The 49739-nt window shown below is 59.9% G+C and carries 30 protein-coding genes and 1 pseudogene; 17 read left to right on the forward strand and 14 right to left on the reverse strand.

Features of this window, described 5'->3' with window-relative positions:
- The first annotated feature begins 110 nt into the window (after positions 1-110).
- Positions 111-1460 carry an MATE family efflux transporter gene (locus BI292_RS15970; RefSeq protein ID WP_101208423.1) on the forward strand — a complete coding sequence of 450 codons (1350 nt, stop codon included), beginning with the start codon at positions 111-113 and terminating at the stop codon, positions 1458-1460.
- On the opposite strand, the gene BI292_RS15975 is transcribed toward BI292_RS15970, so the two are convergent.
- From BI292_RS15975 to BI292_RS16005, 7 genes are all read right to left on the reverse strand, one after another.
- Entirely contained in the window at positions 1454-2329 is an 876-nt protein-coding gene (locus BI292_RS15975) for an alpha/beta hydrolase (RefSeq protein ID WP_101208424.1), read from the reverse strand. The genes BI292_RS15970 and BI292_RS15975 overlap by 7 nt on opposite strands.
- A gap of 18 nt (positions 2330-2347) precedes the next feature.
- A complete protein-coding gene (locus BI292_RS15980) occupies positions 2348-3148 on the reverse strand; it encodes a DUF4123 domain-containing protein (protein ID WP_101208425.1) in 801 nt (266 codons plus the stop codon).
- Positions 3145-4458 carry a type VI secretion system Vgr family protein gene (locus tag BI292_RS15985; protein WP_101208426.1) on the reverse strand — a complete coding sequence of 438 codons (1314 nt, stop codon included), beginning with the start codon at positions 4456-4458 and terminating at the stop codon, positions 3145-3147. Before BI292_RS15985 ends, BI292_RS15980 begins: the two co-directional genes overlap by 4 nt.
- A 233-nt stretch (positions 4459-4691) precedes the next feature.
- A complete protein-coding gene (gene speA, locus BI292_RS15990) occupies positions 4692-6605 on the reverse strand; it encodes an arginine decarboxylase (protein ID WP_092273843.1) in 1914 nt (637 codons plus the stop codon).
- Between the two features lie 223 nt (positions 6606-6828).
- The gene (locus tag BI292_RS15995; protein WP_074873454.1) at positions 6829-7200 is read right to left on the reverse strand and encodes a translation initiation factor Sui1; all 372 of its coding nucleotides are present in this window, start codon (positions 7198-7200) and stop codon (positions 6829-6831) included.
- Between the two features lie 280 nt (positions 7201-7480).
- Positions 7481-8038, reverse strand: a complete 558-nt coding sequence (locus BI292_RS16000; RefSeq protein WP_101208427.1) for an NUDIX hydrolase — start codon at positions 8036-8038, stop codon at positions 7481-7483.
- 3 nt (positions 8039-8041) lie between these two features.
- On the reverse strand, positions 8042-9109 hold the full coding sequence (locus BI292_RS16005; RefSeq protein WP_092273852.1) for a DUF2333 family protein: 1068 nt from the start codon (positions 9107-9109) through the stop codon (positions 8042-8044).
- Between the two features lie 429 nt (positions 9110-9538).
- On the opposite strand from BI292_RS16005, the gene gcbA reads away from it, so the two are divergent.
- From gcbA to BI292_RS16080, 15 genes are all read left to right on the forward strand, one after another.
- Complete coding sequence (gene gcbA, locus BI292_RS16010) at positions 9539-11209, forward strand: diguanylate cyclase GcbA (protein WP_092273855.1); 1671 nt, start codon at positions 9539-9541, stop codon at positions 11207-11209.
- Positions 11210-12365: 1156 nt separating this feature from the next.
- Positions 12366-13208, forward strand: a complete 843-nt coding sequence (locus BI292_RS29490) for a methyl-accepting chemotaxis protein (protein ID WP_371918734.1) — start codon at positions 12366-12368, stop codon at positions 13206-13208.
- A 163-nt stretch (positions 13209-13371) separates the two neighbouring features.
- A complete protein-coding gene (locus tag BI292_RS16020; protein ID WP_101208429.1) occupies positions 13372-15135 on the forward strand; it encodes a protein-disulfide reductase DsbD in 1764 nt (587 codons plus the stop codon).
- Positions 15136-15280: 145 nt separating this feature from the next.
- Positions 15281-15733, forward strand: coding sequence for a type II 3-dehydroquinate dehydratase (gene aroQ / locus BI292_RS16025; protein ID WP_092273864.1), 453 nt, complete (start codon positions 15281-15283; stop codon positions 15731-15733).
- Between the two features lie 48 nt (positions 15734-15781).
- Entirely contained in the window at positions 15782-16240 is a 459-nt protein-coding gene (gene accB / locus BI292_RS16030; protein WP_101208430.1) for an acetyl-CoA carboxylase biotin carboxyl carrier protein, read from the forward strand.
- A 17-nt stretch (positions 16241-16257) separates the two neighbouring features.
- Positions 16258-17613, forward strand: coding sequence for an acetyl-CoA carboxylase biotin carboxylase subunit (gene accC, locus BI292_RS16035; RefSeq protein ID WP_092273870.1), 1356 nt, complete (start codon positions 16258-16260; stop codon positions 17611-17613).
- Between the two features lie 145 nt (positions 17614-17758).
- Positions 17759-19312: a Fic family protein gene (locus BI292_RS16040; protein WP_101208431.1), complete on the forward strand. Its 1554-nt coding sequence runs from the start codon at positions 17759-17761 to the stop codon at positions 19310-19312.
- 339 nt (positions 19313-19651) lie between these two features.
- Positions 19652-20530, forward strand: a complete 879-nt coding sequence (prmA, locus tag BI292_RS16045) for a 50S ribosomal protein L11 methyltransferase (protein ID WP_101208432.1) — start codon at positions 19652-19654, stop codon at positions 20528-20530.
- Between the two features lie 30 nt (positions 20531-20560).
- Complete coding sequence (locus tag BI292_RS16050; protein WP_101208433.1) at positions 20561-21784, forward strand: DUF3426 domain-containing protein; 1224 nt, start codon at positions 20561-20563, stop codon at positions 21782-21784.
- Between the two features lie 185 nt (positions 21785-21969).
- Positions 21970-22980 carry a tRNA dihydrouridine synthase DusB gene (gene dusB / locus BI292_RS16055; protein ID WP_101208434.1) on the forward strand — a complete coding sequence of 337 codons (1011 nt, stop codon included), beginning with the start codon at positions 21970-21972 and terminating at the stop codon, positions 22978-22980.
- On the forward strand, positions 22977-23297 hold the full coding sequence (fis, locus tag BI292_RS16060; RefSeq protein ID WP_007907419.1) for a DNA-binding transcriptional regulator Fis: 321 nt from the start codon (positions 22977-22979) through the stop codon (positions 23295-23297). Before dusB ends, fis begins: the two co-directional genes overlap by 4 nt.
- A gap of 81 nt (positions 23298-23378) precedes the next feature.
- Complete coding sequence (purH, locus tag BI292_RS16065; RefSeq protein ID WP_101208435.1) at positions 23379-24986, forward strand: bifunctional phosphoribosylaminoimidazolecarboxamide formyltransferase/IMP cyclohydrolase; 1608 nt, start codon at positions 23379-23381, stop codon at positions 24984-24986.
- Between the two features lie 150 nt (positions 24987-25136).
- A complete protein-coding gene (purD, locus tag BI292_RS16070; protein WP_101208436.1) occupies positions 25137-26432 on the forward strand; it encodes a phosphoribosylamine--glycine ligase in 1296 nt (431 codons plus the stop codon).
- Positions 26433-26531: 99 nt separating this feature from the next.
- On the forward strand, positions 26532-29309 hold the full coding sequence (locus tag BI292_RS16075; protein ID WP_101208437.1) for a hybrid sensor histidine kinase/response regulator: 2778 nt from the start codon (positions 26532-26534) through the stop codon (positions 29307-29309).
- Positions 29310-29374: 65 nt separating this feature from the next.
- The gene (locus BI292_RS16080) at positions 29375-29971 is read left to right on the forward strand and encodes a MarC family protein (RefSeq protein ID WP_092273891.1); all 597 of its coding nucleotides are present in this window, start codon (positions 29375-29377) and stop codon (positions 29969-29971) included.
- A gap of 58 nt (positions 29972-30029) precedes the next feature.
- Here the strand turns inward: BI292_RS16080 and BI292_RS16085 are convergent, their stop codons facing one another.
- Positions 30030-30863 carry a hypothetical protein gene (locus BI292_RS16085; protein ID WP_256592701.1) on the reverse strand — a complete coding sequence of 278 codons (834 nt, stop codon included), beginning with the start codon at positions 30861-30863 and terminating at the stop codon, positions 30030-30032.
- 267 nt (positions 30864-31130) lie between these two features.
- Here BI292_RS16085 and BI292_RS16090 point away from each other — a divergent pair, with 267 nt between their 5' ends.
- A complete protein-coding gene (locus BI292_RS16090) occupies positions 31131-31787 on the forward strand; it encodes a hypothetical protein (RefSeq protein ID WP_101208438.1) in 657 nt (218 codons plus the stop codon).
- A gap of 86 nt (positions 31788-31873) precedes the next feature.
- On the opposite strand, the gene BI292_RS16095 is transcribed toward BI292_RS16090, so the two are convergent.
- From BI292_RS16095 to BI292_RS16120, 6 genes and pseudogenes are all read right to left on the reverse strand, one after another.
- Positions 31874-38965 (reverse strand): TcdA/TcdB pore-forming domain-containing protein, encoded by a 7092-nt coding sequence (locus tag BI292_RS16095; protein WP_101208439.1) that lies wholly within the window; start codon positions 38963-38965, stop codon positions 31874-31876.
- 27 nt (positions 38966-38992) lie between these two features.
- Positions 38993-46093, reverse strand: coding sequence for a TcdA/TcdB pore-forming domain-containing protein (locus BI292_RS16100; protein WP_101208440.1), 7101 nt, complete (start codon positions 46091-46093; stop codon positions 38993-38995).
- A gap of 311 nt (positions 46094-46404) precedes the next feature.
- Positions 46405-48105: a precorrin-3B C(17)-methyltransferase gene (cobJ, locus tag BI292_RS16105; RefSeq protein WP_101208441.1), complete on the reverse strand. Its 1701-nt coding sequence runs from the start codon at positions 48103-48105 to the stop codon at positions 46405-46407.
- On the reverse strand, positions 48102-48833 hold the full coding sequence (locus BI292_RS16110) for a precorrin-2 C(20)-methyltransferase (RefSeq protein ID WP_092281546.1): 732 nt from the start codon (positions 48831-48833) through the stop codon (positions 48102-48104). Before BI292_RS16110 ends, cobJ begins: the two co-directional genes overlap by 4 nt.
- A complete protein-coding gene (locus BI292_RS16115; protein ID WP_101208442.1) occupies positions 48833-49459 on the reverse strand; it encodes a precorrin-8X methylmutase in 627 nt (208 codons plus the stop codon). Before BI292_RS16115 ends, BI292_RS16110 begins: the two co-directional genes overlap by 1 nt.
- Positions 49452-49739, reverse strand: a pseudogene (locus BI292_RS16120) (precorrin-3B synthase); the annotation flags it as partial. The gene BI292_RS16115 and the pseudogene BI292_RS16120, both read right to left, overlap by 8 nt.

Genomic DNA, 49739 nt, shown 5'->3' on the forward strand with positions numbered 1-49739 from the left:
TCCCCCTCCCCCTCCCCCTGCACCTGATCGTTCCGACGCACTGCGCAGGAACGATCTGCATTCTCTGATTGATATCTGCCGTTACAATGCCGCTCCCCCAAGGAGCCTGCATGTCCAACCTGATCGCCGACTGGCGCGACCGCAACACCCACCGCAAGGTCTGGGCACTCGCGGCGCCGATGATTCTCTCGAATATTTCCGTACCGCTGGTGGCGCTGGTCGACAGCACCGTGATCGGTCACTTGCCGCATGCCCATCAACTGGGCGCCGTCGCGGTCGGCGCCAGCCTGTACACCTTTCTGGCCTGGGCCATGGGTTTTCTGCGCATGGGTTCCACCGGTTTCGCCGCCCAGGCCGCCGGGCGCGGCGATGGCGCGGCGTTGCGCCAAGTGCTGTTGCAAGGCCTGCTGCTGGCGCTGGGTCTGGCGATTGTACTCGGCGCGCTCGGCGTGCCGTTGAGCGGTATCGCGCTGCACTTCATGCAACCGTCGGCGGAACTCGAGCAACTGACCCGCGAATTTTTCCACACCCGACTCTTCGGCCTCCCCGCCGCGCTGGCGAGTTATGCGCTCGTGGGCTGGTTCCTCGGCACCCAGAACGCGCGGGCGCCGCTGGCGATTCTGCTGAGCACCAACCTGGTCAACATCGCGCTCAACCTGTGGTTCGTCCTTGGGCTGGATTGGGGCGTGGTCGGTTCGGCTCGCGCCTCGGTGATCGCCGAATGGACCGGCGCACTGATCGGCCTGTTGATGACCCGCAAAGCGCTGCGCGCCTACCCCGGCCACATTGCCTGGGCAGCGCTGAAGCTGTGGCAGAGCTGGCGCCCGTTGCTGGCGGTGAACCGCGACATCTTTATTCGCAGCCTCGCGCTGCAATCGGTGTTTTTCCTGATCACCGTGCAAGGCGCGCGGCTCGGCGATGCGACGGTGGCGGCGAATGCGCTGCTGCTCAACGGTTTGCTGCTGACCGCGCACGCCCTCGACGGCCTCGCCCACGCCGTCGAAGCCCTGTGCGGGCACGCCATCGGTGCGCGTGATCGGCAAGCGTTGCGCCGTTCACTGGTGGTTGCCGCAGGCTGGTCACTGATCGCCAGCGTTGGTTTCGCCGTGCTGTTCCTGTTGGCCGGGCACTTGTTTATCGAGATGCAAACCGACATTCAGAGCGTGCGCGACACTGCGTTCATTTACCTGCCGTACCTCGCCGCCCTGCCGCTGATTGCAGTCTCAAGTTACCTGCTCGACGGTTTGTTCATCGGCGCCACCCGCGCCCGGGAAATGCGCAACGGCATGCTGCTGACGGTGCTCTTGGTGCTGCCGTTCGCCTGGGCGCTGCAAGGCTTGGGCAACCACGGCTTGTGGATAACGTTTCTGCTGTTCATGGTGCTGCGCAGCGTGACGCTCGGCGTGATTGCCTGGTACCTGCGCCGCAACGACGGCTGGTTCAGCGGCCGCGCTCACTGAGTCGGCGTGGTTTTGACGAACACGCTGATTTCCTCCAGCACCGGCGCCAAACCACGCATCGGCCGCGACAGCGTCGCTACCAGCGTGGCGTGGCCGGTGCGCGAATAATAACGATCCTGCACCGGCACGCCCGCCGCCCGCAGCTTGCTCGCCAGGCCTGCGGTATTGCGCGTCGGGTCGACCAGTTTGTCCTCAGTGGCCGCCATCAGTAACGCCGGCGGCGAACCGCGCCGCACCAGATTGATCGGCTGCGACTGCGGCGGCGAGTTCGGCCAGAAAAACACCGGACGCACCTGTGGATTCTCGATCGGCAGAAAATCATACGGCCCGGCCAGCCCGATCCAGCCACTCAAATCCTGCGGCGACATGCCCTGCGCGCCCAGCAATTTCGGCTCCAGCGCCAGCATCGCCGCGTTGTAAGCGCCGGAACTGTGGCCCATCAGGAACAGCCGTTTCGGGTCGCCGGAAAACTCGCCAATGTGCGCGTGGGCCCACGCCACTGCGCTGGCGCTGTCGTCCAGAAACAGCGGATAACGCACCTGCGGATACAAGCGATAATCCGCCAGCACCACGACGATGCCACGAGACGCGAGCGCCTCGCCGACAAAGCTGTAGTCGCTGCGCGAACCGCTGTTCCAACTGCCGCCATAAAAAAACACGACTACCGGCGCATTCGCCACGTGCTGTTTGGGCGTATATACATCGAGTTTTTGCCGTGGATCGCTGCCGTAAGCGATGCCTTCGGTCTTGTCGAAAGTGTCGTCGGGGGTCAGCGCATTCAGGGTTTTCAGGGGCGAGCACGCGGCCACCGCGGCCAATAATGTCGCGCCGATCAAAGCCGTAAGCAGTTGCCGGATTGCGCTCGCCATGTGGGTGAATCCTCGTTATCAGGGAAAATCGCCCTGCCAGAACCGGCGCAGGTGCTCGAGTCGTTCGCGCTGGCTCAGCCCGGGCAAAAAGGCCTGCTCGGGCAGCGCATCGGGGCATTGCAGGCGCAACCACAACCAGTCATCCAGCACCGGCCGTTCGCTGAAGCCCAGCGCCAGGCCTTCCTGAACATGGGACCACAGGCGGTTGTAATCAGTGCCAGTGGATCGACTCCAATGCCAAGTGTGTTGCTCGAGCAAACAACATTGGAGTCTTTCCTGTTGGCGAACGCTGAGGTTTTCCTCGATGGCCAGAGGGCTTACGGCCAATCGTGGATTGAGCAATTGCTGCCAGCCCTGGCTGCCAATCGCGCGGTCGGCCCACGTGCCGCCAAACCAGCGCAACTGGTTGATCGGACCGAGCCAGCGGGTCAACTCCTCGGCATCGCAGGCATCGAAGAAATAGCTCGCGCAGTGCGGATTGTAGTAATTGAGCAGCGCCCGATGGTGCAGGCCGACGCTGACCATCAGCATGCGCCGCAGGTGCGCGAGCAATTGCGCCACCGAGGCGTCACTCTCCAGCAGCAGACCTTGCCACGCACGCGGTTCGGCGTAGCAGCGCTCGAGCAATTGCGCCTGATCGCGCAACTCGACCAGCGCCGGACCTTGTTCGCGCAGCGGATGCAGCTCGGTGCCTTCGAACAGCCAGAAGCAGCGCAAACCGACGAATTGGTCCTGCAACAGCGCCGCCATTCGCGGCGCACCCGGCACATCCAGCAGCAACCAATGCGTGGCCGCCGCCGGCGTCTGCACGCCGATCATGCCGCACCGCTCTGGCCGAACAGCGTGGCGGTCCGGCAGGTGCAGACGCTTTCCCGACAATGCCGAAAACTGCCTCCGCCGGGCAGCAAACACAGCAACACCAAGGGTTCGCTCGATTGCAGCAAGGCCAGCAAACCGTCGGGCGCCTCGCTGGGCAGCAGCATCGGCGGTTCAATTGCGTCGATGGCGGACGGGCTGTTGAGCAGGCCGGTGATCAGCGGTTGATCCGGATCGCCGCCAATGAAGCTGACCACCACTTCAGTCCCCGCCGGCCATGACGCAAACGCCGCACTTTGCAATTCGGGCGCCAACGGCAGCCAGCAGTGATCGGATTTGGCGCCCTCGCCCTGATAGAGCCAGTCGAACTGCACGGCAATCGGTCGAGACGGCTCGGGACGCAGTTCTCCAACGTCCACCACCCAAGCCCTTTGCAGGCTGAGCATGCGCGGTTTCGCCAGCCGCTGCGGGGTGATCAACGGCGCCTCGCAGGGAATCGCTCTGATCGTGTTGGCGTAGAGAAACTGCGGATCCTGAGTGCCGCGATGTTCAACTTCGATCAGCCGCCACAGGCGATTGCGCTGGTTGAACGGCTCAGCGGACAACGGCATCAATTGACCGCTGCGCAACGTCGCCAACTCGGTGCAACCCTCAGTCACCGGGACCTTTTGCACGCCCATTTGCACTTCGAATCGGCTCAGCAGCACCGTGTCGCCGTGGTCGTGAAAGACCCGTTCTTCAGCAGTTTCCGACGGCGCCTGAGCGTCGTTGACGATCAGGCAGTGCCCGCGCCGGGAATGTTCGAAGCAGTAGTGCAGACCTTCTTCGGCGCACAGGCGCTGGAAAAACTGCAGATCCGACTCGCGGTACTGCGTGCAGAAGTCCCGCACCGGATAGTCCGCGCTCAATTGCAGGCGCCAATCCTTGCCGACAATCCCGTGCTCCTTGAGCACTTGGCGAAGAATCTGCGGCACCGAGCGCGCACTGAAAATCCGTTGGCTGAAACGCTGGCCCAGGCACGCCAGTTTCGGCCCCAAGCGCACACGACACAGCCGCGCGGCGTGGCCATGTTCGCGTTGTTCGATTTGATGAAATTGGCCGTGGATACCGTCTCCCGAAGCGTCGAAGTGCAAAAACGCTACGCGGTACAGCAGGCTGGCGAGGTCAAGGAAGGGGTCATTGATGAGTAAGTCCACCTCGAACACAAACGGTTCGCTGATGGCTTCATTGCCGGTAAAGGCCAGGACCTCAAAGGCGTCGGGCAGGCCCGCGACATCCAGACGAAATAACGGTTCGTTGACTGGATCGAACATCGGCGATTCTCTACTGGAGGGGCGGCTGGGGATTCTCGCTGAGAGACATGGCCGCGTAGAGTGCCGAAATACAACTTAGGAAATGACCTACGTGAAAAGAAGACGACTTCGCTTTAATAGCCGTTGAAGTCAGTTTTTTCGCATAAAAACAACGAATCGTCGCACCAGGTCATCTGAAATTTCCCACTGAGCGCGGGACACATTCAGACAACCCGGTGAAACGCTGCCTTACCTCAAGAAGAGAGGTAGGAAGAACGCGTCAGGCCCAGGCGCAAAGCGTCGAGGAACTGCGTACGTTCGCCGGCAGTGATGCGCGCGCTGGCGCACTTGTCGCGGTAGTGAGTCATCAACTCTTCCGGCGACAAGTGCACGTAACGCAGCATGTCTTCGATCGTGTCGTGGGTCTCGATACCGGCGTGGTAAACGCTGCCATCGTCGTTCTGGTAGATGTTCACCGAATCGGTGTCACCGAACAGGTTGTGCATGTCGCCGAGGATTTCCTGGTAAGCGCCGACCAGGAAAATACCCAGCAGGTAGTCTTCGCCCTCATTCAAACCGTGGACCGGCAGGCTGGTTTCGATGCTCTGCTCGTCGACGTATTGCTTGATCTTGCCGTCGGAGTCGCAGGTCAGGTCCTGCAATACCGCGCGGCGCAGCGGCTCTTCGTCGAGACGGTGCAGCGGCAGGATCGGCAGTACCTGGCCGATGGCCCAGGTGTCCGGCAGGCTCTGGAATACCGAGAAGTTGCAGATGTACTTGTCGGCGAGCTTGTCGTTGAGTTCGTCGAGCACTTGGCGGTGCGAACGCTGACGCGCTTTCAACGAGTTGTGCAAACGACGGCACACGGCAAAATAGCACTGCTCGGCGAGGGCTTTCTGTGCCAGGGTCAGCTTGCCATCGGCGTACTGGGCGGCGATGTCGCTCATGTAGTGCGTGGCGCGCCAGTAGGTTTCGGTGACCATTTCAATGTCGGTCGGGCCCAGCAGGTCAACCAGCCACTGCACGGTTTCCGGCAGTTCTTCTTTGTTGTCGATCTTCGGCACGTCGTCGTTGTGTTTCTCGACGTCGGTGACTTGCACCACCAGCATGGCGTGGTGCGCGGTCAGGGAACGGCCGCTTTCGGAGAAGATGTTCGGGTGCGGCAGGCTCTGCGCGTCGCAGAATTCCTTGAGCATGCCGACCACGACACCGGCGTAATCGTCCATGTCGTAGTTGATCGAACTGGCGTTACGCGAGTGCGTACCGTCGTAGTCGACGCCCAAACCGCCGCCGACGTCGATGTGATCGACCGGCAGGCCAAGGTTGCGCAATTCGCCGTAGTAACGGATCGCTTCCTTGAAGCCGTGCTGGTAATCAGCCAGGTTGGCAATCTGCGAACCCATGTGGAAGTGCAGCAGGCGAATGCCCTGGTCGAGGCCGGCAGCGCGGAAACGCTCGACCACCGACAGCAATTGCGCCGCCGACAGACCGAATTTGGATTTCTCGCCGCCGGTGTCCGCCCACTTCGACGATGCCAGCGACGACAGGCGAACGCGCAAGCCAACCTGCGGCTTGACCTTCAGCGAGGCGGCTTCTTCGATCACCAGCTCAACTTCGGATTCTTTCTCGATGACGATGAACACGTTGTGGCCGAGTTTCTGCCCGATCAGCGCCAGACGGATGAACTCGCGGTCCTTGTAACCGTTGCAGACGATGGTGCCGCCCTTCGGCGCCAATGCCAGCACGGCCAGCAGTTCAGGCTTGGAGCCGGCTTCCAGACCGATGGAAACGTTCTGGGTGGCGATGATGTTTTCGATCACCGCTTCCTGCTGGTTGACCTTGATCGGGTACAGCGCGGTGTATTTGCTCTGGTACTCAAGACGCTCGATGTTCGAATCGAAGGCGCCCGTCAGCTGACGCACGCGGTCTTGCAGGATGTCCGGGAAACGCACCAGCAACGGCAAGGACAAGCCGCTTTTGCGCAGCAGGTCGACTTGTTCGAAGAGGTCGATAGGCGAACTGGTCGGACCGTTCGGACGGACTTCTACGCGACCGGCTTCATTGATCGCGAAATATCCGGCCCCCCAATGGCGGATCCCGTAAACACTGCGGCTGTCCGCAACTGTCCATTGGCTGCCATCGTCTTTGCGTGTGCGTCGTACGGACATTGAAGTCCCCTATAAAGAAGTCATAGAGCGTCGCCTGGGTTCAGGCCGGCGCAGTCTAAAGAGTGAAAATGACGATTAGCCTGCATGTAAGGGCCATAGACCTCACATTCAGCGCTGAGTTTAGTAACCGGTCAGAACAGGCTCTGTGAAAACCATGTGGGCGACGCCAGTCCCGAGTGCATTCGAGGCTGGATCAAGCCGAGGGTGGTTTTCACAGAGGCTGCTAGCCGCCGGACTTCTTCGCTTTGAAACCGTGTTTGATCAGCTCGGCCAAGAGTAGCTCGACATGATCGCCCTGGATCTCAATGATTCCGTCTTTCAGCGCCCCGCCCGTGCCGCAACGCTTTTTCAGCGTGGTGGCGAGGTCCTTGAGCGCCTCTTCGGCCAACGGCACGCCGGTGATGGTGGTCACCGTTTTGCCGCCACGGCCCTTACTTTCGCGACGCACGCGGGCAATGCCGTCGCCGGCCGGGATCACGGTTTGTTTGCAGATACAGGCGTCCACCGGTTTGCTGCAATCGGGGCAATGACGACCTGCGTCGGTGGAAAATACCAGGCCACCAAGGGCGGCGAAGGATGCGGCTTTTTTGGCCACCGGCAATCCTCTTCGGAGGACAAAGACTGGCCGCGGCAACCCGGGAGGGCGCCATCGACCGCGAAGCCCCACTCAGGCAGGGGCAGCGCTACTGGACCGGTAAACCCTGTAGGAGCGAAGCTTGCTCGCGAAAGCGGTGTGTCAGGCCCAACCATTGTGGATGTGCCGCCGCCTTCGCGAGCAAGCTTCGCTCCTACAAAGAGCAATACCGGTTCAGTTTGAAAAGGTCGCGCAGTGTAACGGCAAAAAGCCGACTTGCTAAGAGCCAATCGGCGCCATTTCATGCCTCTTTTGCGACGTGGTTTTCCTGCGCCTTGAGATAACGCTTGAGCGCGGCCAGAGAGTCCGGGCAGTAAGGCTTTTGCTGGATTTCCTCGAGCACCTGATCGACGGGAATAAAGCGCGCTTCGAGCACCTCTTCCGGTTGCAGGATCAACGGCCCATCCCACACTGCCGAAAATGCCGAACACCACAGCCGACTCTCGCTGTCCTCGAAGTAAAAATGGTCATGAGCGGTCAGTTCGACGCCGCTCACGCCCAATTCTTCTTCGAGTTCACGGGCCGCCGACTCGGCGTAAGTCTCGTCAGCCTGGACCATGCCGCCCGCCGCCACATCCCAAAACCCCGGATAGATAGCTTTGCTCAGCGTGCGCCGGTGCACGCACAGTTCACCGGCCGAGTTGAACAGCATGATGTAGGTGCCGCGCCCGATCAGCCCACGCTCGCGCAAGTCGCTGCGCACCAGGCCGCCGAGCAGGTTGTCGTGCTCGTCGACCCAGGCGATCTGTTCAGCATCCGAGGCCGCGCGATGGGCGGCCTCTCTGGCGTTATCAACCATCTATCAGCCCTGGTTGAGCAGTTGACGCAAATCGATCACGGCCGCGTTGGCCCGCGAAATGTAGTTGGCCATGACCAGCGAGTGGTTGGCCAACACGCCGAAGCCGCTGCCATTGAGGATCATCGGGCTCCACACCGGCTCTTGCGACGCTTCCAGTTCACGGATGATCTGGCGCACGCTGACCGTGGCGTTCTTCTTCGCCAACACGTCGGCGAAGTCGACTTCGATGGCGCGCAGCAGATGCGACAAGGCCCAAGCCTGACCGCGCGCTTCGTAGAACACGTTATCGATTTGCATCCACGGGGTTTCGACGATTTCTTCGTCAACCTGCGGCACCTGGCCCGGCACGATCACTTCGGTTTTCAGCGAAGTGTTGAGCTTGACCCGACCAACACTGGCGGACAGGCGTTGCGACAACGAACCCAGACGTGTGCCGACATCGCCGAGCCAGTTGTTGAGGTTGTCGGCGCGGGCATAGAACAGCGCGTTTTTCTGTGCCGGATCGGACAGGCGAGCCTGATAACGGCTCAGGGAATTGATCCCTTCCTGATATTCCGACTCGCTGGAGGGCAGGATCCAGCTCTTGTTGTCGAAGTTGAAACGCGGCTCGGCGCGCGCCAGATCAGCGTCTTCCGCCGACTGCGACTGCGAACGGGCGAAGTCTTTGCGCAGTGCCCGCGTCAAGTCGCGGACCTGGACCAGCACGCCATATTCCCAGCTCGGCATGTTGTCCATCCACAGGCCCGGCGGGAAACGGTCGTTGGAAATGTAGCCGCCCGGTTTGCTCAGCAACGTGCCGGCCACCGATTTGAGGGTTTCCACCGTGGTGTAACCCACCACCATCTGCCGGCCGTCGCGTTCAGCAGCGACCTGGGCATTTTGCTGCACCGGGAACAGGTCGGGCTCTTCGCTCCAATACCAGCCCAAACCAATCGTCACCAACAGATAAATGGCAATCAGCGTCAGCAGCGCTCGGCTGAACAACAGGCCGCTGACATAGCTGCGGGTGGCCGATTTCGGTTCAGCGGCACGTTCAGGCGCACTGCCCGCGCGGTTCTTCCAGTCCAGCATGGCGATATCCTTTCAATCACTTGAGTTCATCGGTTCGACCACAACCCTACGCCATCGTGCCGCTGATTACCGCGCCTAAATCTCGCGCGAAACAGCGAGCCATACAATCGCGCCGTGGCCGCCCAACTATAAATGAAGCACAGTCTTGTAGCAGCTGACGAGCCTGCGAGGCTGCGTTCGGCTGCGCAGCAGTCGTGAAACCTGTGCACGAGGTCCTCCTGGAGCACCGAGCTGCCTGATTTCACGACGGCTTCGCCGCCGAACGCAGCCTTCGGCAGCTGCTACAAGAAACCTTGGCGACCAGTCGGTCACGAACTGAATGAGGTCGCTTTCGAGATTATTGACGTGCGACACTCATGTGATTGAAAAGAGATGCTAGCATAGAGCCACCAGTCGATCTCAGCATGCACCCTAACTAGTAGTCAGGATATGACCGAGCCAGAAGACCCCAGCCGTGAGCGCCTCAAGCACCATTTTGCCCAGCGGGTAATTCATCAGGCACGTCAGATTCTTGAGATATGGCAGCGCCTGCAACGCAGCGAGTGGTCCACCACCGATTTGTCCGAGCTGAGCGAAGCCAATCTGCGCCTGCTGCGCTTCGCCGAACGCTTCGAACAACCCGAGCACTCGCAACTGGCGCGCCTGATCGGCCAGTCGCTGGAAGCCGTGGACGCCAATCGCGGGCGCCTGAGCAGCGGCCTGATCACCGACCTCAACCGTTTAATGCAGCGCCTGTCGCGCACCGGCCTGCGTCACGGCGATCAACTCGACCAGACTTTTCTGCCGCCACTGCGCAAGCCGATCTACGTGATGCTGCAAGATCACGATCGCGCCGAGCGCCTGGCCAAACAACTGGAATTCTTCGGGCTCAGCGCGCAATCGCTGGACAGCGTCGCAGCGTTTCGCTCTTCGATGGTCGAGCGCTTGCCGGCGGCGATCGTCATGGATGTCGACTTCAGCGGTCCCGGCGTCGGCCTGCAATTGGCCGCCGAGGCCCAGGTTGGCCTCGACGAGCCGCTGCCACTGCTGTTCTTCAGCCTGCTCGAAACCGATACCCCGACCCGCCTCGCCGCAGTGCGCGCCGGTGGCCAGGAATTTCTCACCGGCACCCTCGAAGCGTCGAGCCTGCTGGAGAAAATCGAAGTCCTGACCTGCGTCGCGCAGTACGAACCTTATAAAGTGCTGATCATCGACGACTCCCGCGCCCAGGCCCTGCACACCGAGCGCCTGCTCAACAGCGCCGGGATTGTCACGCGAACCTTGATCGAACCGATTCAGGCAATGGCTGAACTGGCGGACTTCCAGCCCGACCTGATCATCCTCGACATGTACATGCCGGCCTGCACCGGCACCGAGTTGGCCAAGGTCATTCGCCACAACGACCGCTACGTCAGCGTGCCGATCATTTATCTGTCGGCCGAAGACGACCTCGACAAGCAGCTCGACGCGATGAGCGAGGGCGGCGACGACTTCCTGACCAAACCGATCAAGCCACGCCACCTCATTACCACCGTGCGCAACCGCGCGGCGCGCGCGCGCAATCTCAAGGCGCGGATGGTGCGCGACAGCCTGACCGGTTTGTACAACCACACGCACATTCTGCAATTGCTTGAAGACTGCTCGTTCCGCGCCCGCCGCGAGAACAAGCCGCTGAGTTTTGCGATGCTCGACATTGATCATTTCAAACGGGTCAACGACAGCCACGGCCACCCGATGGGCGACCGCGTGATCAAAAGCCTGGCGCTGTTTCTCAAACAGCGACTGCGCAAGACCGACTTCATCGGCCGTTACGGCGGCGAAGAATTCGCCATCGTCATGCCCGACACCGATGTCGAATCGGCGCACAAAGTGCTCGACGAAATCCGTCAGCGCTTCGCCGAAATTCATTACCCGGCCAAACCGCAGGACCTCTGGTGCACGTTCAGCGCCGGGGTGGTTGAGCTGCGCGAAGACTCCGACAGCCTGATGATGGCCAGCCAGGCGGACGAAGCGCTGTACCGCGCCAAGCATGCCGGACGCAACCGCGTACAAGCCGCGCACGCGTCAAAGCAAAGTGCCACTTTTTCATCGGAATTCACCGGTTCGGTCATAACCCTGTAATACAAACGCAATAAATTCAGGCGCTTACCATTCTGCCGTTGGTAGATCCGATATGCGCCTGAAGCTCCTGACCAACCTCAATACCCTCCTGCTCGTCGCCGTGTGCGTCGCCCTCGGCGCCACTTTGTGGTGGTCGCAGAAAGCTCTGGAACGCCCATATCTGTTGATGGAGCGTTACCTCGGGCTGTCGCAGCAATTCCAGAATGAAGTGGCGCGCAACGTCGAAGACTACCTGTCGAGCGGCGATGCCCTGCGCCTGAGCAGCGCCAGTCAGGCCATCGAAGGGTTGAACGGCGAACTCGCGCAACTGCCGCCAGCGCTCGCCGACACCTTGCGCCCAAGCCTGTCGGGCCTGGAAGCATTCAGCAAAACCGACCTGCTGGCCGCCGGCAAACTCGCCGGTGATCCGCAGGCGCTGCTGCTGCAAGCCGAACGCGAAATCAGCGCCAGCCTCGAGCAACTCAGCCAGTACGCCAGCGCTAACGCGACGTACCTGGCGCCGTTGCTCAACGCTTCCCAGCACTTGGGCAAACTGTCGCTGGCGCGGGACAAACTGGTCAGCAGCGGCCGCAGCGAATTGGCCGCCGACGTCGAGCGCGAAGTCGCCAACCTTCGCGCGCAAGCGCAGTTGCTGGAGGCATTGCCGCTGCTCGGGGTGACCAGCAGCAGCGAATCGAACACTGATGATTTCGCGAACATGATGGGCCTGGAAAGCAACGAAAAAACCGTCGCCGAAGATGCTGGCGTCGGCCTCAAACGCGAACTCAACAGCTTGCTCACGCGCTACCCCGCCGAACTGGCGCGCACTCGTGAGCAAATCCACAAACGTGCCGAACTCAGCGCCGCGACGCATGTGAAAATCGCCGCCGTGCAACAGGCCATCGCCGGCCTGGAACCGGCGGTGCGCGCCCAGCACGGGCAGATTCAGGGCGAAGTGCGCTTGATTCAGGGATTGATGATCGGCCTGATCCTGCTGATCGCGCTGCTCATCGACACTTTGCAGCGACGCCTGGCGCGCACGCTGACCAATCTCGCACCGGCGCTCTCGACCTGGGCCGAGGGCGATTTCAGCCAGGACATTCAACTGGGCAAAACCAATCGCGAATTGCATGACATTCAAGCCTCGCTGAATCGCTTGCGCGCTTATCTGGTGGATATGGTCGGGACCATTCGCCTGAATGCCGAACAGGTCGCCGGCAGCAGTCGCACCCTCGCCGAGTTGAGCAACGACCTGCACAGCGGCGCCGAACATCAGGCCGGCGATACTGCGCTGATCCGCGATTCGCTCGGTGAACTGGAAGCGACCATCCTGCAAGTCGCCGGCGATGCGAGCCAGGCGGCCGACGCCAGTCGCAATGCCGGATTGGCGGTGCAGCAGGGACAGAAAGTCATTGGCCTGAGCCTCACTGGGTTGCATGCGCTGGTCGGCGAAGTGCAGGGCAATGCGCAGATGATCGAACACTTGGCCGAGGAGTCGGCGACCATTGGCGGCGTGCTGACGGTGATTCGCTCGATTGCCGATCAGACCAATCTGCTCGCGCTCAACGCCGCGATTGAAGCCGCCCGCGCCGGGGAGATGGGCCGGGGTTTTGCGGTGGTCGCCGAGGAAGTGCGCTCATTGGCGCAGCGCACCGCTGGCGCCACAGCGGAAATCCAGACCTTGATCGCCGGCCTGCAAACCGCCGCGCGGCAATCGGTGGAAGGCATGCGCGCTCAGGTCGAACACGCCGAAGCCACCGCCAATCAGGCACAAGCGGCGGACGGCGCGCTGGATAAAATCGTCGGCGCGATCCAGACCATTGCCGACACCGCCGTGCGCATCGCCGATGTCACCGCGCAGCAGAGCGGCGCGGTCAGCGAGATTCGCGACCACAGCGAGCGGATCCACCAGCTGGGCGGGGATAACCTGCTGCGGATTGGCGAGGGGCGCGAGCAAGGGGAGAATTTGCTGGTGCTGGGCGGGCGATTGCATACGGCCGTTCAGGCTTTCCGCGTCTGATCGATCGCCATCGCGAGCAAGCTCGCTCCCACATTGGAATGCGCACCCCTGTGGGAGCGAGCTTGCTCGCGATGGCGTCAGAACAATCACCACAACACTCCCGGCCCTGCACACCCGCCGACTGTCCGCTATCATGCCCGCACTTCCGACACGCGAGATCGTCATGCGCCGTTTGCTTTGCCTGCTGCTTTTAGTGCTCGCCCTGCCGGCCTCCGCCGCCGGGTTGCTGGACACTCGGCCCAGTTCGACGTTGGGCTCGATCAACAACAGCGCCGACTTCCTGCCGGTGCGCGAAGCCTTTCAGTTGAGCCTGGTGGAAAGCACCGCGCAGACCATCAAGCTGCGTTTCGTCGCCGCCGACGGTTATTACCTCTACCGCCACCGCTTCCAGTTTCGCGCCGACCCGGCCGACGTCGCGCTCGGCGCCGCGCAATTGCCCAACGGTGAAAAGAAGCACGATGAATACTTCGGCGACGTCGAGGTGTACCACGCGATTCTCGATGTCGAACTGCCGCGCAGCGATCCGCGCGCCTTCACGCTGGTCGTGACCTATCAGGGCTGCGCCGACAAAGGCCTGTGTTATCCGCCGGAAACCGAGCGCTTGCGCATCGACGGCACTGGCGCCGTCGCCGCTGATCCAACCGCTGCTAGGACGGCCAACTGGAGCTGGCGTGAACTGGCGCTCTTCTTCCTCGCCGGTCTTGGCCTGACTTTCACGCCTTGCGTGCTGCCAATGCTGCCGATCCTCTCCAGCGTGGTGTTGCGCGGGCAGATCGGCGGGCTGCGCGGTTTCAATCTGTCGCTGGCTTACGTGCTGCCGATGGCCGCGTGTTTTGCCTTGCTTGGTGCGTTGATGGGGATGTTCGGCGCGCAGCTCAATCTGCAGGCGCGGCTGCAATCGGCCTGGGTTCTGGTGCCGTTCGCGATGTTTTTTGCGGTGTTTGCGCTGGCGATGTTCGGCGTCTTTGAGCTGAAACTGCCGCACTTCATCAGCAGCCGCCTCGACCGGATTGCCGGGCGCACCGAAGGCGGCTCGTTATGGGGCGCGGCGGTGCTCGGCGTGGTGTCGAGCCTGCTGGTGTCGCCCTGTGTTTCCGCGCCACTGGCCGGCGCCTTGCTGTACATCAGCGCCAGCGGCGACGCGCTCGGCGGCGGGTTGAAGTTGTTTGTACTCGGCTTGGGCATGGGCACCCCGCTGCTGTTGGTCGCGACCGGCGGCGCAGCCTGGTTGCCGAAAAGCGGCCCGTGGCTGATCTATGTGAAAAACGCGATTGGCGTGCTGTTGCTGGCCTTGGCGATTGGCTTGCTCAGCCGTGTCGTGCCGGGTCAGGTCACGTTGCTGCTGGTCGGTTTGTTGTGGGGCGGCGTCGGTCTGTTCCTCGGCGCGTTGGAATTCGTCTACAAACCACCGCGCAAACGCCTCGGCCAATTGCTTGGCGTGTTCCTGCTGTTTTACGCGATGGCTTGCTGGTACGGCGCGTTCAGCGGTCAGGGCGATGTGCTCAATCCGCTCGGCAGAACCGCGCCAGTGGTCAGCAGCGGCCAAGCGCAATCGGCTAATACCTGGCAAACCGTCAGCACCCCGGCCGACCTTGATCGCGCGCTCGCGCAAGCGAAATCCGCCGGCACGCCGCTGCTGCTGGACTGGTACGCCGACTGGTGCATCAGCTGCAAAGTTATCGAACGCGAAGTGCTTAACGACCCGAAAGTCGTCGAACGGCTGCAAGGTTATCGACTGATTCGCTTCGACATCACCGCCAGCAACGCCGAACAACGAGCGCTGCTCGACCGCTACAAATTGTTCGGCCCGCCAGCGTTGATGTTCTTCGGCAAGGACGGCGCCGAACGCGCCGATGTGCGAGTGATCGGCGAGATCAATGCGCAGGACTTCGCCGAACGTGTCGCGAAGGCAAATGACCGGATTTAATCAGGCGGTCACAAATTTTGCGCAAACATCGGCCATCGTGCTGGCTATTGCATAGAACTGGACAGTCACAAAGGCTTTGCGGCATAGTCGCCGGGTTCTGACAACTGCACTCTGACAATTGCACCTGAATAACAAGGAACAGCAGATGGCAACGCTACTGGTTCTGCACGGACCCAACCTGAATTTGCTCGGCACCCGTGAACCGGGCACCTATGGCGCTACGACACTGGCGCAGATCAACCAGGACCTGGAACGCCGTGCCCGTGAAGCCGGCCATCATTTGCTGCACTTGCAGAGCAACGCCGAGTACGAATTGATCGATCGCATCCACGCTGCTCGCGGCGAAGGTGTGGACTTCATTCTGATCAATCCAGCAGCATTTACTCACACAAGTGTCGCATTACGTGACGCGCTGCTGGCGGTGAGCATCCCATTCATCGAAGTGCATTTGTCTAACGTGCACAAACGCGAACCTTTCCGCCATCACTCTTACTTCTCCGACGTAGCGGTGGGAGTGATCTGCGGCCTTGGCGCCAGCGGTTATCGACTGGCCCTGGAGGCCGCCCTGGAACAGCTTGAAAGACCGGCAACGGCTTGAACCACAAGCGTTAAACGCCCCTGACCGACCCTTGGGAGTTGATGATTCATGGATATCCGTAAAGTTAAGAAATTGATCGAATTGCTGGAAGAGTCCGGCATCGACGAGCTCGAGATCAAGGAAGGCGAAGAGTCCGTTCGCATCAGCCGTCACAGCAAGACCCCGGCTCAGCAGTATTACGCTCCTGCGCCAATGCACGCTCCAGCCCCAGCGCCTGCCGCTGCTGCTCCGGATGCTGCCGCTCCTGCTGCACCGGCCGCACCCGTACTGAACGGCACCGTTGCCCGTTCGCCGATGGTCGGCACGTTCTACCGCAAGTCTTCGCCGTCCTCGCCGTCCTTCGTTGAAGTCGGCCAGACCGTGAAGAAAGGCGACACCCTGTGCATCGTCGAAGCCATGAAGATGATGAACCACATCGAAGCTGAAACCAGCGGTGTGATCGAATCCATCCTCGTCGAAGATGGCCAGCCGGTTGAGTACGACCAACCCCTGTTCACCATCGTTTGAACCGCGGAGAGACTTTGATGACTGCGAAGTTGGAAAAAGTTCTGATCGCCAACCGCGGTGAGATCGCCCTGCGGATCTTGCGTGCCTGCAAAGAGATGGGCATCAAGACCGTCGCCGTTTATTCCACGGCTGACAAAGAGCTGATGCACCTGGGTCTGGCGGACGAATCCGTCTGCATCGGTCCGGCATCGGCTGCAAAGTCTTACCTGCACATTCCGGCGATCATCGCCGCAGCTGAAGTGACCGGCGCTACCGCCATTCACCCAGGCTACGGTTTCCTCGCGGAAAACGCCGATTTCGCCGAACAGGTCGAGAACTCCGGTTTTGCCTTCATTGGCCCGAAAGCCGACACCATTCGCCTGATGGGCGACAAAGTTTCGGCCAAGCACGCCATGATCGCTGCCGGCGTACCGACTGTTCCGGGTTCTGACGGCCCGCTGCCGGAAGACGAAGAAACCGCTTTGCGCATTGGTCGCGAAGTCGGTTATCCGGTGATCATCAAAGCCGCTGGCGGCGGTGGTGGTCGCGGCATGCGCGTTGTGCATAAAGAAGAAGACCTGATCGACTCGGCCAAACTGACCCGCTCCGAAGCAGGCGCGGCGTTCGGCAACCCGATGGTCTATCTGGAAAAATTCCTGACCAACCCACGTCACGTGGAAGTCCAGGTACTTTCCGACGGCCAGGGCCACGCCATCCATCTGGGCGACCGCGATTGCTCGCTGCAACGTCGTCACCAGAAAGTTCTCGAAGAAGCGCCGGCACCGGGCATCGACGAGAAGGCTCGTGCTGAAGTCCTCGCTCGCTGCGTCAAGGCGTGCATCGACATCAACTACCGTGGCGCAGGCACTTTCGAGTTCCTGTACGAGAACGGCGCGTTCTATTTCATCGAAATGAACACCCGCGTTCAGGTTGAGCACCCGGTTTCGGAAATGGTCACCGGCATCGACATCGTCAAGGAGATGCTCAGCATCGCCGCTGGCAACAAGCTGTCGTATACCCAGGAAGACGTTGTCATCCGCGGTCACGCACTTGAATGCCGGATCAACGCCGAAGACCCGAAAACCTTCATGCCGAGCCCAGGCACGGTCAAGCATTTCCACGCTCCGGGCGGCAACGGCGTTCGCGTCGATTCGCACCTGTACAGTGGTTATGCGGTTCCGCCGAACTACGATTCGTTGATCGGCAAGCTGATCACCTACGGCGCAACCCGTGAAGAAGCCATGACGCGCATGCGTAATGCACTGGACGAAATCGTCGTCGACGGGATCAAAACCAACATCCCGCTGCACCGCGATCTGGTCCGTGATGAAGGTTTCTGTAAAGGTGGAGTCAACATCCACTACCTGGAACACAAGCTGGCCGAACAGCATTAAGATGTGATCCAGACCAACAAAGCCGCTTTCGAGCGGCTTTGTTGTTTCTGCAGGTTTCATCCATTTAACTGATCGGTATTGGACCGTCGAGGCTGGCTATACTCGCGCTCTACTCAACATAACGTTGACGAACCAGAGCCTGCCCATGCCCGGAAAACTGCCCATCAATCTCAACGATCTCTTGCGCCAGCGGACAGTAGAAAGCGAACGAATCGAATACAAGACAGGCTGGAACCCTGATCCGATCATTCGCACGCTCTGCGCCTTTGCCAATGACTTTGAAAACCTGGGCGGCGGGTATGTGGTGATTGGGCAAGACTGCGATGCCAACGGCCAGCCGATCTTCCCTCCGAAAGGGCTGGCCGATCATGTAATCGACAAAATCCAGCTTGAACTGCTGGAAGCGTGCCAGTCGATTCAACCCTCTTACTTTCCAGTATTGAGCGTCGAAAGAGTTGAAGGCCGCAATCTGATCGTGTTGTGGGCACCGGGAGGACAAAACCGCCCATACAAAGCTCCGGCAGCAGTGACCGCCAAGCATCGAAGCCTGCATTACTACATTCGCCGCTACACCAGCACAGTTGAAGCCAAGGGTGAAATCGAACAGGAGCTTTTGAGCCTTGCTGCCAAGGTGCCCTTCGATGACCGCTTCCACCAAAAAGCGCGTATGAGCGACCTCTCCAAAACACTGATGCACAACTTCCTGCGAGAAATCGGAAGTGCCCTCGCGCAAGATGCCGACGAGCTGAGCATCGAGGCATTGGGCCGCCAAATGAACGTGGTAGGCGGGCCGACAGAATCGCCATGGCCGAAAAATGTCGGCTTGATGTTCTTCAACAACACCCCGGAAGGGTTTTTTCCCGGTACGCAAATAGATGTGCTGTGGTTTCCAGAGGGCGCTGGTGGCGACCGCTTTGACGAAAAAATCTTCAAGGGCCCGCTGGCAACCATCACTCGCGAGGCGCTGACGTACATCCAGCGCAATTATTTGCATCAAACAATCATCAAGCATCCGGACACTGCTGAAGCAACACGAGTCTGGAACTTCCCCTACGCCGCGATTGAAGAGGCGCTGGTCAATGCCGTTTATCACCGGTCTTATGAAGAGCGCGAACCGATCGAGGTTCGCATCAGCCATGACGAGTTGGTGATCCTGAGTTTCCCCGGGCCTGATCGCTCGATCCGCCTGGAAGACCTGAGGACCGGCCGCGCGGTAAGCCGCCGCTATCGCAACCGGCGAATTGGGGAATTTTTGAAAGAGCTGGATCTGACCGAAGGCCGTTCGACCGGAATCCCTAAAATACTCAAGGTTATGGCCGCCAACGGCTCACCCGCCCCGCTGTTTGAAACCGACGACGACAGAATTTCCTATGTCGTGCGCCTGCCCGCACATCCCCAATCGCGCAGCTCTGACGCAGCAAACATGGAAGTCACCATGGAAGTCACCGTGGAAGTCGCCATGGAAGTCGCCGCTCTGCTGAAGGTGCTAGTTGGCGCTATGAGCAGACAGGAACTTCAAAAGGCCCTGCACCTGAAAAACGCCGAGCATTTTCGCAAGGCATACATACTTCCAGCCATTGCGGTCGGAGTTGTCGAGATGACGCTACCTAATCAGCCCAACAGCCGATTGCAACGCTACCGAGCAACCAGCAAAGGGATGAGATGGCTCAAAACCAATAATTTGGGCATCCAGATTTAAGATGTGATCCAGACCAACAAAGCCGCTTTCGAGCGGCTTTGTTGTTTCTGCAGGTTTCATATCAACCGCAACAGACTCATGTAGCAGCTGGCGAAGCCTGCGTTCGGCTACGAAGCAGTCGTGAATACAGGCAGTGCGGTGTTTGAGGAAGACCACTCACTCAGGTTTACGACTGCTGCGCAGCCGAACGCAGGCTTCGCCAGCTGCTACAGGGATATTGCGTTTCAACTGAGCGGCATTCGGAGTTGTCCACTCCCACAAACCCTCTGCGCTCGCGTAAACTTGCGCGCTTCTCGCAGCCCGCTAGGCTGCAATCAATATTTTTCAAAGGTGCCCGCCATGCCTTGGCTGCAAGTCCGTCTCGCCATCAGCCCAGAACAAGCCGAAACCTACGAAGACGCTTTCCTTGAAGTGGGCGCGGTGTCGGTGACCTTTATGGACGCCGAGGATCAGCCGATCTTCGAACCCGAACTCAACACCACGCCGCTGTGGTCGCACACGCATTTGCTGGCGCTGTTCGAGGACGGCACCGAGGCCGCCAGCGTGCTGGCGCACATGGAACTGCTGACCGGTGGTCCGCTGCCCGAGCATCACAGCGAAATCATTGCAGACCAGGATTGGGAACGCAGCTGGATGGACGGTTTCGAGCCGATGCGTTTCGGTGAGCGGCTGTGGATTGTGCCGAGCTGGCACGCCGCTCCGGAACCGGATGCGGTGAACCTGCTGCTCGATCCGGGCCTGGCGTTTGGCACCGGCACTCACCCGACCACCGCGCTGTGCCTGGAATGGCTCGACGGCCAGGACCTGAAAGACTGCAACGTGCTCGACTTCGGTTGCGGCTCGGGGATTCTGGCGATCGCGGCCCTGTTGCTGGGCGCCAAGCAAGCGGTTGGCACCGACATCGACGTGCAAGCGCTGGAAGCTTCGCGCGACAACGCCGGGCGCAACCACATCGCTGAAGAACTGTTCCCGCTGTACCTGCCGGAAGACCTGCCGCAGGTGCAAGCCGACGTGCTGGTCGCCAATATTCTGGCCGGCCCACTGGTGTCGCTGGCGCCGCAACTGTCCAGCCTGGTCAAGCCCGGCGGGCGTCTGGCGCTGTCGGGGATTCTTGCCGAGCAAGGCGAGGACGTCGCCAAGGCTTACGCGCAAGACTTCGATCTGGACCCGATTGCCAATCGCGATGGCTGGGTGCGCATCACTGGCCGTCGGCGCTAGAATGAGCGCCTGCATAATCCGGATCGCCGCATGACCGACAGCTTCGTCACCCAATGCCCGCATTGCCAAACCAGCTTCCGCGTCAGCCATGCTCAATTGAGCGTGGCCCGTGGGGTAGTTCGTTGCGGCTCCTGTTTGCAGGTGTTCAACGCCGCCAAGCAACTGCTTGAGCAGCAGGCCGGCAAGGATGCGGAGAAAGCGCTCGACGCCAGCGTCGTCGAACCGCCGGTGCGGGCCATCAGCCAAAAGCAATGGTCAGCTACCGAGATGGACCTCGACACGCTTGATCTCGATCAGGAACTGGCGCGGCTCGAACAGCGCGAAATCCAGCCCGTCAAGGACATCGGCCAGCACCGCGAAAACGGCCTCAGTGCGCGCCGCGATTCTGTCGAGCACGACGATGAACCGTGGTCCGACAGCCTGTTCAGCGAATCGGCGGCGGATCGCGCCCAAGCGCTCGAAACCGAACAACGGCAAACGCCGCCAGAACCAGGCAAGCACTCGCGCACCGAACCTTCGTTCTCGCTGGAACCGGTTGATCTGGACGACGAGCCGCAAGTGCCGCAGCTGTCGCACCTGCGCCTGAATGATCCGCTGGACAAACCCCAGCGCCATGAGCGTCTGTCGGCAACCGATGCACCGGACGACGACCTGCCGCCAATCGCGCCGTTGCGCAAACGGCATGAACGCAGCGCCGCGACCGAACGTGACGAGGCCCTGAGCGACCTCAGCGACGATCCGCTGCAACTCGGCTGGCAAAAACGCCGCTCGCCGTGGGGCCGGCGGATGTTGTGGCTGGCGTTGATCGTGCTCGCCGCCGCCGCACTTGCCGGCCAATACATCGCTTACCATTTCGACGAAATGGCCCGCCAGGACCAATACCGCCCGTGGTTCCAGCAACTGTGCCCAAGCCTCGGTTGCACGGTGCCGTCCAAGGTCGACATCGCCAAAGTCAAAAGCAGCAATCTGGTAGTGCGCAGCCATCCGGACTTCAGCGGCGCGCTGGTGGTGGACGCGATCATCTACAACCGCGCGACGTTCTCCCAGCCATTTCCCTTGCTGGAACTGCGCTTCGCCGACCTCAACGGTCACTTGATCGCCAGTCGTCGCTTCAAACCCGGCGAATACCTGAATGGCGACCTCGAAGGCATGGCCGAAATGCCGCCGCAAACGCCGATCCACATCGCGCTGGATATTCTCGATCCAGGTCCAAAAGCGGTGAACTACAGCCTGAGCTTCCATTCGCCCGAGTGAAACGGTTCAGTGCTCGCGCATTGACGTCGTATTTCTGACTGCACCCGCCCGGACAGAACTGCTGGCAATAACAAAATAACTGTTCAGATTTTGTTCAATTCAGCCTTTATCCAGTCATCGAGAGCGGGTATCATGCCAACCCTTTTTCGAACTCTAATGATCCGGCCCCACAACAGGGAAGTCCTATGTCGGCGGTACGCATCGGTCCATATACATTGCACAACGGCTTGATCCTCGCCCCAATGGCGGGCGTCACCGACCAGCCCTTTCGTCAGCTGTGCAAGCGACTGGGCGCAGGGCTCGTAGTCTCGGAAATGGTCACCAGCGACATGAGCTTGTGGAACACCCGCAAATCGCGGATGCGCATGATTCACGAAGGTGATCCCGAGCCACGCTCGGTGCAGATCGCCGGTGGCGATGCGCAGATGCTGGCGGATGCGGCACGGGCCAACGTCGAACTGGGCGCACAGATTATTGATATCAACATGGGTTGTCCGGCGAAGAAGGTCTGCAACAAGGCCGCCGGCTCCGCGTTGCTGAAAGACGAAGCACTGGTTACCGAGATCCTGCAGGCCGTCGTGGCTGCGGTTGATGTGCCGGTGACCTTGAAGATCCGCACCGGTTGGGACCGCGACAATAAGAACGGCCTGACCGTGGCGAAGATCGCCGAGCAGGCCGGGATCACGGCGCTGGCGGTGCATGGCCGCACCCGTGCCGACCTGTACACCGGCGAAGCCGAGTACGACACGATTGCCGCGATCAAGCAGGCCGTGTCGATGCCGGTGTTTGCCAACGGCGACATTGATTCACCCGAGAAGGCCCGGTACGTGCTCGACGCGACCGGTGCCGATGGCCTGTTGATAGGCCGGGCTGCCCAGGGGCGGCCGTGGATTTTTCGTGAGATCGACCACTTCCTGCGCACCGGCGAAAAACTCCCGGCGCTGGCATTGATCGAGGTGGAACGCATTCTGCTAGAGCATCTGGCTGCGCTGCACGTTTTCTATGGAGACGTGATGGGCGTACGGATTGCCCGCAAGCATGTGGGCTGGTATCTCGCAACCTTGCCGGGCGCCAGGGAGTTTCGCGCCCACTTCAATCGTTTGGAAGATACGGAAGCACAATGCGCCAACGTTCAGGGCTACTTCGCCGAACGTTACAAGAGCCTGACAGGGGACGGAGACGAGGTGGCCGCATGACGATGATGACCGAGACTTTAGTGAGTGGAACAACACCCGTGAGCGACAACGTGAATTTGAAACAGCACCTCAATACGCCGAGCGAAGAAGGTCAGACCCTTCGCGGGAGTGTCGAGAAGGCGCTGCACAATTATTTCGCCCACCTTGAAGGCGCTGCCGTCACGGATGTGTACAACCTGGTGCTCTCCGAAGTCGAGGCGCCCCTGCTCGAATGCGTGATGAACTACGTCAAGGGCAACCAGACCAAGGCCAGCGAGCTGCTCGGACTCAATCGAGGCACGCTGCGCAAGAAACTCAAGCAGTACGATTTGCTGTAAGCATTCAATCAAACCAGAAAGGCGCCCGCGTAAAACCGGTCGCCTTTTTTGCTGACTCCTTTGCTTTTGATGGAAATTGAAATGACCGACCAGACTACCCGCCTGCCGATCCGCCGCGCCTTGATCAGCGTTTCCGACAAGACCGGGATCCTCGAGTTCGCCAAGGAGCTTGAAGCTCTGGGCGTCGAGATCCTCTCCACCGGCGGAACGTTCAAGCTGCTGCGCGACAACGGTGTTGCCGCAGTGGAAGTCGCGGACTACACCGGTTTCGCAGAAATGATGGACGGTCGGGTGAAGACCCTGCACCCGAAAATCCACGGTGGGATCCTCGGTCGTCGCGGTATCGACGACGCGATCATGAACGAGCACGGCATCAAGCCGATCGACCTGGTTGCAGTCAATCTTTACCCGTTCGAAGCCACCATCAACAAGCCAGGCTGCGACCTGCCGACCGCCATCGAAAACATCGATATCGGCGGCCCGACCATGGTTCGCTCGGCAGCAAAAAACCATAAAGACGTGGCCATCGTGGTGAATGCCAGCGATTACGCCAGCGTGCTCGAAGGCCTGAAGGCCGGCGGCCTGACTTACGCGCAGCGTTTCGACCTGATGCTCAAGGCTTTCGAACACACCGCCGCCTACGACGGCATGATCGCCAACTACATGGGCACTGTGAACCAGAGCGCTGAAACCCTCAGCACCGAAGGTCGCAGCGAGTTCCCGCGCACCTTCAACAGCCAATTCGTCAAGGCTCAGGAAATGCGCTACGGCGAGAACCCGCACCAGAGCGCGGCGTTCTACGTGGAAACCAAGCCTGCCGAAGTCGGCATCGCCACCGCGACCCAACTGCAAGGCAAAGAGCTGTCGTACAACAACGTGGCTGACACCGACGCCGCGCTGGAGTGTGTGAAGAGCTTCGTCAAACCAGCCTGCGTGATCGTCAAGCACGCCAACCCGTGCGGTGTGGCGGTGAGCCCGGACGCCGAGGGCGGTATCCGTCAGGCCTACGAACTGGCTTACGCCACCGACACCGAATCGGCATTCGGCGGCATCATCGCGTTCAACCGCGAACTGGATGCTGAAACCGCCAAAGCCATCGTCGAGCGCCAGTTCGTCGAAGTGATCATCGCCCCATCCGTCAGCGAAGAAGCCCGCGCGATCGTGGCCGCCAAAGCCAACGTGCGCCTGCTGTCCTGCGGCGAGTGGTCGGCTGACCGCGCCGCGGCGTGGGACTACAAACGCGTGAATGGCGGTTTGCTGGTGCAGAGCCGCGACATCGGCATGATCGGCAGCGAAGACCTGAAAGTCGTGACCAAACGCGCCCCGACCGAGCAAGAGATCAACGACCTGATCTTTGCCTGGAAAGTCGCCAAGTACGTTAAATCCAACGCCATTGTCTACGCGAAAAATCGCCAGACCATCGGTGTCGGCGCGGGCCAGATGAGCCGCGTGAACTCGGCGCGGATTGCCGCGATCAAGGCTGAACACGCTGGTTTGCAGGTCGCCGGTTCGGTAATGGCCTCTGACGCGTTCTTCCCGTTCCGCGACGGTCTGGACAATGCGGCCAAGGTCGGCATCACTGCGGTGATCCAGCCAGGCGGTTCGATGCGTGATGCCGAGGTGATTGCTGCGGCTGATGAAGCCGGCATCGCCATGGTGTTCACCGGCATGCGCCACTTCCGTCACTAATACACCGATCCCCTGTGGGAGCGAGCTTGCTCGCGATAGCGCCTGTTGAGACACATTGATGCTGGATGTGCCGCCGCCATCGCGAGCAAGCTCGCTCCCACAGAAAGCAGCTCCAGTGCTGCTTCCCAGAATCAACCGAGGTTTTTTGAAATGAATGTTTTGATCATTGGCAGCGGTGGCCGTGAACACGCACTGGCCTGGAAAGTGGCTCAGGATCCGCGTGTGCAGAAAGTTTTTGTTGCTCCGGGCAACGCCGGCACCGCCATTGAAGCCAAATGTGAAAACGTCGCCATCGACGTGCTGGCACTTGAGCAACTGGCCGATTTCGCCGAGAAAAACGTTTCCCTGACCATCGTTGGCCCGGAAGTGCCACTGGTCGCCGGCGTGGTCGATCTGTTCCGCTCGCGCGGCCTCGATTGCTTCGGTCCGACCGCTGGCGCTGCGCAGTTGGAAGGCTCGAAAGCGTTCACCAAGGATTTCCTGGCGCGCCACAAGATCCCGACCGCCGATTACCAGAACTTCACCGAAATCGAGCCGGCCCTGGCTTACCTGCGCGAAAAAGGCGCACCGATCGTGATCAAGGCCGATGGCCTGGCCGCCGGTAAAGGCGTGATCGTCGCCATGACCCTGGCCGAAGCCGAAGACGCCGTGCGCGACATGCTCGCCGGCAACGCTTTCGGCGACGCCGGTTCGCGCGTGGTCATCGAAGAATTCCTCGATGGCGAAGAAGCCAGCTTCATCGTCATGGTCGACGGCAAGAACGTCTTGCCGATGGCCACCAGTCAGGACCACAAACGCGTCGGCGACGGCGATACCGGTCCGAACACCGGCGGCATGGGCGCCTACTCCCCTGCCCCGGTGGTCACCGCCGACGTGCATCAGCGCGTCATGGACCTGGTGATCTGGCCAACCGTGCGCGGCATGGCCGATGAAGGCAACGTCTACACCGGTTTCCTCTACGCTGGGCTGATGATCGACAAAGCCGGTAACCCAAAAGTTATCGAGTTCAACTGCCGATTCGGCGACCCTGAGACCCAACCGGTGATGCTGCGCTTGCAGTCGAGCCTGGTGTTGTTGGTCGAAGCTGCCCTGGCGCAAGCCCTGGACAAGGTCGAAGCGCAATGGGATCCGCGCCCGAGCGTCGGCATCGTTCTGGCGGCAGGCGGCTATCCGGGCGACTACGCTAAAGGCGTGGCGATCAACGGTCTGGACGCAGCGGCGCAACTGGAAGGTAAAGTCTTCCACGCCGGCACTGCACTCAAGGATGGCCAGGTAGTAACGGCCGGTGGTCGGGTGCTCTGCGCCACGGCGATGGGCGCCAGCGTTGATGCGGCGCAGCAGCAGGCGTACAAATTGGCGGCGAAGATCGACTGGGAAGGCAGCTTCTATCGCAAGGACATTGGCTACCGCGCCATTGCCCGCGAGCGTGGCGAAACTCAGGAATAAGCCAGCCATTCGGCCAGGCAAGGGCTTGAGGCCCTTGCCGGACTATTCCGGGGCCGCGCATAGTAATAATCTGGCATCAACCTACGAAGGGATTTCGCCGTGCGCTGGCTCAGGATTGCCATAGGTCTTACCGTCACTCTGTTGACCTTGCTCTGCATGCTTCCGGCCCAGGCCGCGCAAGGCAGTGCCTGGTCGGTATTGCTCGACGAACAGGGCGACCTGGCGCTCAGCGATATCCGTTCCGCTCGCTACACCAATCAATTCAGCCCGATCGAACTCGACCGCCTCACCGCGGCCGAGCCCGACGGCGCGTTATGGCTGCGCTTCAAACTGGCCCCGGGCAAACATGAGCAATTGCTGCGCGTGTTCGCTCCCGACTTGTCGCACCTCAATCTGTATGTGCTGGACGGCGATACGCTGGTCGAGCAACTCAACACCGGCACCCAGCAACCGCAAGCCAATCGGCCATTGCCGAGCAGTGACTTCATGTTGCCGCTGCCGCAAGCCAACAAACCGCTCGATGTGTACGTGCGCCTGGTTTCGCAACATCAGTTGCGGCCGTACATCACCCTGCAAGCGGCGGTAAACACCGCGGCCAATCAGAACCTCACGCTGATCTACGGCCTGCTGTTCGGCTGCATCGGCATGTTGATCCTGCACAACCTCGTGCGCTTCGCCTACACCCGTTCGCGCAGCAGTTTATGGCTGGCGGCGTGCGAATGCCTGCTGATGCTCAGCGTGATCCTGCTGCTCAACCTCGCCGGGCCGTGGCTGCCGAACTGGCACGCGATCCAGACGCCGGGCGCCTACCTTGCGCTGTTGCTGACCGCGCCGTGCGGGTTGATGTTCGCCTATCGGTTCTTTTCGCCGCTCGGCCCGCATCCGCTGAACAAATTGCTACTGGGCGACATTCTGTTCACCGTGGTCTGCGGGTTGCTGCTGCTGTTCGTCAACACCTTGCCGCTGAACATCATTACGTACCTGCTGGTCGCGCTCGCCGGCCTGAGCATGTTGTTTGTCGGCGCTTATCACTGGCAAAAAGGCTATCGCCCGGCGCGGCTGTTTGTCGCCGGCATGGTGGTGTTCAACATTGGCGCGCTGATCATCCTTCCGGCGCTGCTGGGGCTGACGCTGGTGCCGCCGCAAGGCCTGATCATCATTCTGCTGGTGTTCATCTGCGTCAGCGGTTTGCTGATGAGCGTGGCGCTATTCGAACGCCATCGCAGCATCACCGAAGACCGTTTCAGCGTCAGCCGTGACCTGGCGGCGAGCAACGCCGAGATCAACGCCAAAGCCGAATTCCTCGCGAAAATCAGCCACGAAATCCGCACGCCGATGAATGGCGTGCTGGGCATGACCGAGCTGTTGCTGGGCACGCCGCTGTCGGTCAAGCAGCGTGATTACGTGCAGACAATCCACAGCGCCGGCAACGAACTGCTGACCCTGATCAACGAGATTCTCGACATCTCCAAGCTTGAGTCGGGGCAGATCGAACTCGACGACGTGCAATTCGACCTGAATGCGTTGATCGAAGATTGCCTGAGTATTTTCCGCGCCAAGGCTGAACAGCAGAACGTCGAACTGATCAGTTTCATTCAGCCGCAAGTGCCCCGCGTCATCAGCGGCGACCCGACGCGCCTGCGCCAGACGCTGCTGAGCCTGCTGGAAAATGCGCTGAAGAAAACCGACGAGGGCGAAATCCTGATCGTCGTCGCGCTCGACGACCGCAGCGCCAAACCGCGTTTGCGCATTGCCGTGCAGGACAGCGGTTTGCCGATGGATGCCGAAGAACGCGATGCGCTGATGCACGCCGAACTGCACAGCAAAAACTTCCTGTCGGCCACCCGTCTGGGCGGCAATCTGGGGCTGGTGATCGCCCGTCAGTTGATTCGCCTGATGCAAGGCGAGTTCGGCATCAAGAGCGGCACCACCCAGGGCAGCACCTTGTGGCTGACCTTGCCGCTGGACCCGGATCGCCTCGAACACCCGACTTCCGATCTCGACAGCCCGCTGCAAGGCGCGCGCGTGCTGGTGGTCGACGACAACGACACTTGCCGCAAAGTGCTGGTGCAGCAGTGCAGCGCCTGGGGCCTCAACGTCAGCGCGGTGCCGTCCGGCAAAGAAGCGCTGGCGCTGCTGCGCACCAAGGCGCACCTGCGCGATTACTTCGACGTGGTGTTGCTCGATCAGAACATGCCCGGCATGACCGGCATGCAACTGGCGGCGAAGATCAAGGAAGACCCGAGCCTGAACCACGACATCCTGCTGATCATGCTCACCGGTATCAGCAATGCGCCGAGCAAGATCATCGCGCGCAACTCGGGGATCAAACGCATTCTCGCCAAACCGGTGGCCGGCTACACGCTCAAGACCACCCTCGCAGACGAGTTGACCCAGCGTAACAAAGGCCTCGCCGTGTCGCCTAACCTGCCCAGCGGCCCGACCCTGCCGGTCAAGGTGCCCAGCGACTTCCGCATTCTGGTGGCTGAAGACAACAGCATCTCGACCAAGGTGATTCGCGGCATGCTCGGCAAGCTCAACCTGCAACCGGACACCGCAAGCAATGGCGAAGAAGCCCTGCAAGCGATGAAAGCGCAGCGTTACGACCTGGTGCTGATGGACTGCGAAATGCCGATCCTCGACGGTTTCTCCGCGACCCAGCAATTGCGCGCGTGGGAAGTCGGCAACCAGCGGATCCGCACGCCAGTGGTGGCGCTGACCGCGCACATCCTCGCCGAGCACAAGGAGCGCGCGCGCCAGGCCGGCATGGACGGGCACATGGCCAAACCGGTGGAGTTGTCGCAACTGCGCGAACTGATCGAACACTGGGTTGCGCAGCGTGATCAGCAGAGCCGCGTGAGCCCGCAAACCTCCTGAGCCGACAGGCGCCACAGCGCCTGATAGACTGCGCCTCGACTTCCCCCGCCAGTGAGCCCGTCCCCATGCTCCATGTGTTGTTCAGTGTTTACCTGAAGATGCTGGTGCTCTATAGCCCGTTCTTCGTGTTGTCCTGCTTCATCAGCCTGACTCGCGGTTATTCGCGCAAGGAACAACGACGCCTGGCCTGGAAAGTCGCGACGGCGACCCTGGTATCCAGCGTTCTGCTGTACCTGTTCGGGCGGGTGATTTTCAGTGTGTTCGGCATCACCGTGGACGCCTTCCGCATCGGCGCCGGCAGCGTGCTGTTCATCTCGGCGCTGGGCATGGCGCAAGGCAAGTCGGCGGTGCAGACCGACAATGTGCAGCAAGACGTGACCATCGTGCCGCTGACCATCCCGCTGACGGTCGGCCCCGGCACCATCGGTGCGCTGCTGGTGATGGGCGTGAGCCAGCCGCATTGGGACGACAAACTCACGGCCATTCTGAGTATCGCGCTGGCTAGCCTTACCGTCGGTGTGGTGCTTTACATGTCCAACCGCATCGAGCGGATTCTCGGTGATCAGGGTTTGCAGATTGTCAGCCGCCTGATGGGGTTATTCGTGTGTGCGCTGGCGGCACAGATTATCTTTACCGGCGTCAGAGGTTATCTGGTCCCGTAAAAGCGCAAAGGCTGAAGGTTATTAACCTTCAGCCTTGTTGTTTATTACTTTGCGTTACTTAGCTGATTGCATTTCTGCGGCGCTGAAAGCGATTGGTCAGCGCAGCCTTGTAGTACTGGCCCAGATACTCTTCCAGTTCAGCTTTGAGTGGCGCATAACGCGTCGGGTTGAACGTGATGTAAGTGCTGCCCTGAAAGAAATCGCGGCCGGCGGTTTTCCAATCGAAGAACAGCGGGCTGGTTTCCTTGCTGCCACCGAGGCTGTCGATCGACGACAACGAAGTCAGGATAACGCCGTTACGCAGTTGGTCGCACGGCATGATCGCCAGCCGGACGCCTTGACTCCTGGTCACTTCACGGTTGAACAGGTTGATGGCGTCAGGAGTTTTTTTCAAAGAATCCAGGGTGGTGTCAGCAATTGCGCTCAACACGGCGGCCCCGGGGATGGCGGTCCGCGCGGCAGCAACGCCGGCCTGGACGATATCGACAACAATGTTCTCCACCGTCAACTGCATCGAACTCTGTTGGTAAGCGTTGTAACCCATATCGGCGACGAAACAGCCCGATTGGTCCATGCAGGTCAGAAACGCCATGTACCACGCTTTAGGATCATCACCCGGCACTTCAAAAGTCGCTTCCAACTTCGAAAACTTGATCATGTTTTCGATAATCGCCATGTTATCCAGCGAAATATTATCGCCATAACCCACCAGGGTATTTGCCAGCACGACCGCATTCAGTTCTTTGCTCGGCTTGGCTTCGGAAGTGACTGCAAGGCTCCGGGCGCGGGGCATTGGCGGCAGCGATGCTTTACGATTACGGATGCGTGCCAGCACCCGATCAGTACAAACTTCAACATTCGCTGTGCTTTCCATGATGTCCATATTCAACATATCAAAACTTCCATTCAAAATTAAGTAACGGCCTCTTGGGCACCCAACAAAACTAACTCAACCGCGCGCAATCAGACTAACCATAATTGAATTCCTTATATGTACTCAACAGACAATCTCGATCAATAAAGACCTACATATCAAGACTGATTTTAACTTGCACTCTCTATCCGCGCTTTGTATCTGCCCCTGTAAGCTTTGAGTTTCACTGACAACAGTAATGTTCTGTCAACGCTATCCACTGCACTTACGCTTCAGGAATGACTTATGACTATTGAACTACCGTCCGGACTGGTGACGGGCCCTAACCTTATTTCATGTATCGGCGAGCTTACGCTTCAAGACTTCGATGATTTGACTGACTCCACCCATATCGCCACTCAATCGGCAGACCTTGCACACTACCGTTTTGCCAACGCACAAGGCTGGCTGGAAGAGTACGTGCGCACGCTGATGTTCCTCGGTTGGTCGCTGCACGAGGGCGCCATCACCACCCGCACGCGCTCGGACATCTCCGGGAGCGTGGCGGATTTTCTGGTGCGCAAGGCACAAGCGATCAATGACCCGCGCCAGGGCAATGCCATGATCGACACCCTTGGCGCGTTCAAGTCCGACACTCCCGCCATCTATTCGCTGGACAAGGAAAGTCTTGAAGGTCAGCGCTTCCAAGTAGTGCCCGCACGTTATGACGGCGCTGGCAACTTGAACATCGCGGTGTTCAACCTGTCGTTGGATGCCGGCACAAAAAAGAGCAACTTTATGTTTTGGCCATGGGAACAACAAACCGCCGTACTGGTCCAGCAAAGCGCTTTTCTGAAACTTGATCGCGCGATACTTGCCACCCGGCGGGAGTTGATGGCGAAAAAACTTCGTGAAAAAGTCATGCAACGTTTTGCCCTGAGAAGAAAGCGCGCCACGGGATAACGCACAATAAAAAGCCCCTTCACACGCAACCGCTGTGAAGGGGCAGAAGTTATAACTCAGGCCGGCAGCGCTGTTACTTTCGCTTGTCAGGCAATTAGCGCATTCAGCAATTCCCCACCACTGACATTTGGCCGGTCCGCCAGCAGCGTGACCATTGAAGCAACAGTGAAAGGCTGATAACCACTGATGGCCAGCACTATGTCCCCGCGCAGCGTCACATCGGTGGCATTGGCTTCGCGCAGGATCAGGCTGTGACCGGTATCGGGATCGAGGATGACCACGTGTTCGTCCACCAGATTGATGATCAACCCCGCAGGCGTATCCAGCTTCCATTCGAGCTTCGCCGCAGCGGACGCCGAGCTCCCCAGCGAAGGTCGGCAATCAATGATCACCGACTCGAGGCGACGCCAGACCTCCTGCGACAATCGGCAAACCGTGCCTTCGCCACTCAAACTCAGAATCAGCGTGCTGACATCATCGGGAATCAGCGGCATCAGATCATTCAGCGTGCCCTGCCATTGCAGGCTCAACACCTCAGCCTCTCGCTGCGCCACACTGTTTTCCAGCCAGACGTCTCTCGAGGTGCTGTAGCTCAGGCGGGTTGGAATTTCATGAAGCAAGGCAGTCTTTGCCTCGCGCACGCCGAGCATGCGGGTTTCCAGTTGGGTGTTCGATTCACCGAGCACGCGATCAATGCTGCTGACGTACCAGTGATATCCACGGTTGCCACCGATCTGAATGAACGGCGCGTGGCGATGCCTGGCGGTCAACGCTTTCAGCACTGCCCCGATATGCTCGTCGTAAGGATTGGAACTGCCCTGTGTCTTGAGCCATTGCGCCGTGACCCCGACGATCCTGGCGGGCTCACCCACAAGCATTTCCACTTCCAGACCGTCTACCGTGCGGCCAAGCAATCCTGCACCATGGGCAGAGACCTGAACGAACGACCACTCGGCCCATTCCTTGTGCGGCGCCGGCAACTGATCCGCACGCAGCAGTTGCAAGTCGTTGCCAAAAGCGTCGGCCAGCGTTTGTGGCGCAAGGAATGCCTGACGGTAAACCTGTCCGGCGGACACATCCAGGAGCCACGCGGCCTCTTTATCGGGTGTCAACGCCAATAGGCGCACCACTTTGCCGGCCCCCATGTCGCAAATCAGCAGACGTCCACCGACATACCAGGCGCATAGTTTCCGATCCCCGGCGAAGCTATCCAGGCCCAGAATCGTAAAGTTTGCGGCCTGGTGTTCCTGCGCAAGCGCTTCGACCTGCTTCCACCATTGAAAACCGATGCCCAGTGGTCCTTTTTCGTTCTGTAACCAGTCTTCGGTCAGTCCGGCCAGCTGTACCTCTCCTTGATCGCTGATATCGAAATACAGTCCGTCCTTGGTCACTGCAACATAGCGCCCTTCGTTTGCGATGACATCCACTACATTTAACAACTTGACGGCTTCAATCTGAACGCTGTTGCCAGTGGCACTCGAGTCGATTTTTTGCCGGTAGAGGCGCTGATTGGGCTTGTCATAGAACAGGAAGGTGTCGCCGGTACTCGTGGCCGGAGTCAATAGCAAAGGCATAACCACTCCGCCAGGCCCTTCGGCTGGCAAACCATTCGGGCGAATCAGCAAGCCATCGCTGGCGCGAACCCACGTGCTGACAGGGTCCTTTTTGCCTTCGGTCAAACGGGTAATCGAGGTAAACGCCGCAGGTTGATAATCAACGACCGGTACGTGAGTCAGCGGCTCAAGTTTCGAACGCTTGACCAGCAACTCGTAGTCCCAGAAAAAATTCGACCATGGCCCCAGGTTAGCCTTGAGCATCAGGCTCTGTTGGCGTTCGGTGAGCTGTCCGGCAATCGCCACCAGCCTGACTTCGTTCTCGCCCAGCAGATAAATGACTTCGACTTCTCGCCCGTTGCGCTGCGTCACTTGCTGAACGATACGGATCATTCCTTGCCCGAGGTCCTGGAATACCGCAATGCTGGAACCTGGCACCGGATCCATCAGACGGTAGAAACGGTTGATGGATCCGGTGACCACGTCAACTTGCCAGATGAGCGCTTCCTGCGGCGCATAAAAGTAGGCGTACTGCTCGATGACCGCGCCCAGACGCGCCTGGCCAGCGAGCGCCACAGGCAGGTCACGCGAGTAAATGAACCGGTCGCGACCTTGCTCGTAATAGGCGGTCGTGCGTTGTGGCGCGTACGGGTCGCCATAGGGCACCAGAAAGTTCTGCACGGCGGTAAACGGGCTGGCCAGTCGATTGTCGCGCGCCAGTGCCCTGACCTCTGCCTGAAGGGTTTTGGTGTCGGCGTCTGGTTCCAGCACCAGCTCTTCGAACAGCAATTGCTGTTTCGCCCAATCGACCTTCACGGTTTTTTCCGCCGTCTGAACCGTCACCTCGGAGCTGTCCACCACCTCGATTTCGATGTCACCGACAGTCAGGCGTCCCGCTTTTATAACTATTGCGTCCTCACCGAGCCACGGCGCCCGCAGCGTCCAGGCTATCGGCAGGGCGCCTTTGGCGTTAGACAGGCTGATCAAACGTATGCCCGGCGTCAGGGTCAGCGCGCAATGGCCGCCATACCCCTCAATGCTGTACGACAACTTGCCGTGCAAGGGTTTATTCAACTGCGGAACCAGCAGCGAGCGCGACCCTTCATCCAGCCGGATGTTGATCGTGGTTTCGACCTCCACCGGATAGAGGTTATGCAAGATGAACTCGCTGGGGAACGAGTAAAACGTAAACCAGAACTGACGCTCGCCCGCCGCGTCGTACTCAAGCTTCAGCGCGGTGTCAAAATGCTCGAAGCGCGTGGTCGCGAACGGCAGCGCAGAGTAATCGAAACCGAAGTAAGTCTTGGCGACGCAAGGCAGCACGAGGGTTTGAAAGGTCGACAGGTCAGCAATCGTGCCGTGCTCCGGGCGACCAAGGTGTTGGCGAATATTGATCGCTTTGGTGCGATCGGGATCTTGCTCCGGAGTGGACAGCCAACCGGCTTTCACCGAGAGAATTTCCTGGCTGTCGAACGTCACGCGTTTATTGCGTAAATCGATCTCGCGAATGGCCGCGTATGGATTGGGATAGAAGACCCCTTCCTTGATCGAATGGCCACCGGTGCGATAAGCCCTGTCGACTCGGTTCAAGTACTTTCCGATCTGCCGACCGCGCTCCAGGGTGCCATTGAAACCTTCGACCAATGCGCCCACTCCCACGGCCAAGCCGCCAAGGATCACTCCGGCGCCGCCGAGGAATGCAGCCGCGGTGCCGGCCCCGGCCAACCCGGCGCCGATACCGGCCACCGACAACGCCAGCCCTGTCGCGTCAAACGCTAACTGCGTACCGAATTGCGCCCGCTGCAGATCGTCCCTGGCATTGGCCAAAAGATAAATATCGAAGCCGACCGTCGCCAGTTGCAACACCGTGGCCACGCCGTCCCTGGCGATATGCCCAAGGGAATTGACCAACACCGACGAGCTGGCCCTGGCCACCAGAGGGGCATCCTTGAGTGCCACCTTGAACAGTTTGACCAGTTCCACGACGTCGATCACGTTGCCATGGGCCAATTGTGTATAGCTGAGATAACCGTGCATCCGCACGGCGGTGGTCAGGCTGCGGTCCTGGTTGATACCGTCTGTTTGCTCAAGGGTTTTGAGCACCATGAGCAGCGCCTGCACGGTATACGCCGCATTGATCGAATGCACCGCACTGAAGTTGGTGGGATCCACCACGCCTGGAATGGACGGCCTTACCGATAACGTCTGGAAGGTCTCTGTCAGGAAAGATTTGATTCGGCTCAGGATCCGATCCGTGCTCGATACCCGGACTGTACTGTTGGGGTCCCTGGTATTGACCAGGCTGATTTCATAGCCGCCACCCGATTGCTCGCGCACGCTTTCGAACACCGGGACAAACTCACCTCCCAACTTGTTTTCTGCTTGCAAGCGCTTCGTACTGCCCTCGATTTGTTTGGCCCAATGGCGGGCATCCATCTCACCCAGGCTTCGTCCCAAACGGGCGTTCTCTGACAATGCACGGGCACGCAACGCCGCGTGATGCTCCCAAGGAGCGACCGTAACGCCAGCACTCACCGGCCCATATTCGAGCAAACTGGCAACGTTGATTTTCGACGGCAAGGTTTTATCGGCGATCCGTGATCCATCGAGTTCGATCACATTGAACGTGGCATCGACCGTCGAAGGGATGCCATACAGCCGAGTCACTTGCGCGTCACTGAAGAAATGTTCAAGACCGCGACGCAGCTCCCGGGCCTGCTCAAATCCGAAGACACCGAAGTTGGGGTCATAGAAGCGATAGCTGCTCGCGTCGCCGCTCACCACTTTGGCCAGTAGCAGCGAATGGCTTTCGCTGTTGAGCATCAAGGTAGTGGTGGCGGTTTTTCCTTCCAGTGTGCGCAGGGTCTGGTCCAGTCGGGATGCGCCCAACACGGTGCCGGATTCAGCCATCGGTACGCTGCGCAGCTCATCCAGGACACGCAACAGGGCGTGGGAGGCACTGGCGCCGCGTTCCAGATTGGCATTGGCCAGACGACCGCTGAGTGTGTCGACGGCCGATGGGCCTTTCGCCAAGGCAGCGGCCATGGCCAGCACCAGTGGAAAACAATGCCTGCCCGGATCGCCTTCACCGCGGATCAACAAGCCCTGCGGCATGAGCTTGGCGGTGGACGCTCCCGCCGTGATGAAGGTTTCCAGCACGGTGGCACTGCGGTCGAAGATGTTGGTGCGCAGTTCGTGGTCGGCCTGGATCCGAATTCGGGCAATATGCTCGCCCCACTGGCGCAGAGTGAGCGGTTGCGCGAAGGCTAGCGTTTTAAGCGTCCCGGAATCTTGCGCGCCGACATTGAAGGTCGCCAGCCCTTCGGAGAGCCCGGCGGTAAAGGCCGGATTGTTCTGGCTCAGCAGCGTCTGTTCGATGGCGATGTAGCGTTGTGCGAGACCGTGATCGGCGGTGTTCTTTGCCAATTCAAGCGTTTGCTGCCAAGCGCGGCCGAAACCGGCCTCGTCCAGTGTAACGGCACCAAACAGACCACCCAGGTACACTCGATGCGCCGGGCTCAGTTGTTCCAGTGGTAGCGAACCGTGGCCGATGCGCGAAATCAATTCATTGAAATTACCGGCAGGTTCGAAGCCGATGGATACCGGCGGGGTGCTGCTGCCCTGCGCGAGGATCCGCTGACGCTCATCGAAACTCAAATTCAGAGGCTTGTCGAACGTCACATCTCCGCTCAGTTGCTGGTTCATTGCGCGCAGGAAAGGCTCGCCCAAGTGACTCAGCATTCGCTGCAAAATCGAGTTCAGCATAACGGGCCGGCCTTCGATGACTGGCCAGCCTTGCTTGAAAGTCAGTGTTTGCGGTTTGAGCAACTCGCTCATTTGTCCGGCGTAGCGGGCCTTGTATCTGCCTTCAAGCCAGTTCGCCCGCTCCTTCTCCAGCCAGGCTACGAATCCTCTTTCCTGTTCCACCCATCCGCTGATGGTCTCCTCTTCGGTCGCTCGATTGTAGCCGCCATCAAGTCGCAGCCTGTTTTCCAGATCGATTGTACCTTCTAACAAGCCCTGGACTTGCGCGAATACATCCCTACCGAACATAACTGCACCCGGCCCACTCAACGTAACGGTTCCATTGGCCTCTGGGTGAACACCATCCAAATGGTAATAAACAATGGCCTTTACCAACTTTGCACTGTATGCCTGAGTTAGGAAATCACGATACGGACTGCCTTCAATCTGTCGGTTTACAATATCCGACGCAACATCTGATACCGAGTCTCCACTCCATAGCGCCCCCTTTTCGGCAAGACTTTTCTCGATTTCAAATATCGCGTCATACGCCAGCCTTATCAGATTCAAGGAGGCCTTGACCATGCCAGATTCCGGATGCGCCAACATGTAAGCGTTCATCACCGATCCAGGCGTATCGTAGCCTCGCCCCAACATCAGGCCATCGACCGGAATCTGCACTTCCGCTGCCGGCACGAATACATCAACTATTGACGGGTGGCTTTTTGCATAGTCATCCAGGGCTGATCTGTGCTCTGCCGGAATATCATCCAGATAACTTCTATAGCGATTTCTGTCACGCCCCGGCATAAAGTCAGGGTTATGATTGAGCAGCAGTTGCAACGTCCCCAGGCGTTGTTCGAAAGTGTATTCACTGATGTTCACCCCCGCCATTTCAGCAACCAGTGCCGGCAGGTAGTCCAAGTCACTGTAGCGACCACCTTCGGGCTCCAATGCCATTAGACGTATGACATCCGAAGCCCCGGCAAAATTGCCGCGAAAGGCAATTTCGCGATCGTAGACGTCCCACAGCACATGCGATCCAAACTCCGCGCGAACATCTCGCAACAGTACGTTTTTGCCGGCCATGGCCAGATGACTTTCAAGGTAGCGCTGCTTTGAGGCCAGCAACACGGAGCGGTCTTGGCCATAGGCATCCACCAAAAGGTCAATTCGCGCCGCATCGGCGCTTTGCCCCCGTTGTCGGGCAGCCTGAATGTGCTCAAACATTTGCTGTTTCAATACCACCAGGCGAGCCTCGATAAGGCCAGTCAACTCGGAGACATTTCGCCCGGCCGCAGATTCATGGACTGTTTCAGTCAATGCCGCCCCTCCCGCCAGCATCGCGTCGGCCTTGGCAGCCTGGGTCAGGATACGATTAGTATCAAAAGCCATCAACGCGTCGGGATCATAATGAATGTTTAGGGTGTAGCCATCCTTACCCAGTACTGTTTTCCAGATATTGAAATAATCTCGCTGATTATCACCAAACGCCGCACCACCGACCCAGACAAAATGCATTTTCTTGGGCACGGTTTTATAAGCACCCAATAAATTCACAGTCGTCGACAAGCGTTGATGATAATCCGCCAAACTGGATTTAACTTTCTGCAGCTCGGCGCTCGGATTAACCGATGGAACTAGCTCCATGACATCCTTGAGCAGAGCCACTGCCGTTAATTGTTCCCCGGAAATGGCTACCGAAGCGGCACCGTCATAATAACGTAACGCAGCATTGTGCAACTCATCGTTATCAAGCCCCTGTAATGCAGCCACCAACTCACCACGATCAAACAGATCATTAAAAGTTGTATTTTTATTACTCATTTCGCTCACTTCATCATCCTTAATAAAAATAGCACCCCCCTCAAATCCATTCATTGAAGTGGGTGCCTTTCCCAGAAAAAGTCAGAGTTGACTTTCTAATGTTTTAACTTTCACGGCAGGTAGTAACGCTGTCAGCAGTGCAAAGGCCGGTAGGCCTTGTTCTAAAAAGGCCTTCACTAAAGTCGATATAGCAAATGACTGATATCCCGGAATCGCCAGCAACACTTCCCCGCGTAACGCGACATCTGTCGCATTTACCTGACGGAAGATCAGGCTGTGGCATGTGTCAGGATCGAGCACCACCAGGTGTTCATCTACCAGGCTGACAATCAATTGCTCCGGCGCACGGAATGCCCATTCCAGCCTGACCGGTGCAGGCACAGGGCTGCCCAGAGGCGGCCGGCAATCGATGATCACCGACTCGAGGCGACGCCAGACGTCCTGCGACAATTGGCAAACCGTGCCTTCGCCACTCAAACGCAGAATCAGCGTGCTGACATCATCGGGAATCAGCGGCAGCAGATCATCCAGCGCCTGCGCACTGCCCACCGTCAGCAGTTCGGCGTCGCGTTGGAGATAGCTGAGCGGCCCGAGCACATCGTGCAGCGGATAACGGCGCAGCAATCCGTCGGCAGCATCAAACAACAGCACGTTATTCTGCTGTTGCGTACCCACCGCAACGGTCACTTCGGGATGGGCCAGGCTGGCGGCTGCAAACAAGCGTGCAGTGCCTGTGACAAACCATTGCTGGCCACCCGCGCTCGCCACCGTCAGCAACGGCGCGCATCGCGACGAGTCAGCCGCCAGCGCCTTCAGATGCTCGGCCAACGCAGCGGCGTGTTCGCGCGCCCATTGACGGTCAACGCCCACCAGCAACGCTGGCTCCTGGTGGTTGAGTTGCATCTGCAAACCTTCCACGGTCGTGGCGAGCAGGCCGGCGCCCGAGCGTTTGACGTCGCTGAACAACCATTCGGTCCACAGCGGTTGCGCTGCCGGCAACGCGTCAGCCGCCAACAATCGCGAACCATCACCAAAGGCCACCGCCAATGTCGCTTCGGGCAAAAATGCCTGCCGACAAATCTGCCCACGGCTGACATCAAACAACCACACGCCGGCATTATCCGGGGTAATCCCGAGCAAGCGCACCGCCGTGCCGCCGCTCAGATCCGCCAGCAGCAAGCGCCCTTCGACATACCAGGCGCACAACCGCGCATCGCCGCTGGCATTGCTCAAGCCGATCAGCGTCAGCGTGCTCAAAGGCGCTTCGGCCACCAGCGCCGGCAGCTGCGCCCACCATTGCGGGCGCTCCTTGAACCAGACTTCGTTCACCCCTGCCAGTTGCAATTCGCCCTGCGCCGTCAGCTCGTAGAGCAGGCCTTTATCGGTCAGGGCCAGGCAACCCTCTTCGGTCGCGACCACGTTTTTCAGGTCTGCCACGGTTTTCCATTCGATCGACACCGCAACCTGTTCTTCAACAATCACGCAGCGCTGCACGCACAGGCGCGGACTGTCACGGGTATAGACGGCAAACACATTGCCCTCGGTCCCGCCCGGCGCCAGCAGGTTCGACTGGTTCTTATCCTTGTCCGAATCCCCCCAGCCGCGCGCATGCCCACGCGGCGGCATTGGTCGAATAATCAGGCCATCGCTGCTGCGCACCCAGCTCATGTCGGAACTGTTCGCGTCCGGTTTCCAGTGAATCGAAACGAACACCGCCAATTGCCAGATTGATGTTTCGAAACGATATTCAGAACGCACGTTCGGCCATGCAACGTAATCGCCCAGCAAGGATTTCCAGTCAGCCAGCAATGGCGCTTGCCCGAGGATATCTTCGAGCGTGTGATCGACTTCGCGCGTCAGCGAGGTCAGGAACACCCCTTCGTCAGTCAGCAGATAGTCAAGGGTCAAGCCTTGGCCGTCTTGCGCAAAATGCTGCACCACCCTGACCCCGCCGCCCGGCACCGCAACACACTGCGTCACGGTCGATTCGGCCGGGCGCAGCATCAGGCGATAGCGATGGATGATCAGGCCGCTGACCACGTCGGTCTGGTAAATCTCGACACCCTGCGGATGGTAGAAATAGGCCGAGCCATCGACCACGGCGCCCAATACCGGGTTTTCCGGGACCAACGCATCGTCGTCCTGAATGTACAAAAAGCGCTCTTCGCCCGAATCGTAATAGGCCGTGGTAAAGCGCTCCTCTGCCGGGTCATCGAATGGCACCAGAAACTCGTGCACAGGGGTAAACGGCAGCTCCAGCCGATGTTCGCGGGCCAATTCCTTGAAGTGCTTTTGCAGTGCAAGTGCCGACGTGCCCGGCTGCTCGGCGGCCTCTTGAAGGATCAGCACTTTGCGGCGCGGATCGACGATAAACCTGGTGTTGCCCGCCAGGTGCAAAGTGAAGTCGAAGAGCGCTTTGCCGCTGTAGCTGATAGTCACGTCGCCAATTTTCAACGCTGCGCCGGGGAGCAATTGCACGTCGCTTTCCGTCGCCCACGGCGCCAGCAGTGTCCAGTGCAAGGTTTTCGGCAACTGCGATTTGAGCATCACGTTGACGCCTTGATTGAGCATCAACCGGCCCGCTGCATCACCTGCTTCAATTTCATAAACGATCTGCCCCTGCCAGCTCTTGAGCAGCATCGGCACCACCAGTGTGCGCGGCACATCGTCGAGCACCACTTGAATGACTGTCGGGCTGTCGGGCTGAAATACCGGATGGATCGCCTGAACAATGTATTCGCCCGGGAACGAATAAAATGCGAAGAGAAATTGCCATTCGCCCTGCGCGTTTTTCTTCTCCAGACGACGGGCGACATCAAAACCGAGGTCATGGCGCTGCAGCGCGAAGGGTAGCGAGTGATAGTCGTAGCCGTAAAACGTTTGCGGTGTGCACGGCAGGATAATGACCTCGTCAGGCGCAGGCGCGAAGTTGCTCGTTCCCGGTAGCCCCAGGCTTTGCCGCACATTGATCGCTCGCTGGTAATCCACGTCGTAATCCGGCACGCCAAAATGATCGCGCAACGGGAACAGTCGCTGACTGTCGTAGAACACCCGGCTATCACGCAAGTTGATGCCTTTGATCATCAGCCGGGGGTGCGCCTGCCAGGCATTCTGGTGCGTGTTCCAAGTGAAAGCGGGGCCACGATAGGCCTGGTCCAGTTCGTGGAAAAATATCCCGACCTGCTTCGACCTCTCGGCCACTTGGGAAAAGCCTTCGGCCAACGCCCCGATACCCACCGCCAGGCCACCAATGATGACTGACGCGCCGCCGAGAAACCCTGCCGCCGTGGCTGCCGACGCCAACCCTGCGCCCATGGCCGCTGCGCCAAGCACCACACTCGCCGAGTCGAAGGCCAGTTGCGTGCCGAATCGCGCGACGTCGGCTTCGTTGTCCGATTCGCTCAACTGGTAAATATCGAACCCGACATTGACCAGCCCCAATACCGTGCCGACGCCTTCACCCGCCACATGCCCGAAGGCTTCGCCGACTGCCGTCGAACTGGTCTGCGCAATCAGCCGTTCTTGCGCCAATCCCTGGCGTACCAGATTGACGATGCCGGCCATGTCGCTGACCAGACCGTGGAGCAATTGCGCGTAGTTGACGTAAGCATGCAGGCGCACCGCCAGGGTCAAACTGCGTGCTTCGCCCTCGCGACCGCGCAAGGCGTTCATCAAGGCCTGAATGGCAAACCCGGCGTTGAGCGTGTGCACCGCCCCGGCACCGGTCGGGTCGAGCGGACTGAGGCGCCGCGCAGTCAATTTTTCGAACAGTTCGGTCAGGTGGTTTTTGATCCGCAGAAAGCGCGAATCGTCGGTGCTGACCTGGATCGTCTGCTCGGCGACTCCGGGTTTTTGCGGCTTGATCAACGTCAGGTGGTAGCCGCCGTCGGGAGCGATCTCGAGGGTTTCAAATACCGGAATAAAGTCGGGCGTCAGCCCATTTGCAGTCAGCAGGTCGTTGCTCGCCCGGGTAATCTGTTCGCCCCACCAGTGGCTGTCGAGCGACATCAGGCTCTTGCCCAGTTTCGGGTTGTGCAACAACGATTCGCCTCGAGCGCTGGCCAGCCGATTGCGCACATCGGCGGCGGGGATTCCCTCCAGGTTACCGGGCAGCAGCACCTGTTCGATGAGCACGCCGGAGGACAGTTGGATTTTCGCAATCTGCGCACCTTGCAATTCGATCAGATCGAAGCTCGGCTGAGTCGGCTCGCCATAAGCGCCATAAAAAACCGCCATGCCGCGCTCTTCGAAAAATCCTTTGAGCGCGCTGTGCATGTCTTCGGAATTGCTGAACCCGATGATCCCCAGGTTCGGATCGTAGAAGTGATACGTGCTGTGCTCACCGTCCCAGGTTCGAGCGATCAGCATCGAATGGTTGTCGGAGTTGAGCAGCAACGTGCAGGTGCTGGTGCGCGACGCCAGCAAATCCACCACCTGCCTGACGGTGGAGCGCGCCAGCACGCTGCCGACATCGTGCTCTTGCACACTGTGCAGCTCATGAATGGCCTGCACGAACGTGTGCGAATCGCTCTGTTCAGGCGCCACGACGCTCATGAAAAAACGTTCGCGCAACGTGGTGATGGCCGCGTCGCCCTGAGCAACGGCGGCCGCCATCGCCAGCACCAGCGGATAGCAGCGCCGCCCGATGGTGTCGCCGAAACCATCGAACAACAGATCCTGAGGCACGAACTTGGTGGTCCCGGTATGAAACCCGTCCATCAGTTCGCCGGCACGCACCACCAGTTGCTCACGAAACTCGTCCCGCGCGATTTGCTGTATACGCGCCGCAGCGGCGCCCCACTGATGCAGGCTCAGAGGACTTTCGATCGCGTTTTTCTTCAGCATCAACGCCGTTTCGCCGCGCTCCGCCGGGCGCCGGCCTGTTGAGCTCAGCCCAGCGAGAAACTGCGGCGACTTGTACTTGAACAGCTGTTCCTCGATGACGGCATAGCGGCCGGCAATGCCTTTATCGCTGATTTTATTGGCCAGGTTGTCGAGCTCGCCGGCAACCGCGGCGAAGCTGCGATTGTCCAGCGAGGCAAGGCCGAGCAACTGGCCCAGTTGCAAGCGTTGAGCGGAAGTCAGCTGCTCGATGGGCAGCGATTGACTGGCAAGACGTTCGAGCACTTCGATGATGGAAAGACCTTGCGTCGTCGCGTCGCTGGGTGGCGCCGGCGCAAACGTCTTGGTGTCCTGTGCGAGGATCGCCTGGCGATCATCAAAGCTCAGCGGCAACAATGTGTCGAACGTCACCAGGGCGTCGCTGGCCTCACTCATCGCCCGCAAAAATGGCTCGCCGAGGTGATTGAGCAGCTGTTGGAGGATGGCGCTGGACAGCACATGGCGGCCTTCAATCAACGGCCATCCGGCGTCGAACTCGATGCTATGGCGGTTGAGTAATTGCGCGAGGTCGCCCTTGTAACGCGCCTCGAAATTGCCCTCCTGCCAGCGTGCCTGTTCTGCCACCAGCCACTCATCGGACGACGGCGCCTGCTCCTTCCATGAATGGTCCTGTTCTTCTTCGGTTTGCCGATTGACGGCGCTGTTGCCCTTGATGCCGATGAGCAGGCGCAGCTCCTCGGCGGACCTCGGGGTCAGGTTGCTTTTCTCGTAATCGCCGACCCCTTCAATCATCGCGATTGGCCCGGTCAGATAGATCGTGCTTTCGCTGCCGGGAATAATCCCATCGCTGTAATAATCGGCGGCTCCCTGGGCCATTTCGTCGACAGCGAACTCCTCCATGTCGGGCAGTTCGTGCAACGGACCGAACAGTTCGGCCGCCGCCGCCAATGCCAGCTTCGCCATGGCCGGATTATCCGCAGGACTGATGTTCTGCTCCACCGCACGCCGCGAGGTATTTTTTACAACCTCGTAGTTGACCAGGTAACGATCAATCACCGCGTCAAGCGATCTGGAACCCGCGTGGGCCGCCATATAACTGTTGCTGACGGCGCCGCCGACGGCCACGGCACGCAGACCATCGGGCCGTACCAGAATGTTCTCCGGCAATTGAAAAACCTGGTGCAACTGCGGGGCACTTTGCGCAAATGTCAGAAGTGCCGCCCGATGCTCCTGCGGAATCGAATCAAAATAACGGGTGTACCGCTGCGCAACTTTTTGCCGACCTGGCATCCAGTCAGGGTTGTTATCCAACAGCAATTGCAAGACGCCCAGCCGAGCGTCTTCGGCAAACTGGCTGATATTTACGTCGCCGATTTTTTCCAGTAGCGGCGGTAGATTATCCACATCGCTGTACAACCCGCCCTCTATGTAGAGAACTTCAGCGCGCACCACGTCCGACGCCCCGGCAAAGTTGCCACGCAAATTAACTTCGCGTTGATAGATATCCGCCATCCGCAACGGCCCGGCAACTTTGTTCAGGTCGCGCAACAGCAGATCCTTGCTTTGCATCGCGGCCATATTGTTTGCATGTTTTTCACGCAACGCCCGCAGTGCAACTTCATCCTGGCCATAACCGTGGACCAACAGTTGGATGCGCGCCTCATCGGCACTGCGGCCCGAGGCCTGCGCTCTCTGCAAATGGATGAACAGCTGCTCTTTGAGCGGGATCAGCCGCTCGATGTACAAATTGCGCAAATCCCTTGAATCGGCAAGCGTCGCGCCGCCCGCAGCCATTGCGCTGGCCTTGGCCGCCTGGACGATGACGCGGTGGGTTTCGTAGGCAAGAAGTGCGTCGGCGTCATACCACAACATCATCTGATAGCCGTCGCGCGCCATCACCTGTTCCCAGACCTTGATGTAATTACGCTGAATTTCCCCGACACCGCCGCCGAGCCACACAAAGTGCAACTTCTTCGGGACGGCGGGCAGCGTGCTTCTGAGGGTATCGACACTGGTCGCAACACGTTCGCCGTAATCGCTGACCTTCTGATGAATACTGACAATCGACCCGTCACCGCCATCGGCCGGCAGCGACTGTTCGGAACCACGCCGTCGGCGCACTGGCGGCAACAGTGTCGCCAGGGCTTCTTTCAACAGCGCAAGTGGACGCTGCAAACTCTGGTCATCCGGCGCGTCGATGCAACCGTCGTAGTAACGAAAGATCGCGTCATACAGTGCGTTGTTTTGATAAGGCTCAAGTGCGCGCTCCAGCATCGAACGTTCCAATAGATCGGCAATACCGACGTATTCATCACCGCTTACAACTTCCTGTTGACTCATGATTGAGCATCCATAATTAACAAAGCAAATCATTCACGCACAGGCGAAGTATTCAAGCTCCGCAAGGCAACGATTGGAACAAGTTCATCAGAAAATAAGAGTTGAGTGCGATTGGTTAACTGGCTATCCGACTCGACCGACGGGAATTGCTCTGCCGCCAAACTAACTACTTGGGTCGCGCTTATCAAACCCGAAAGATATTCAACAAATGTCTACACAACTTGAAACTTCGACCAAGGCAACTTGCCATCTAATAAGTGCAAAAAATTAGAGCAAAAAAAACGCCTCCGAAGAGGCGTTGGTTTTTTGCGTCAACTGCCAGGCTTGTCGCCATACCAGCGCGGCGTATACACCCACTCACCGCCGCCGGCGCGCGGGAACACGCACGTAGTGGATGAACCGATCAACACCATGGTGCGCATGTCCACTTGGTCCGGGGTCAATTGGCCCAGCGTGGTCACGCGCAACGTCTGCCCCGGCCGGCCGATGTCACGCCCCAATACCACAGGCGTTTCGGCGGTGCGGTGCTGCGCGACGATCTCCAGTGCACGGCCCAATTGCCATGGCCGCGAACGCGAGATCGGGTTGTAGAACGCCAGCGCCAGGTCAGCCTGTGCGGCGAGGTCCAGACGCTTTTCGATGATCGACCACGGCTTGAGGTTGTCCGACAGCGACATCACGCAAAAGTCATGGCCCAACGGCGCACCGGCCTGGGCCGCCGTGGCCAGCGATGCCGAGACGCCGGGCAGCATCTCCAACTCGACGTTGTGCCATTGGGTATCGCTCGACTCGTGCAACGCTTCGAGCACCGCCGCAGCCATGGCAAACACGCCCGGATCACCGGACGACACCACCACCACCGAACGCCCCTGCGCCGCGAGTTCGAAGGCGTGACGGGCACGCTGCATCTCTTCGCGGTTGTCGGTGCAATGCAGCACTTGATCGGCGCGGAACGGCCCGGCCATGCGCACATAGGTTTCGTAGCCGAGCACGTCATTGGCGCGCGCCAGTTCGGCTTTGACTGCCGGCACCATCAGTTCGGCAGCGCCGGGGCCGAGGCCGATCACTGCGAGACGTCCGCGAGGACGGCCGATCAGCAACGGATCAAGCGGTTCGGCTGCGACCACGATGGCCAGCGAATCGTTGACCGCGATTTCACTCAGCGGCGCGCTCACGGCGCTTCGGCCCAGCTCCACCACGCTGCCGGAGCGCGGGTTGAAACGCAGCGGCACGCCCAACTCCAGCGCCGCTTCGCGCAACGTCGGGTTGGCCATGTCGCTTTCATCGGCCAACAAGCAGGCCAGCGATTGCACGGCAATATTGGCCTCGTGCAACGCCGAGCGAATGGCTTGCGCCGAGCCCGCCGTCAACGCCACCAGCACATTACGCGGATAAATCAGCAGTTCATTGGCATCCGCTTGCCGCGCGGCATGCCCGACATGAATCGCCAGTCGCGCCTGCAAATCCTGCGGCAATTGCGCGTCGGCCAGCCACGGTGCCGCGCCTTCGATGCGCACGGTTTCGCCGCTGAGTAAATCGGCAACGAAGCGCTTGCCCAACTCCAGATCGCCCAAGGCGTAACCGCTCGGCGGGTTGAGCAGGCACGTGCCGAAACGCAATTCGCCGCTGGTGGTGATCGCTGGCGAAACCTCCAGCGCCGCGGCAATTTCGCGCGCCAGCCGGTTGACCCCGCCGAGCCCGCCGAGCAGCGGCACCACGGCGCTGCCATCCTCGGCGACGGCGAGTACCGGCGGCTCGGCGCCCTTCTCCAGCAACAATGGCGCCAACGTGCGGATGACAATCCCGGCGGCGCACAGGGCGATGATCGGCGTGTCCTGTTGATAAAGTTCGCGCAGGGTCGCGCCGAATTCCTGATAGTTCTGGTCAGCACCTTCAACGCGCCCGGCCAGCCCGTGGATCATCGCATCAGGGTAGCGCTGCTGAATCCGTCGCGCGGTGGCGAGGCTGCCATTGCCGAGGATGACAATCGCCGGAGCAGGACGGCCGCTCACCCTTGCCACCGTTCACCGGGGACGATGATCAGCGAGAAGTACGGCGAGGACATCGGCTCGACTTGGTCCAGCGCGACGATTTTCTGATTGGCCATGGTCGCGCGCTCGACGTACAGCGCACGCTCGGCCAAACCGAGTTCTTCGAGGACCTGACGCACCTTGGGAAAGTTGCGCCCCAGCTTCATGATCACCGCCGCGTCGGCATCCGCGAGCCGCCGTTTCAGTTCGTCGTGCGGCAACACGCCGGACAACACCGACAAGCTCTGATTGCGATACACCAGCGGCGACCCCAGCACCGACGCGCCACCGAGCATCGAGCAGACGCCGGGCACCACTTCGGCGACGTAACGTTCGGCCAGACGGTCATGCAGATACATGTAGGAGCCGTAGAAGAACGGGTCGCCTTCGCAAATCACCGCGACGTCACGCCCGGCGTCCAGATGCTCGGCCAGTTGCTCGGCGGCGCGGTCGTAGAAATCGCTGATCACTTGTTCGTAGGACAGCGGCGCCGGCAGCGCTTCGGTGGTCACCGGGTAAACCAGCGGCAACAGGTTTTGCGCTTCCTGCAAGTGCGCTTCGATGATGCCGAACGCATTGCCCTTTTTGCCTTTGGCGACGAAGTACGCGACCACCGGCGACTCGCGCAGCAGGCGCAGGGCTTTGACGGTGATCAGTTCCGGGTCACCGGGGCCGACACCGAGGCCGATCAAGCGTCCAGGTTGCTGCATCATTCGATCTCCGTGGCGAGGGCATTCACCGCAGCGGCGGCCATGGCGCTACCGCCGAGCCGGCCCTGCATGATCACGAACGGCACGCCGCGACTGTCCGCCGCGAGCATCGCCTTGGATTCGGCGGCGCCGACAAAACCGACCGGGAAGCCGAGAATCAGCGCCGGTTTGGGTGCGCCGGCATCGATCATTTCCAGCAGGTAAAACAGCGCGGTCGGCGCGTTGCCGATCACCACCACGCTGCCTTCCAAGTGCGGGCGCCACAGTTCCAGCGCGGCGGCGGAACGGGTGTTGCCCAACTCGCGGGCCAGCGCCGGGACGCTGTCATCACGCAAGGTGCAGATCACTTGATTGTTCGCCGGCAGGCGCGCGCGGGTCACGCCTTCGCTGACCATCCGCGCATCGCAGAGGATCGGCGCCCCGGCGGCCAGCGCCGCGCGGCCAGCCTTGCCGGCGCCTTCGGAGAATTGCAGACCGTCGATGGCCTCGACCATGCCGCACGCGTGGATCACCCGCACAGCGAGTTTTTCCAGGTCGACGGGAATGCGCGCCAGGTTGGCCTCGGCACGAATGATCGCGAAGGAGTTGCGATAGATCTCCTGACCGTCGCGGATGTAATCAAGCATCTAGGGGGCTCCGTGAGTGGTCGTCGAGCAAAACCGCGACCGCTTCAATAGTAAGGTTGCGTGCGTGCAATGCGCCGAATCCCGGCAGCGTTGCATCGCGAAAATAGAGGTCGTAATGACCCGGTGAAACCGCCAGCAAGGTCACTGGCGCACTGTGCGCGGCGGCGCAGGAACGCGCGCAGCCGGACAGGTGCACATCGAGGATTGGCCCGCGCTGTTGCAGCAACGCCGCCAGTTGCAGCGCATCGCCCTTGGTGTCGGCCAGGCCTTTGGCGCAACC

The sequence above is a fragment of the Pseudomonas sp. 43NM1 genome, assembly GCF_002836905.1.
GTDB classification, from domain to species: domain Bacteria; phylum Pseudomonadota; class Gammaproteobacteria; order Pseudomonadales; family Pseudomonadaceae; genus Aquipseudomonas; species Aquipseudomonas prosekii.

Coding starts and splice junctions, on each gene's coding strand:
- BI292_RS15970 (WP_101208423.1), top strand. CDS start 111: ATGTCCAACCTGATCGCCGACTGGCGCGACCGCAACACCCACCGCAAG.
- BI292_RS15975 (WP_101208424.1), bottom strand. CDS start 2,329: ATGGCGAGCGCAATCCGGCAACTGCTTACGGCTTTGATCGGCGCGACA.
- BI292_RS15980 (WP_101208425.1), bottom strand. CDS start 3,148: ATGATCGGCGTGCAGACGCCGGCGGCGGCCACGCATTGGTTGCTGCTG.
- BI292_RS15985 (WP_101208426.1), bottom strand. CDS start 4,458: ATGTTCGATCCAGTCAACGAACCGTTATTTCGTCTGGATGTCGCGGGC.
- speA (WP_092273843.1), bottom strand. CDS start 6,605: ATGTCCGTACGACGCACACGCAAAGACGATGGCAGCCAATGGACAGTT.
- BI292_RS16000 (WP_101208427.1), bottom strand. CDS start 8,038: ATGGTTGATAACGCCAGAGAGGCCGCCCATCGCGCGGCCTCGGATGCT.
- BI292_RS16005 (WP_092273852.1), bottom strand. CDS start 9,109: ATGCTGGACTGGAAGAACCGCGCGGGCAGTGCGCCTGAACGTGCCGCT.
- gcbA (WP_092273855.1), top strand. CDS start 9,539: ATGACCGAGCCAGAAGACCCCAGCCGTGAGCGCCTCAAGCACCATTTT.
- BI292_RS29490 (WP_371918734.1), top strand. CDS start 12,366: ATGGTCGGGACCATTCGCCTGAATGCCGAACAGGTCGCCGGCAGCAGT.
- BI292_RS16020 (WP_101208429.1), top strand. CDS start 13,372: ATGCGCCGTTTGCTTTGCCTGCTGCTTTTAGTGCTCGCCCTGCCGGCC.
- aroQ (WP_092273864.1), top strand. CDS start 15,281: ATGGCAACGCTACTGGTTCTGCACGGACCCAACCTGAATTTGCTCGGC.
- accB (WP_101208430.1), top strand. CDS start 15,782: ATGGATATCCGTAAAGTTAAGAAATTGATCGAATTGCTGGAAGAGTCC.
- accC (WP_092273870.1), top strand. CDS start 16,258: ATGACTGCGAAGTTGGAAAAAGTTCTGATCGCCAACCGCGGTGAGATC.
- BI292_RS16040 (WP_101208431.1), top strand. CDS start 17,759: ATGCCCGGAAAACTGCCCATCAATCTCAACGATCTCTTGCGCCAGCGG.
- prmA (WP_101208432.1), top strand. CDS start 19,652: ATGCCTTGGCTGCAAGTCCGTCTCGCCATCAGCCCAGAACAAGCCGAA.
- BI292_RS16050 (WP_101208433.1), top strand. CDS start 20,561: ATGACCGACAGCTTCGTCACCCAATGCCCGCATTGCCAAACCAGCTTC.
- dusB (WP_101208434.1), top strand. CDS start 21,970: ATGTCGGCGGTACGCATCGGTCCATATACATTGCACAACGGCTTGATC.
- fis (WP_007907419.1), top strand. CDS start 22,977: ATGACGATGATGACCGAGACTTTAGTGAGTGGAACAACACCCGTGAGC.
- purH (WP_101208435.1), top strand. CDS start 23,379: ATGACCGACCAGACTACCCGCCTGCCGATCCGCCGCGCCTTGATCAGC.
- purD (WP_101208436.1), top strand. CDS start 25,137: ATGAATGTTTTGATCATTGGCAGCGGTGGCCGTGAACACGCACTGGCC.
- BI292_RS16080 (WP_092273891.1), top strand. CDS start 29,375: ATGCTCCATGTGTTGTTCAGTGTTTACCTGAAGATGCTGGTGCTCTAT.
- BI292_RS16085 (WP_256592701.1), bottom strand. CDS start 30,863: ATGTTGAATATGGACATCATGGAAAGCACAGCGAATGTTGAAGTTTGT.
- BI292_RS16090 (WP_101208438.1), top strand. CDS start 31,131: ATGACTATTGAACTACCGTCCGGACTGGTGACGGGCCCTAACCTTATT.
- BI292_RS16095 (WP_101208439.1), bottom strand. CDS start 38,965: ATGAATGGATTTGAGGGGGGTGCTATTTTTATTAAGGATGATGAAGTG.
- BI292_RS16100 (WP_101208440.1), bottom strand. CDS start 46,093: ATGAGTCAACAGGAAGTTGTAAGCGGTGATGAATACGTCGGTATTGCC.
- BI292_RS16110 (WP_092281546.1), bottom strand. CDS start 48,833: ATGCAGCAACCTGGACGCTTGATCGGCCTCGGTGTCGGCCCCGGTGAC.
- BI292_RS16115 (WP_101208442.1), bottom strand. CDS start 49,459: ATGCTTGATTACATCCGCGACGGTCAGGAGATCTATCGCAACTCCTTC.